Origin of the sequence: Pararhodobacter sp. SW119, from assembly GCF_017811755.1 — a bacterium.
GTDB lineage: Bacteria > Pseudomonadota > Alphaproteobacteria > Rhodobacterales > Rhodobacteraceae > Pararhodobacter.
The window spans coordinates 1-55,603 of sequence record NZ_JADDJF010000013.1 but is presented as its reverse complement, the minus strand read 5'-3'; the positions used below and the strand labels follow the sequence as shown (position 1 = coordinate 55,603).

The window sequence follows — 55,603 nt, the reverse complement described above, 5'->3', positions numbered from 1 at the left end:
CCTTCGGCTTCTCCTGCTTCGGCTTCTTCGCTTCCTTGTTCCCGCGCTTGTTGTTGCCTTTTCCCATCACGACCTCGAAGGTTGAATAACCGGTCCGGCGACATGCCGGACGGACCGATCCTCAGGAAAATCACGGTCGCCTGATCCGCGTCAGGGAATGACTTTGATGAGTTGCGCGCATTCACCGACTCAGGTGAACCGCGCCCTTGGAAGATAAGCTTCCGCGGGGCGTCCCGCAAGGCTCAGGCCCGTGGCAGACCGTCGACATAGGACAGAAGCCGCGGGCGCAGGTTCTCGACCCCCTGGCGGCGGGCGGTGGCGATGATGCCGGCCACCTCGGCCAGGTCGGCGCGGCGGATCAGGTCCTTCACCGGGCCGACCGAAGCGGGGCGCATGGACAGCGTGCGCAGGCCAAGCCCGGCAAGCGCCAGGGCATCGACCGGGCGGCCGGCATCCTCGCCGCAAAACGACAGCGGCGTGCCGGCTTCGGCACAGCGGTCGACGATGTTCTGCACGAGGGTGAGGAAACTGAGCGCCAGCGTGTCGTAGCGCCGGCGCACGAGTTCATTCTCGCGGTCGGCGGCAAAGAAGAACTGCTTGAGGTCGTTGCCGCCGATCGAGATGAAATCTACCGCGCGGAAGAAATTGTCGGGCGCGAAGGCAAGGCTGGGGGTTTCGAGCATGGCGCCGATTTCCAGCTTCGACGGCAAGGGGTGGCCCAGATGGCGCTCGCGCTCGATCTCGCGCATCAGGATGTCGCGGGCGGCAATGAATTCGCCCATTTCCGAAACAAGCGGAAACATGACGGCAAGGGGCCCGCCGCGGGCGGCGCGGATCAGCGCCTGCAGCTGCATGCGCATGACGCCGGTGCGGTCCAGCCCGATGCGCACGGCGCGCCAGCCCATCGCCGGGTTCGGCTCGATCGGGCGGCGCATGTAGGGCATGACCTTGTCCGACCCGATATCGAGCGTGCGGAAGGCAACGCGCTTGCCGCCGGCAGCCTCGCTCACGCGGGTGTAGAGCGCGACGAGTTCGGACCGGCGCGGCATGTTATTGCGCAACAGGAACTGCAGTTCGGTCCGGAACAGGCCCACCCCCTCGGCGCCGGAGCCCTGCAGCGAGGGCAGGTCGGCCATGATGCCGGCGTTCATGTGCAGCGCGACGCGCGTGCCGCAGCGGGCCTGCGCCGGCATCTCGCGCAGCTCGGCAAAGCGGGCCAGCGCCTGGGTTTCCATCGCGATCTTGTCGCGGAACGCCACCGCGACGCTTTCATCGGGGCGCAGGTGGACGATGCCGGCGGTGCCGTCGACGATGATCGAGTCGCCGTTCAGCGCCTCGGTGGTGATGCGTTCAGCCTGCACGACCAGCGGGATCGCCAGCGCGCGCGCCACGATCGCGGCATGACTGCCGATCGAGCCTTCCTCCAGCACGACGCCGCGCAACCGCCGGCCGTAGTCCAGGAGCTCGGCCGGGCCGATGCTGCGGGCGACGAGGATGGCGCGGTCCGGCATCTCGGCCCCGGTCTCGCGGCCCTGGCCGGTCAGGATGCGCAGCAGCCGGTTGGCGAGGTCGTCGAGATCGTGCAGCCGGTCGCGCAGGTAGGGATCGGGCACCAGTTGCAGGCGCGCGCGGGCCTCGGACTGTTCCTTCTCGACCGCGGCTTCGGCGGAAAGGCCGCTTTCGATGGAATGCTCCATCCGCTTCATCCAGCCGCGCGAATGGGCGAACATGCGATACGCCTCGAGCACCTCGCGGTATTCCTTGTCGGCGGTGGTCGCGGCGCGCATCAACTCGTCCACGGAAACGCGCAGCTGGCTCACCCCCTGGCGCAGGCGTTCCACCTCGGCCTCGGGGTCGTCGTTGACCAGGTTGGTGATCACCACGCGCGGCTCGTGCAGCCAGACCTGGCCCTCGGCGGTGCCCTCCTGCCCGGAATTTCCGCGGAAGGTGACGGGGTTCTTGTGCAGGGGCGTCAGCGCCGAATCCGCGCCGGCGAACGCGCCCAGCTCGGTCATCTCGGCCAGCACCATGGCGACGACTTCCAGCGCGTAGATCTCGTCGTCGGAATAGCTGCGCGCGTTCTTCGACTGCACGACCAGCACGCCCAGCTGTTCGCCCAGCCGCTGGATCGGCACGCCGAGGAACGAGGAGAACCGCTCCTCGCCGGTTTCGGGCATGTAGCGAAACCCGCGTTGCGCCGGCGCGTCGGCGGCGTTGAGCGGCTTGCCGCTGCGCGCGACCCGGCCGACCAGCCCCTCGCCCAGCTTCAGCCGGGTCTTGTGCACCGCGCCGCGCTTCAACCCGCGCGTGGCGCAAAGCTCCAGCGTCTCGGCGTCGCGAAACAGGTAGATCGAGCAGACATCGGTCTGCATCGAGGCCGCGATCAGCTTGACGATCCGGTCCAGCCGCTCCTGCCCCTCGCCGGGTTCGGCCAGGGTGTCGCGCAGGCGGCGCAGCAGGCGGCGGCTTTGCGTTTCAAGACGTTCGGGCATCGATGCTCCCCAGAAAGGCGGGGGACAGCAGGCTCAGCCCGCCTTCTCCAGCTCGAAGGCATCATGCAGCGTCTGCACGGCGAGTTCCATGTATTTCCGGTCGATCATGACCGAGATCTTTATCTCGGAGGTTGCAATGACCTTGATGTTGATGCCTTCGGCGGCGAGTGCCTCGAACATGCGCGCGGCGACGCCGGCCTGGCTGCGCATGCCGATGCCGACGATCGAGACCTTGGCGACCTCGGTGTCGATGATCAGTTCGTCATACTTGATCAGGTTGCGCTCCAGCGCCGCCTCCAGCGCCTTGCGGGCGCGCGGCACCTGGTCGACCGGGCAGGAAAAGGTCATGTCGGTGACCGCGCCCGGGTGTTCGTCGTCGTAGTCCTTTTCCGAGATGTTCTGCACGATCATGTCGACGTTCACCCCGGCCTCGGCCAGCGCGCCGAAGATCGAGGCGGCGATGCCGGGGCGGTCCTCGATGGTGAAGAGCGTGATCTTCGCCTCATCCCGCGAATGGGCGACGCCCGAGACGACTTTTGATTCCATGATTTCCTCCTCGTCGCAGACGAGCGTTCCCGACGTTTCATCCGTGTCGTCGAAGGACGACAGCACCCGCAGCCGCACCTTGTAGCGCATCGCCAGCTCGACCGAGCGGGTCTGCAGGACCTTGGCGCCCAGGCTGGCAAGCTCCAGCATCTCCTCGAAGCTGATCCGGGTCAGCTTGCGCGCCTTCGAGGTGATGCGCGGATCGGTCGTGTAGATGCCGTCGACGTCGGTGTAGATGTCGCAGCGTTCGGCCCCGAAGGCGGCGGCGAAGGCGACGGCGGTGGTGTCCGACCCGCCGCGACCTAGCGTGGTAATCCGGTTTTCCGGGCTGAGGCCCTGGAAGCCGGCGACCACCGCGACGCGCATGCCTTCGGCGAATTTGGCGTCGATGTTGTCGCGGGGGATGTCGACGAAGCGCGCGGCGCTGTGCGCGCTGGTGGTCAGGATCGGCACCTGCCAGCCCTGCCAGCTGCGCGCCGGCACGCCCAGTTCCTGCAGGCGCAGCGCCATCAGCCCGGCGGTGACGTTCTCGCCGCTGGCCACCACGGCGTCGTATTCGCGGGCATCGAAGAAGGGCGAGGTCGACTCGACCCAGCGGACCAGCTCGTTGGTCTTGCCGGCCATGGCGGAGACGATGACGATCACGTCGTAGCCGCGCTCCACTTCGCGCGCGACCTTGCCGGCCGCGTTCGCGATCCGGTCCAGATCGGCGACCGAGGTGCCGCCGAATTTCATCACCAGTAGCGGCATCTTGCCCCCGACCGTCCGGTCCTGCCCGATGCGCGCCCTCTTACTGGCGTGGCGGCGGTCACGCAAGAGCGCGAAACGCGGCGCGGCGGGTCGGCGGCGGTATCGGGGACGCCGTGGCTGTGGCGCGCGAAGACGTGGTTTCCGTGGGGTGCTCAAATTTGAGCACTTCGCCAGGCATCTGTTTTCTAATAGATTTTCGCGCGCGTTAACCGCAACGAAACTTTTGGTTTCAGCGCGTGATGGGGTCGCCCGTGGCCGCCTTCGAGGTCTGTTCGTGTGGATGCGCCGCGGGAACGGCGGGGCGCCTTTCCCGATCGGGGCGCGGGCCTTTCCGATCTTCGCTTCGCCGTGGAGCGGGCGCGCGGGCGGCTTCCTGGCGGCGCGATGTTGGTTAACCGAAGGCGCAAATGCCGGACAAAACAGACTTGATCGAGTCGCGCGGTCGCGGCAGGCTGTGGTTCCCTGCACCCCGACGCGGGTGCGCCGGCTGGAGGATTGGCCCGTGATCATCCCCTACAACGACGCAAGCAGCGCCGAGCACCACGGAAACACGCTTTTTTCAAAGGATACGATCAACGACGGTGACGTGCCCTGGGTCAAGGTCGGAAACCTCTACATGTCGATCTGCATCACCGGCGAGAACTCGTACGGCCCGCTGGCGAAGGACCTGTCGTCGGGCAAGAAGGTCTGGGTGTTCACCGGCCGGCATGGCGAGGCGACGGGCAATCCGCTGAAGGACGACGGGACCTTCCTGAAAAAGCGGGTCTACGACATCGAGCACAAGAAGGAGGATGCGAAGATCGTCGACGGGCTGAAGAAGTCCGGCTTCAATGTGGAAATGCTGGACCTTTACGAGAAGAATGACGCGCGCACGACCGGCCGGCTGCGCGAGCTGATCAAGGAGAAGCTGGACAAGGGCGAGGCCGTGGTTCTGGCCTGGTGCTTCTCGCTTTTCGCGATGGACGAATTCAGCGCGGGAATGTCGAAGGGCGCGGCGCAGACGACCGCGGAGACGAACTACAAGAAAAGCGTCAACGCCATCGTCGCCGCAAACTATTCCTGGGTTCCCAAGCCCTGGTAGGGCGCGAGAACCGCGCCGGGGGCGGGCGTGCAAATTTGCACGCTCTCGCAAGCCCCTGATTGAAAATAAGAAACCGCCGCCGTTAACCACAACGAAGCTTTCGGTTTCTGCGCGACAAGGGGCCTTTCCCGGCCGCGTTCGCGGTCAGTTCGTCCGGTTGCGCGGCAGGAACGGCAGGGGGGCGACCGGCACGCCCTCGTCGATCAGGGCGCGGGCCTCGTCGATCTTCGCCTCGCCGTGGATCGGACGCTCGGGTGCGTCGCCCAGATGCATCGCGCGCGCCTGCGCGGCAAAGTTCAGCCCGACATAGTCCGAACTGGCCTCGATATGCTTGCGCAGCGCCGCGATCTTTGCCGCCAGCGCCGCATCGGGTGGGGCGGGCAGTGCCGGGGGTTTCGCCGCCGCCCTTGGGGTGGGCGGGGTCGCCGCCGGCGACACGGCGGGTGCCATCAGCGCCTTTTCCACCGATCCGCTGCCGCAGACCGCGCAGGCCACATGCCCCTGCGCCTTGAGCCCGTCATAGGCCGCGGCCGAGGCGAACCAGCTTTCGAAATCATGGCCTTGGTCGCAGCGTAAGGCGTAGCGGATCATGGCGGCCCCAGGAAGTTGCTTCACAGTGTAAATAACCGGTGGCGCAGGGCGTTCAAGATAGCGCCAAAGCCTTGCCGCTTCGTTGTGCTGCCCCTTCCCCCGCCGCGCGCGCGGCTTTATATGCCCGCCATGACCCAATCGCCGCCGCTTCTGAATTCGGGCACCCGCCCCGACCTGGCCCCGCCCGCGCGCCTGCGCGCGCCGGCGCCGGCCGCCCGCCAGGGCCAGCCGACCATCGGGATGGTCAGCCTGGGCTGCCCCAAGGCGCTGGTCGACAGCGAGCGCATCCTGACCCGCCTGCGCGCCGAGGGCTACGCGATCAGCCCCGACTATGCCGGCGCCGACGCCGTGATCGTCAACACCTGCGGGTTTCTGGACAGCGCCAAGGCCGAGAGCCTGGAGGCGATCGGCGAGGCGCTGCAGGAAAACGGCCGCGTCATCGTCACCGGCTGCCTGGGGGCCGAGCCCGAGTACATCACCGGCGCGCATCCCAAGGTGCTGGCGGTGACCGGGCCGCACCAGTACGAGCGCGTGCTCGACGCCGTGCATGTCGCGGTGCCGCCCGCGCCCGACCCGTTCGTGGACCTGCTGCCGGCGACGGGCGTGAAGCTGACGCCGCGGCATTACAGCTACCTGAAGATCTCGGAAGGCTGCAATCACAAGTGCCGCTTCTGCATCATCCCCGACATGCGCGGCAAACTGGTCAGCCGCCCCGCGCATGCGGTGCTGCGCGAGGCCGAGAAGCTGGTCGCGGCCGGGGTGAAGGAGTTGCTGGTGATCAGCCAGGACACCTCGGCCTACGGGGTGGATATCCGGCACGCCGAGGATCGCGGCCACCGCGCGCATATCACCGACCTCGCGCGCGATCTGGGCAGCCTGGGTGCCTGGGTTCGGCTGCATTACGTCTATCCCTATCCGCATGTGCGCGACCTGATCCCGCTGATGGCCGAAAGGTTGGTGCTGCCCTACCTCGACATTCCGTTCCAGCACGCCCATCCGGAGGTGTTGAAGCGCATGGCCCGGCCCGCCGCCGGCGCGAAGACGCTGGACGAGATCGCCCGCTGGCGCGCCGTCTGCCCCGAGATCACCCTGCGCTCGACCTTCATCGTCGGCTATCCCGGCGAGACGGAGGAGGAGTTCCAGACGCTGCTCGACTGGCTGGACGAAGCGCAATTGGACCGCGTGGGGTGCTTCAAGTACGAGAACGTCGCCGGCGCCCGGTCGAACGCCCTGCCCGACCATGTGCCGGACGAAGTGAAGCAGGACCGCTGGGACCGGTTCATGGAACGCGCGCAGGCGATTTCCGCGGCGAAGCTGGCGGCGAAGGTCGGCCGGCGGATGCCGGTGATCGTGGACGCCGTCGACGCCGAGGGCGCGACCTGCCGCACGCAGGCCGACGCGCCCGAGATCGACGGCAACCTCTTCATCGACGAGGGCTTCGACGGATTGTCGCCCGGCGACATCGTCACCGTCGAGGTCGAGGAGGCGGGCGAATACGACCTCTGGGGTCGGCTGGCCTGAGGGCGCGTTCTCTGCACTGCAGAAACGACTTGCGGTCCATTGCGGATCATGGTGGTTTGCGCGCAACTTTGTTGCGAGGCAGCGAATCATGGACGAACGACCGTTCCGCTCGGTTCTCTATATCCCCGGCTCGAAGGAGCGCGCGCTGGAGAAGGCGCGGGGACTCGCCGCCGATGCGATCATCTTCGATCTGGAGGATGCGGTCGCCCCGGACGAGAAGGCGAACGCGCGCGACCTGCTCGCCCGCACCCTGGCCGAGGCGGACTATGGCCGGCGCGCGAAACTGGTGCGGATCAACGCGCTGTCGACCGACTGGGGCACGGACGACCTGGACGTGATCGCCGCGGCGCGGCCCGAGGCGATCCTGCTGCCCAAGGTCGACGGACCCGCGGATATCGAGGCGCTGGCGCGCCGCCTGGACGCGCGCACCGAAACCGCCGAGACCCGCATCTGGGCGATGATGGAAACCCCGAAGGGCGTGCTGAACGCCGCGGCCATCGCCGCCGCGCCGCGCCTGGCGGGGTTCGTCCTGGGCACCAACGATCTGGCCAAGGACCTGGGGTGCCGCCCCGGCCCGGGCCGGGCGGCGCTGCAGATGGCGCTGCAGACCTGCCTGATGGCCGCCCGCGCCGAAGGGATCGTGGCGGTCGACGGGGTCTACAACGCCTTCAAGGACGACGCGGGCTTGCGCGCCGAATGCGAACAGGGGCGCGACCTGGGTTTCGACGGCAAGACCCTGATCCATCCCGCGCAGATCGACATCGCCAACGCGGTCTTCGCCCCGGAGGCGGAGGAGATCGCGCTCGCCCGCCGGCAGATCGCGGCCTATCGGGAGGCGACGGCGCAGGGCCAGGGGGTGGCGGTGGTCGACGGCCGGATCGTCGAGAACCTGCATGTCGCCACGGCCGAGCGCCTGCTGGCGCGCGCGGCGGCAATCGAAACCCTCGGGGAGGGGAACTGACATGGGCTATCCGATCCTGATCCTGGGCGTCGCGCTCTGGTCGCTGGCGCATCTCTTCAAGCGCATCGCGCCGGAACGCCGCGCGGTGCTGGGCGAGTCCGGCAAGGGGCTGGTGGCGATCGCGCTGGTCGTGTCGATCCTGCTGATGATCTTCGGCTACCGCTGGGCCGACGGCGACTGGCTCTGGTCGCCGCCCGCCTTCCTGCGGCACGTCAACAACCTGCTGGTGTTCCTGGGCTTCTACCTCTTCGCCGCGTCGGGGCTGCAGACGGCGATCACGCGGCGCATCCGGCATCCGCAGCTTTCGGGCTTCAAGGCCTGGGCGGTGGCGCACCTGCTGGTGGTGCCGACGCTGGAAGGCATCATCCTTTTCGGCGGGTTGCTGGCCTGGGCGGTGGTGTCGGTGATCCTGATCAACCGCGCGCAGCGCGACTGGACGCGCCCCGGCCCGTCGACCCCGGCAAAGGAGGTCGGCGCGGTCGTGATCGCGGTTGTCGCCACCGGCGTCGTCGGCTGGATTCACGGCTGGCTCGGCGCCTGGCCGTTCGGGTGACGCGATGAAACTCTATCGCCTGCTGACCGGCCCCGACACGTCCGAATTCTGCCACAAGGTCTCGCTCGCCCTCTCGAAGGGGTGGGAGCTTCACGGCTCTCCGGCCTATGCCTTCGACGCCGGCAGCGGAAAGCTGCATTGCGCCCAGGCGGTGACCAAGGAGGTCGATACAGACTACAGCCCCGACATGAAGCTGGGCGAGCAATGAGCAAGACCAACCCCGGCCGCTTTTTCGAGGATTACCGCCTGGGCCAGGTGATCCCGCATGCCGTCCCGCGCACGATCTCGGGCGGGGAACGGGCGCTGTACCACGCGCTCTACCCGGCGCGCGGGGCACTGCATTCGTCGGACGAATTCGCCCGCGCCTGCGGCCTGCCGCAAAGCCCGGTCGACGACCTGATCGCCTTTCACGTCGTCTTCGGCAAAAGCGTGCCGGACATCAGCCTGAACGCCATCGCCAACCTGGGCTATGCGCAGGGCCGCTGGCTGGCGCCGGTCTGGCCGGGCGACACGCTGATTGCGCGGTCCGAAGTCATCGGGCTGAAGGAAAATTCGAACGGGCGCTCGGGCGTGGTCTGGGTGCGGACCACCGGGCAGAACCAGCACGGCGGCACGGTCCTCGACTACGTGCGCTGGGTGATGGTGCGCAAGCACGATGCCGCCGCGCCGGCCCCGGAGCCCGTCATCCCGGACCTCGCGCCCGCGGTCGATCCGGCCGACCTGGCCATCCCCCGGGGGCTGGATTTCACCGGCTACGATTTCACCCTGGCCGGAGAGCCGCACCGCTGGGGCGACTACGCGGTGGGCGAGGTGATCGACCATGTCGACGGCGTGACCGTCGAGGAGGCCGAGCACATGCTGGCCACCCGCCTCTGGCAGAACACCGCCAAGGTTCATTTCGACGCCACCACGCGCGAGGACGGCCGGCGGCTGATCTATGGCGGGCATGTCATCAGCCTGGCGCGCGCGCTGTCGTTCAACGGGCTGGCGAATGCGCAGATGATCGTGGCGCTCAACGGCGGCGCGCATGCCAATCCGTGCTTTGCCGGCGACACCGTCCGCGCCTGGTCCGAGGTGCTGGATCGCGCTGAGACCCCCGCCCCCGGCGTCGGCGCGCTGCGCCTTCGCCTGGTCGCCACCAAGGGCGCGCCCGGCGCGCGGCTGGGGGCCGACGGCAAGCACCTGCCCGAGGTGCTGCTGGACCTCGACTACTGGGCGCTGATCCCGGTCTGACGCACCCGGCCTGCGTTCAGATCGCGGCGGAATGCTGGGCCGGCGCGTAGGCGTCGAAGGCCGCGGCGATCACCCGTGTCAGCGGCCGGCCCTCCGGCGGGATGAACACCCCCTCGGCGTCCAGCACCAGGAAGGGATCGAAGCGCGCCACCACCGGGCCGATCAGCGCGTCGAACGCGGCCGCCGTGAGGCCGAAGTCGCGCATCAACTCGCCGCTGCGGACGCGGAAGTCGCACATCAGCGCCTCGATGATCCGCGCGCGCAACAGGTCCTCGCCCCGGAAAGCATGGCCGCGCGCGGTGGCGAACTGCCCCGCCTGTACCGCCTTCGCCCAGCCCGAGGTGGCGGCGTTCATCTGCGCATAGCCCTGCGGAAACCGCGAGATCGAGGAGGCGCCCAGCCCGACCAGCACCGGCGCGACGTCGTCGGTATACCCCTGGAAATTGCGCCGCAGCCGGCCTTCGCGCGCGGCCACGGCCAGTCCGTCGTCGGGCCGGGCGAAATGGTCGATACCGATCTCGTCATAGCCGTCCCAGAGGAATAGCCGGCGCGCGGTCTCAAACAGGTCCAGCCGTTCTTCCGCGATCGGCAGCGCCTCGGACGGGATCAGTTGCTGGCGCCGCGCCATCCACGGCACATGCGCATAGCCGTAAAGCGCCACCCGGTCGGGCGAGAGCGACAGCAGTTTCTGGACCGAATCGCCGATCCGCGCCCGGTTCTGGTGCGGCAGGCCATAGAGGATGTCGGCGTTCAGGCTGCCGATGCCGCGGGCGCGAATCGCCTCGACCGCGTCGCGGGTGACCTCGAAGCTCTGGTTGCGGCCGATCGTCGCCTGGATCTCGGCGTCGAAGTCCTGCACGCCGATCGAGGCGCGGTTCATCCCGACCTCGGCCAGCGCGTCGAGGCGCGGCGCGTCGATCTCGTTCGGGTCGATCTCGACCGAGAATTCGGCCCCCTCGGCCAGCGGCACGACGTCGAAGATCGCGGCGGCCAGATCGCGCATCACCGGCGCCGGCAGCAGCGTCGGCGTGCCGCCGCCCCAGTGCAGCCGCGCGGCCGTCACGCCCTCGGGCAGCGCGGCGCGCAGCAGGCGCAACTCGGCCTTCAGCGTCTCGACATAGGACAGGACCGGCGCGTCGGTGCTGGTGCCCTGCGTCCGGCAGGCGCAAAACCAGCAGAGCCTGCGACAGAACGGCACATGCAGGTAGAGCGAGATGCGGCTGCCGGGCGGGATCGCCCCCAGCCAGTCGCGAAATGTCTCCGCGCTCACGTCGTTCCGGAACTGCGGCGCCGTCGGGTAGCTGGTGTACCGGGGGACGCGCGCATCGAAAAGACCCAGCCGGGCGAGTTGCGTCGTGCTTTCCATTAGCATACCGTCTACGAGAATGCCTTCGGGGACATTGACGCAAGTCAAATCGATGCAGAACACGACCGCCTTAGAGCCGAAGATCACCTCGCCGGATTGCGACGATTGTCCGATCCGCCACCGCGCCGTTTGCGCGCGGTGCGAGTCCGACGAGTTGTCGCAGCTCGAAGGGATGAAGTACTACCGCAGCTTCGAGGCCGGCCAGACCGTGATCTGGTCGGGCGACCGGATGGATTTCGTGGCGTCGGTGGTGACCGGAATCGCGACGCTGACCCAGACGATGGAGGACGGGCGCCGCCAGATCGTCGGGCTGCTGCTGCCGTCGGATTTCGTCGGCCGGCCGGGACGCGAGACCGCGGCCTATGACGTGACCGCGACCACCGACCTGGTGATGTGCTGCTTTCGCAAGAAGCCGTTCGAGGCGATGATGCTGGCGACGCCGCATATCGGGCAGCGGCTGCTGGAGATGACGCTGGACGAGCTGGACGCGGCGCGGGAATGGATGCTGCTGCTGGGCCGCAAGACCGCGCGCGAGAAGATCGCGAGCCTGATCGCGATCATCGCCCGCCGCCACGCCTCGCTGGCGATGCCGCGCAAGGGCAGCGCGGTCGAGATCGAACTGCCGCTGACACGCGAGGCGATGTCGGAATACCTGGGCCTGACGCTGGAAACCGTCAGCCGCCAGATCTCGGCCTTGAAGCGCGACGGCGTGATCGAGGTTCAGGGCAAGCGCCGCGTGACCATCCCCGATTTCGACCGGCTGCTGGAGGAATCGGGCGACGACAGCGACGGCGGTTTTCCCGTCTGACCCCGGCGCTGGCGGGCGCCGATTCCGCCCCGGGGACCCCTTCCGGGGCGAGCGTCCAAATTTGGACAATCAAGCAAGTCGTTGATATCGCAGCACAAGCGCGAAAAAATTAACCGGATTTCAACCCGGTTTTCGGCCTGCCCCGGCATCGACTGGGGGGCCGTTCCGGCAGTTGCCCGAAGCGTTGGCAAGCGCCAGCCGCGCGGCGGCTCAGTGACCCAGGATCTGGCTGAGGAACAGCTGCGTGCGCTCGGATTTCGGGTTGTGGAAGAACTCGCGCGGCTCGTTCTGCTCGACGATCTGGCCCTGATCCATGAAGATCACCCGGTTGGCCACCGCCTGCGCAAAGCCCATCTCGTGGGTAACGCAGATCATCGTCATGCCTTCCTCGGCCAGCTGGATCATCGTGTCCAGCACCTCCTTGATCATCTCGGGGTCGAGGGCCGACGTCGGCTCGTCGAAAAGCATGATCCGGGGCTTCATGCAGAGCGAGCGCGCGATCGCCACGCGCTGCTGCTGACCGCCCGACAGCTGCCCGGGAAACTTGAGCGCCTGTTCGGGGATCTTCACCTTCTCGAGGAAATGCATGGCGATTTCCTCGGCCTCCTGCTTGGGGATCTTGCGCACCCAGATCGGCGCCAGCGTGCAGTTCTCCAGGATCGTCAGGTGGGGAAACAGGTTGAAGTGCTGGAAGACCATGCCGACTTCCGAGCGCACCTTGTCGATGTTCTTGAGGTCCGAGGTCAGTTCCGTCCCGTCGACGATGATCTGGCCCGACTGGTGTTCCTCCAGCCGGTTGATGCAGCGGATCAGCGTCGACTTGCCCGACCCCGAGGGCCCGCAGACCACGATCCGTTCGCCCTGATGGACGGTCATGTCGATGTCGCGCAACACGTGGAACGATCCGAACCACTTGTTCATGCGGGTGATCTGGATCGCGACCTCGTCACTCACCTTCATGTGGCGGGTGTCGATCTTGCGGTCGATGCCGATCTCGGCAGCGGTATCGGTCACTTTCGGCCTCCTCAGCGGTGGTCGGTGCGCAAGCGGCGCTCGAGATACATGGAATAGCGCGACATGCCGAAGCAGAAGACGAAGAAGACCGCGCCGATGAAGATGAAGAGTTCCCAGTAGATCCCCTGCCAGTCGGAACTGGCGCGGATCGCGTTGCTCAGGCCGATCGGGTCCAGGAGGCCGATGAAGACCACCAGCGTCGTGTCCTTGAACAGCCCGATGAAGGTGTTGACGATGCCGGGGATCGCGATTTTCAGCGCCTGCGGCATGATGATCAGGCGTTGCGCCTTCCAGTAATCCAGCCCCAGTGCGTCGGCGGCCTCGTACTGTCCGCGCGGCAGGGCGGCCAGCCCGCCGCGGATCACCTCGGCCATGTAGGCCGCGGCGAAGAGCGTGACCATGATGATCACACGCAGGATCAGGTCGAAGCTGGTCCCCGGCGGCAGGAAGTAGTTGAGCAGAAGCGAGGCCGTGAACAGCAGCGTGATCAGCGGCACGCCGCGGATGAACTCGATGAAGATCACGCAGACCGACTTGATCAGCACCATGTCCGACTGCCGGCCCAGCGCCAGCAGGATGCCCAGCGGCAGCGACAGCGAGATGCCGGAAACGCCGATCACCAGCGAGATCAGGAACCCGCCGAAGCGGTCCGAGCGGACGAACTCGATCCCGATGGGCAGGATCTGGGTCATCACCGCGGCGAACGGGCCGGCAGCGACGATCCACCAGATGACCGGAACCACGAAAGCCGCGATCGTTGCCGGCAGGGTGCCCAGCGGGCGCAGAAGCACCAGCGCCGCGCCGCCGGCCACGAACCCCATCGCGGCCGTCACCGGCAGCCAGATCGATCCGCCCCAGAGCAGGAAGTAGGCCAGGAAAGGATAGACGGCGGAGAACCAGATCAGCTTGCGCGGCACCCAAGGATAGAGAATGGGCCCCAGCGCCGGAATCATCAACACCAGCGCCAGCACCGGCCGCCAGTAGAGATGCGGCGGGTAGAAGCCGAAGAGAAGCTGGTGCAGGCGGTCGTTGATGACCCCCCAGCAGGCGCCGGCGGGCTGGCCGGCCTCGGCCCAGATGCGGCGACATTCCGACAGCGACCCCGCGTCCCAGACCGACCGCATCAGCCAGGGGCCGAGATCGGCCACGATCCAGAAGACCACGAGGAGCGACAGCACCGTCAGGATTGTGCTGAGCCAGCCGTTGAACAGGTTTTCGCGCATCCACTTCACGGCGCCGCGTTCGGTCACCGGCGCCACCTGTTCGGGGATCATCGACTCGCGCACATAGGCGACGGTGTGGGCGTGGAGATCGCTCATCTCAGCGCTCCTTCAGCTTCATGCGGCTGTTGTAGACGTTCATCGCCCCCGAGATCGTCAAGCTGATCAGCAGGTAGATGAGCATCATCAGCATCATCCCCTCCAGCTCGCGCCCGGTCTGGTTGATGGTGATGCCGCCCAGCGTCGAGCGCAGGTCCATGTAGCCCACCGCCAGACCCAGCGAGGTGTTCTTGGTGATGTTGAGGTACTGCGAGATCAGCGGCGGGATGACGACGCGCATCGCCTGCGGCAGGATCACCAGGCGCATGGTCTTGCCGGGCTGCATTCCCAGCGCGAAGGCGGCCTCGGTCTGGCCCCGGGAAATCGCGAGGATGCCCGAGCGCACGTTCTCGGCGATGAAGGCGCCGGTATAGATGCCCAGGCCCAGCCACATCGCGATGAGCGAGTTGCGCATGTGGATCCCGCCCTGGAAGTTGAAGCCCCTGAGCTCGGGATAGGTCAGATGGAAGCCGAGCGCCCAGAGCAGCAGGATCGCCGGTCCCAGCAGGATGAGCAGGCTCTTCCACCAGGTCTTGGGGCGTACGCCGGTCGCGTTCTGCACGCGGGTGGCATGCGCGATGACAAGCTTGTTGGCCCAGATGCTGAGCGCCACCACGATCACGAAGGCGATCGCGTCGAGGCTGGGCCGAACGCCGCCGAGGTCGAGGGCGCCAAGGCTGCGGGTGAATTCGGGCAGCGGCACGTAGACGCCGCGGTTGGTGATGGCGACGCTGTCGAAGAAGACCATGCTGGCGGCCGGATCGTCGCCGCGAAAGGCGTTGGGCGCCGGCATCGCCTCGGTCATGATCGCGCCGAAGACGAGGATCCAAAGAAGCGTCGGGATATTGCGAAACACCTCGACATAGACGGTCATCAGGCGCGCGACCATCCAGTTGTTCGACAACCGCAGGACGCCGGCGATCACCCCGACGACGGTCGCCAGCGCGCAGGCCATGACCGCCAGGATCATCGTGTTGAGAAAGCCCACCACGGCGGCGCGGCCGTGGGTCATGGTGCTGTCGTATTCTATCGGACGCTGGCTGATGTCGTAGCCCGCGACGTTCCAGAGGAAGGCGAAGGAGAAATCCTTGCCCAGCGCGGCAAGGTTGCGCACGGTGTTGTCGATCAGCCAGGCCGCGCCCAGCATCAGCATCATCAGCGCGAAGATCTGGATCGTGTAGGAGCGATACCGCGTGTCGTAGAGCAACATGCTCAGGCGGAACGACTCGGGCGGGGCTCCGCTTTCCGTGACGGCCATCGACGCTCTCCCTGCACCGGCGCGGTCGGTTGTCGTGTCCCTTCCGCCTTGTGGGCGATCAGGGGCCGCGCCTTATGCGAATGTTCGAAGGTAGGGCGCGCGCGGTGTCGCCACCGCGCGCGCCCCGAAGTCGGATATCAGCGGAAGGGCGGCGAGTACATCAGCCCGCCCTGCGTCCACTGCGCGTTCAGCCCGCGCGCGAGACCGATCGGCGTCGCCTCGCCGATATTGGCGGCGAAGATCTCGCCGTAGTTGCCGGCGACGGCGATGGCCCGCACCGCCCATTCGGCGTCCAGCCCGAACATCTCGCCCAGGTTGCCTTCGTTGCCGAGCAGGCGGTTGATCTCGGGGTTGTTGGTGCCGGCGGCCAGTTCGGCCAGGTTGGCCGACGTCACGCCCAGTTCCTCGGCCGCGATCAGCGCGTTCAGCACCCAGCGGACGATGTCGGCCCACTGGTCATCACCGTGGCGCACGGCGGGGCCCAGCGGCTCCTTCGAGATGACTTCGGGCAGGATGACGTGGTCGCCCGGCGCCTCGAAGCTGGCGCGCGTCGCGGCCAGGCCCGACACGTCGGTCGTGTAGACGTCGCAGGCGCCGGCCAGATACTGCTGCTGGGCCTCGGCGTTGGTCTCGATCGGCACCGGCTCGTAGTTCATGCCGTTGACGCGGAAATAGTCTGCCAGGTTCAGCTCGGTCGTGGTGCCGGTCTGGATGCAGACGGTCGCGCCATCAAGTTCGGTCGAGGACGAGACGCCGAGGTTGCGGTTCACCATGAAGCCCTGGCCATCGTAGTAGTTGATGCCGGTGAAGGTGAAGCGCAGGTCGACATCGCGCGAGAACGTCCAGGTGGTGTTGCGCGACAGCACGTCGACCTCGCCCGAGGCGAGCGCGGTGAAGCGGGTCTGCCCGGTCGTGGGCACGAAGTTCACCGCCATCGAATCGTCCAGCACCGCCGCGGCGATCGCGCGGCAGACCGCCACGTCGAACCCCTGCCAGACACCGTTCGCGTCGGGGGCCGAGAAGCCGTTGACGCCGGTGGAGACACCGCAGTTCAGTTCACCGCGCGACGTCACTTCTTCAAGCGTCTGCGCGGACGCAATACCGGCCGCCAGCGCACTTACCGCCAGCGTACCGAGAAATACGGATTTTTTCATCCCTAACCTCATCCTGTGGAACTGCCATGACAGACAGTCATACGGGCCCTGCTGAGCCCCTTGCATATCGGTCGAGTCACGACGCATCGCCGGTCATTCGGCAAACTTCCGCTTGTCGCCCGTGGTGTCAACTTGTTCTGATATTCCCGGCCCGTCAAGACAATCGTGCCGGCAGGCGCAGCGGGGTCGCCGCGAAAGGTCAGCGGCAGGCGGCGAAGAAGCGCGCGGCATTGAGGAAATCGCGCTGCCGCAGCGCGGCCTTCTGCGCCGCTTCCGCATCCTCGCCCCATTGTGATATCTGCCACTCCTCGTCGATCCGCGAAATCCGCCACAGCGTTTCGGGCTGGTCTTCGCCTTCCGTCACCGCAAGGCCGATCACCAGCGAGCCCGAGAGCGCGACGAGATCGTGCATGGCGGTCAATTCGAAGGCACCGAAGCCTGCGACATGGGCGGAAAGCCGATCGAGCGTGGCCTGCGGCTGGTCGCAGGGCATGACGCCGGTGGTGACCTGCCAGCTGACGCCGAAGCGGCGCGCCGCCCAGTCCAGCAGCGGGTCCCAGGCCGCGGCCTGCCGGGCGACCAGCGCTTCCGGCGCCGCGGCGCGATAGCACAGAAGGTCGGTGGCGCCGTAGTCGGAGATAAGGCCCGCGACCGCGCGCGCCTGGCCGCGGACCTTGTCGATGGCGACATTCGCGGCGCGCGTCGCGGGCATCGTGTCGGGGCGGATCGTGCCCTCCTGCGCGGCCCATTCGGCGGCGACCAGGTCGGCGAAGGCTTGCGTCGGCAGCACCAGCGGCGCCTTCGCCGGCGTGCGCAGATCGCGCCCGTCAAGCCGGACGGCAAAACCGCCCTCGACCGGCAGGATCGACACCTCGGTCCAGAACCGTCGGGCACCCCAGGCGCTCATGCCGCCTCCCAGAACGCCTCGACGGCGGGGAGCAGGGCCTCGAAATCCTCGAGCACGCGGTCGGCGCCGGCCTGAACCAGCGACGCGGGCGGATGATACCCCCAGGTCACGCCCAGCGTGCGGGTGCCCGCGGCGCGGCCCATGTCGATGTCGTAGGTCGTGTCGCCGATCATCACCGCGTCCGCTGGCCGCACGCCGGCCTCGGCCAGCGCGGCGCGCAGCATCGCCGGATGCGGCTTCGACGGGTGGTCGTCGGCGACCTGCAGGGTGCGAAAGTACCCGCCCAGCCCATGCGCGGCGATCACATGGTCGAGCCCCCGGCGCGACTTGCCCGTCGCCACCCCGAGGATGACATCGTCGCGCCCGAGAAGCCGCTCCAGCACCGCGCGCGCACCGGGATAGAGGGGCGAGGCATCCTGCGCCCGCAGCGCCGTGAAGCTGTCCTTGTAGGTCGCCACGAGCGCCGTCAGCAGCGCCGCGTCGGGTCCGGGCATCAGCCGCGCGATCGCCTGCGGCAGCGACAGCCCGACAATCGACAGCACCTGTGCCGGCGGCGGACAATCCAGCCCGTGCGTCGCGAACGCGCGCGCCATCGCCGCCAGGATATGCGCCTGGCTGTCGAGCAGGGTCCCGTCGACGTCGAAGACGATCAGCCGAGCGCTCATGCCTCCTCCTCGAACGGATCGGCGGGCACGTCGGATTCGGACCAGCCGAAGGTCGCCCAGCTTCTGCGCATGTGCTCGGGCAACGGGGCGCTGATCGTGACCGTCCTGCCCGTGATCGGATGCTCGAACCGGATCGACCGCGCGTGCAGGTGCAGCTTGCGGCTGATCTCGCCGCCCATCTGCGCGCCCCAGCCATCGCCCGGATTGTCCTGCCCCGAGCCGCCGTACTTGCCGTCCCCGACGATCGGATGCCCGATTTCCGCCATATGCGCGCGCAACTGGTGCGTGCGCCCGGTCACCGGCACCAGCGCCACCCAGGCGGCGCGGCTGCCCAGCCGTTCCAGCACCGCGTAATCGGTGGTGGCGCGCTTGGCGCCCTCGGTCGCGTTGACCTGGTCGGGATGGATGCAGCGCATCTTCTCGGCGCGCGGCCCGCCGGCCTTGACCAGCCCGTAGCGGATGGTGCCCTTCGCCGGGCTGGGCACGCCGGCGACGATGGCCCAGTAGATCTTGCGCGTGGCGCGGTGCCGGAACGCCTCGCCCAGGCGGCGCGCGATGCGCGGGGTGCGCGCCAGCAGCAGCACGCCCGAGGTGTCCTTGTCCAGCCGGTGCACCAGCACGGGGCGTTCCTTGTAGCCGAAGGTCAGCGCCTCGGTCAGGGCGTCGACATGCCGGTCGCCCTGCCCCGATCCGCCCTGGCTGGGCAGGCCCGGCGGCTTGTCGAGCGCGATGATATGCTCGTCCTTCCACAGGACCGCCGCGCGGATCATCTCGGCATCGTCGCGGGGGATGGCGGGGGCGGTGGCAGGCGGCGGGGGTGCGGGCGCATCGGGCAGCGGCGGGACGCGCACGGTCTGCCCGGCCTGCAGCCGCGTCGCGGCCTTGACCCGCCCGCCATCGACGCGCAATTCGCCCTTACGGCAGAGCCTTTCGACCATCGACTGGTTGATCTGCGGGAACTGGCGCTTGAGCCAGCGGTCGAGGCGCTGGTCGCCCGCATCCTCGGCCACGGTCAGGTGCTGAACACCGCTCATGCCGCAAGGCTCCGCCCCAGGGCCAGCCCGGCGAGGCAGGCGGCGATGGACAGCACGACCGAGCCCAGCACATAGCCCAGTGCCGGCAGCGCGTCGCCCCTCTCCCACAGCTTCAGCGCGTCCAGCGCATAGGTCGAGAAGGTCGTGTAGGCGCCAAGGAAGCCGACGATGACGAAGGGCGCGAAGCGCGCAAATTCGCGGTCCAGCAGCCAAGCGGCGGCCAGCCCCATCAGGAAGCTGCCCAGCACGTTCGCGGCCAGCGTGCCGACCGGAAAGGCCGGGCCGAAGGTGCGAAAGGCCAGCGCCTGCGTGCCGAAGCGCGCGAGTGCGCCCAATGCGCCACCGATAGCCACCTGTGCGAGGGTTCCGAACATGCGCCTTCCATTTCGCGCAAGGCTCGCCTTGTCAACCGCCGTCAGCCCTGCCGGCGGATGCGCAGCTTTGCAAAGTAATCCAGACGCTTCTTCAACTCCCGCTCGAAGCCGCGCTCGGGCGGGACATAGAGGACCGGGCGCTTCACCCCTTCGGGAAAATAGTCCTGGCCCGAAAACCCGTCCTCGGCATCGTGGTCATAGGCGTAGCCCGCGCCATAGCCCTGTTCCTGCATCAGCTTCGTGGGGGCGTTCAGGATATGCGCCGGGGGCGGTTTCGATCCGGTCTTCTTCGCCAGCGCCTGCGCGGCCTTGAAACCCGCGTAGACGGCGTTCGACTTGGGCGCGAGCGACAGGTAGACCACCGCCTGCGCCAGCGCCAATTCGCCTTCGGGGCTGCCGAGGCGCTCGTAGACCTCCCAGGCCTGCAGGCAGAGCGCCTGCGCCTGCGGTTCGGCCAGGCCGATATCCTCGATCGCCATGCGGGTGATACGCCGGGCCAGATAGCGCGGGTCCTCGCCCCCCTCCAGCATCCGTGCCAGCCAATAGAGGGCGGCATCGGGGTCCGAGCCGCGCACGGATTTGTGCAGCGCCGAAATCAGGTTGTAATGGGCATCCCCCGACTTGTCGTACTGCGCCGCGCGCCGCATCAGCCGCGCCGACAGGGTCGCCCTGTCCAACGGACCGTCGAGTTTCCAGGCCATCACCTGCTCGACCAGGTTCAGCAGCGCGCGCCCGTCGCCATCGGCCATTTCCAGCAGCGCGTCGCGCGCGTCGGCCTTCAGCGGCAGGGCGCGACCCAGCGCCTGCTCGGCCCGCTGCGCCAGCAGTTCCAGATCGGCAAGGCTGAGCCGTTGCAGCACGATCACCTGCGCCCGGGACAGAAGCGCCGCGTTCAACTCGAACGAAGGGTTTTCGGTCGTGGCCCCCACCAGCAGGATTGTGCCATCCTCCATATGCGGCAGGAAGCCGTCCTGCTGCGCCTTGTTGAAGCGGTGGATCTCGTCGACGAACAGCAGCGTCCCCTGCCCGTTCGCGCGCCGGTGCTTGGCGGCCTCGAAGACCTTGCGCAGATCGGGCACGCCGGTGAAGATCGCGCTGATCTGGACGAAATGCAGATCCGTCGCATCGGCCAGAAGGCGGGCGATGGTGGTCTTGCCGGTGCCGGGCGGCCCCCAGAGGACCAGCGACGACAGCGCGCCGGCGGCGAGCATCGCGCCCAAGGGTCCATCGGGCGACAACACCTTGTCCTGACCGATCACGTCAGCCAGCGTGCGCGGGCGCAGCCGGTCGGCCAGCGGCCGGGGCGCGCTCTCCGCGTCCGGGGTCGCGGCGTCGGTATCGAAGAGATCTGCCATGCGGGGTCACCTCGCGCGTGATCATAGACGGTTGCGAGGCCCGCGGAAACGGCCTTCGCACCGGGCGACGATCGCCGTCGACCGCCCCGGCGCGACGCCGCGCAAAGGTTTCGTTGCGGTTAACGGCGCCGATTTCTCGTTCAGCATCATAGCTTGCGATCCTGAGCGCATGCGCACACCCCCGGTGCGGGCGCCAGTCCAGGCCGGTGCGGACGGTCGGTAAAAACCTAGATGCGGAACCGCAGCCAGGTGCGCCGGCCCTCGCGCAGGATCTCGATTTCCCAGTTGCGCGTCGGATCGCGCAGGACGCGGTCCAGATCGTCGGTGGTGGCGATGGGCTGGCGATTGATCGCCAGCAGCACGTCGCCCGCCCGGATCCCCGCCCGCAGCGCGATGTCGCGCACGGTAACGACGATCACGCCCCGGTCGACCGCCGGCGGCAGGCCATGCTCGGCGACCACGGCGGGGTTGATGTTTTCGGCCACCAGACCGCGCAGCGCGACACCGTGGCGCACCTCCAGCCGGTTGCGCGGCGGCTCGTCGGGCGGGGCGATCAGGTCGATGGTCACCTGCGCGTCGCTGCCGTTGCGCAGCACGCTCAGGCGCGCCCGCGCGCCGATGCCGCGCGCCGCCATGCGAAAGTTCATCTCGGGCGGCGAGTTCACCGGCTCGCCGTCGAGCGACAGGATCACGTCGCCCGGCACCAGCCCGGCCAGCGCCAGCGGGCTGGCCGGGTGCAGTTCGGTGATGACCACGCCCTGAGGCAGGCTCATCTCGAACGCCTCGGCGAGGCTCGCATCGACCGACTGCCCGGTCATGCCCGCCCAGGGGCGCTGGAACCTCGACTGCCCCTCCTGCGCCTGTGCTACGACCTGCGCGACAAGGTTCGAGGGAATCGCGAAGCCGATCCCGTGCGAGCCACCGGTCCGCGTCAGGATCGCCGTGTTGATGCCGGCCAGCCGTCCGCGCAGATCGACCAGCGCGCCGCCCGAATTGCCGGGATTGATCGCCGCGTCGGTCTGGATGAAATAGCCCCGTCCGGACCCCACCGCGATCCCCGACCGCGCCAGCGCCGAGACGATACCGCTGGACACCGTCTGCCCGACGCCGAAGGGGTTGCCGATGGCCAGCACCAGATCGCCCACCTCCAGCCGGTCGGAATCGGCCAGTTGCAGGACCGGCAGCCCCTCGGCGCCGCGGATGCGCAGGATCGCCAGATCGCTCTCGGCGTCCTCCAGGATCAGGTCGGCCAGGAATTCGCGCCGATCGCCCAGGACCACGCGGATATCGTCGGCGCCGCCGACGACGTGCTGGTTCGACACCACGATCCCGTCCGCGGAGACGATCACGCCCGATCCCAGCGCATTCTGCACGCGCGGCACCCGCCGGCCGAAATCGCCGAATAGCTGGCCGAAAAGCGGGTCGTCGAAGAAGGGATTGGCGCGCGCCTCGACCACGCGCTGCGCGTAGATGCTGACCACCGCGGGCGCGGCCGCGCGCACGACCGGCGCGAAGCTCAGCGCGATCTGGCCGCGATCCGCCGGCACGTTCTGCGCCGCGCCGGCCCCCGGCAGAAGCCCCGCCGCCAGAATGATCGCCAGCACTCCGCGCATCGCCCCCTCCTGCACTCCGAACCGGACAGGACTATGGGTCTGCCAGCCCCGAGGTTCAATCACCGACCGAAACGACAAAGGCCCGCGGCGGGCGCCGCGGGCCTGAAAATCGCGATGGCGTCGGGGATCAGTCCTCGGCGGCCTCGGCCGCTTCCAGGCGGGCGCGGTCGCCGGCGCCCTTGGCCTCCAGGTCGCGGTCGACGAATTCGATGATCGCCATCGGCGCCATGTCGCCATAGCGGAATCCGGCCTTCAGGACGCGGACATACCCGCCCTGACGGTCCTTGTAGCGCGGTCCCAGCACGTCGAAGAGCTTGGCGACGTCCTTGTCCTGCTTGAGTTGCGCCGCGGCTTGCCGGCGGGCGTGCAGATCGCCGCGCTTGGCCAGCGTGATCAGCTTTTCGATCACCGGACGCAGTTCCTTGGCCTTGGGCAGCGTGGTCTTGATCTGCTCGTGCTCGATCAGCGAGCCGGACAGGTTGGCGAAAAGCGCCTTGCGGTGCTCGTGGGTACGGTTCAGGCGGCGGTAGCCGCGGGCGTGACGCATGATGTCTCTCCTTCAGTCACTTTATTCTTTGTCCGGCCACCCCTGCGAATGAAGGCGGCTCTCCTTGCGGGCCGGGGCCCGATGGGGCGCGACGGGCGCGCCCCCTGGTTAAGCGCGCCTGCTCAGAACTGGTCCTCGTAGCGCTTGGCCAGATCCTCGATGTTCTCCGGCGGCCAGTCCTCGACATCCATGCCCAGGTGCAGACCCATGCCCGACAGCACTTCCTTGATCTCGTTGAGGGACTTGCGGCCGAAGTTCGGCGTGCGCAGCATCTCGGCCTCGGTCTTCTGGATCAGGTCGCCGATATAGACGATGTTGTCGTTCTTCAGGCAGTTGGCGGACCGGACCGAAAGCTCCAGTTCGTCCACCTTCTTCAGCAGCAGCGGGTTGAACTCCAGACCGTCGTCCATGTCGCCGCGGCCGGCCGCTTCGGGCTCGTCGAAGTTGACGAAGATCTGCAACTGGTCCTGCAGGATGCGCGCGGCATAGGCGACCGCATCCTCGGGCGTCACCGAGCCATCGGTTTCGAGCTTCATGGTCAGCTTGTCATAGTCCAGCACCTGACCCTCGCGGGTCGGCGTGACCTCGTAGGCGACCTTCTTGACCGGCGAATAGATCGCGTCGATCGGGATCAGACCGATCGGCGCATCCTCGGGCCGGTTCTTGTCGGCCGAGACATAGCCCTTGCCGGTATTGACCGTCAGTTCCATGTAAAGCTCGGAGCCGTCGTCGAGGTGGCAGATCACCTGGTCCTTGTTCAGCACCTCGATGCCGTTGGTGACCGCGATGTCGCCGGCCTTGACCACCGCCGGGCCGCGCGCCGAAACGGTCACGCGCTTAGGACCGTCGACCTCCATCCTCAGCGCGACGCCCTTGAGGTTGAGGACGATGTCGGTCACGTCCTCGCGCACGCCGGGCACCGAGGAGAATTCATGAAGGACGTTGTCGATCTGCACGCTGGTGATCGCCGCGCCCTGAAGCGACGACATCAGCACCCGGCGCAGCGCGTTGCCCAGCGTCAGGCCGAAGCCCCGCTCCAGCGGTTCGGCGACGACGGTCGCGCGGCGCGCCGGAATGCTGCCGGGCCTGACCTCCAGCTGTGCCGGTTTGATCAGTTCCTGCCAATTCTTGTGGATCATGTAGTTCGCCTCCATTCCAGTATCCGGCCCATGTCCAAGGCCCGATACGCCCGAGGATCAAAACGAAAAGCCGGACCGCGCCGGGGTGGCGCGGCCCGCTTGCAGCGGTCGGATGTCAGACGCGGCGCCGTTTCGGCGCGCGGCAGCCGTTGTGCGGCAGCGGCGTGACATCGCGGATGGAGGTGATCACCAGTCCGGCGGCGGCCAGTGCCCGCAGCGCCGATTCCCGGCCCGATCCCGGCCCCTGCACCTCGACCTCGAGGGTGCGCAGGCCGTGTTCCTGGGCCTTCTTGGCGGCATCTTCGGCGGCAAGCTGCGCCGCATAGGGCGTCGACTTGCGCGACCCCTTGAAGCCCATGGTGCCGGCCGAGGACCACGATATCGCGTTGCCCTGAACGTCCGAGATCAGGATCTTGGTATTGTTGAACGACGAATTCACATGCGCCACGCCGGCGGCGATGTTCTTGCGTTCCTTGCGCTTCACGCGCGTCTTGTCACGAGCCATTGTTCCGCCCCCTTATTTCTTCTTGCCGGCGATCGCTTTCGCCGGGCCCTTGCGCGTGCGGGCGTTGGTATGGGTGCGCTGGCCGCGCACGGGCAGGTTGCGGCGGTGACGCAGACCGCGATACGAGCCGATGTCCATCATGCGCTTGATGTTCATCTGCACCTCGCGGCGCAGGTCGCCTTCGACGGTCAGGTTGGCGTCGATGAACTCGCGGATCGCCAGAACCTCGTCATCGGACAGCTCGTTGATCCGGCGCGAGGGCGCGATGTTCAGCGATTCGACGATCTTGTTGGCAATGGTCGGACCGATGCCATGGATATAGGTCAGCGCGATCGGTACGCGCTTTCCGGTAGGGATGTTGACGCCAGCAATACGTGCCACGCAGGTCTTCCTTTCGTTGCGGTTCCGTAGTTCCAGAACCTTTTTTCACAACACGCGCCCAAGTGGCCGTGTGATATGAAACGCGCCCGGGTCGCAACGCGACTCGGAGCGCGAATTCGAGGGCTCCCGCTAGGCGTTTTTCAGACCGAGGTCAAGAGCGCATCGCCGGAACCGTTGAACGGTTGGCGGCGGGCTGCCTTGCGGTCCGTCGCGCCGGCCGCCAGGCCCGGATCAGCGCAGCGACGGCCCCTTGCGCGGGCTACCGCTCCGCCCGCCCGAGCCGCGCGAACCGGAGCCGCGCGCGCCCTTGCCACGCAGGCGCGACTTCTCCAGCAGCCCCTCGTACTGGTGCGCCAGCAGGTGCGACTGGACCTGGTTCATCGTGTCCATCCCGACCACGACGACGATCAGGACCGAGGTGCCGCCGAAATAGAAGGGGATCTGCAACTGCGCGCGCAGGATCTCGGGCATGAGGGCGACGCCGGCAAGATAGAGCGACCCGACGGTGACGATTCGCGTGACGACGTAGTAGAGGTATTCCTCGGTCCGCTTGCCCGGCCGGATACCGGGAATGAAGCCGTTCTGGTTCTTCAGGTTCTCGGCCACATCCTCGACCTTGAACGACACGTTGAGCGTGTAGAAGAAGGTGAAGAAGATGATCATGCCGGTGAAGAACAGCAGATAGAGCGGCTGTCCCGGCCCGAAATAGGCCAGCATGGTGGCCATGAACGGGCTGGTCGACTGCCCCGAGAAGGTCGAGACGGTCGTCGGCAGAAGCAAGAGCGACGAGGCGAAGATCGCCGGGATCACGTTCGCGGGATTGACCTTCACCGGCAGGTGCGAGGCGCCGCCGTCGAAGACCTTCATGCCCACCTGCCGGCGGGGATACTGGATATGGATCTTTCGCAAGGCGCGTTCCATGAACACGATGAACGCCACCAGCGCGATCATCATGAGCAGGATGCCGATCACCACCGCCGGGCTGATCGCCCCGGTCCGTCCCTGGCTGAGGAACTGCGCAAGCTGCGCCGGGATCTCGGCGATGATGCCCACGAAGATGATCAGCGAGATGCCGTTGCCGATGCCGCGCGCGGTGATCTGCTCGCCCAGCCACATCAGGAACATGGTGCCGCCGACCAGCGTGATGACGGTCGATATGCGGAAGAACCAGCCCGGATCGGTGGCCAGATCGCCGGCCTCCAGGCTGACCGCCAGCCCGTAGGACTGCATCGTGGCCAGCAGGACGGTGCCGAAGCGCGTGTACTGGTTCAGCTTGCGCCGCCCCATCTCGCCTTCCTTCTTCAGCGCCTGCCAGGGGCCGTACATGGCCGCCACCAGCTGCACGATGATCGCCGCCGAGATGTAGGGCATGATGCCCAGGGCGAAGATGCCCATCCGCGCGATCGCGCCGCCGGTGAACATGTTGAGCATCCCGCCCAGTCCGGCGGTCGCCTCGTCCATGAACTCGCGCAGCGCGCCGCCGTCGATGCCGGGCACCGGAATGTAGGTGCCGATCCGGTAGACGATCAAAAGGCCGAGCGCGAAGAGAATGCGCTGGCGCAGTTCCTTCGCCTTCACCAGGGCGGCCCAGCTGGTGTTGGCCGCCATTTGCTCTGCCGCAGATGTCATGTGCCCGTCTCTTTCATGCGCGCGCCGCCGAACCGGTCCCCGGTCGGCGGCGCAGGAAAACCTCGGTGAAGATGTAGTCGCGCGCGCGGGCGCTCACAACACCTTATTCGGCCGCTTCGGCGACAGCCTGCGCGGTTTTCAGGGTTCCGCCGGCCTTTTCCACGGCCTCGACCGCGGCTTTCGACGCGCCGGTCACCGACAGCGTCACCGCCTGCGCGATCTCGCCCTTGGCCAGAACGCGCACGCCGTCGAGCTTGCGCCGTACCAGCCCCGAGGTCACCAGCAGGTCCTCGGTGATCTCGGCCTTCGCGTCCAGCTTGCCGGCTTCGATGAACCGGGCGATGGCGCCCAGGTTCACGACCGCAAAGGCCTTGCGGTTCGGCTTGGTGAAGCCGCGCTTCGGCAGGCGGCGGTAAAGCGGCATCTGACCGCCCTCATAGGCATTCAGCGCCACGCCCGAACGGGACTTCTGGCCCTTGATGCCGCGCCCGGCGGTCTTGCCCTTGCCCGAGCCGGGGCCGCGCGCGACCCGCTTCTTCTTGGTCATCGCGCCGGGATTGTCGCGCAGATCGTTGAGTTTCATGTCGCTTCTCCTTGGCCGGAAACGCCCCCGAAGCGATAATGGGCGAACACGGCATGTTGTTGTCATCGATTGGTCGGCCCGAAGGCTGGCGGGTGCCTAGACCAAACGCGCCCGCCGCGCAAGCCCCGCCGGAAAGGGCGCGCACGGACCCCTGCGCTTGCCACGCTCACCGCTGGCGAACCGGGGCTGACGAATCTGTCACCGCCCCCGGCCGATCCATGCTAGATTCAGGGTCCTTGGAATAGGGCCGGAGGGTGCCGATGCGGACGCCGCTGTGCGAAAGGCTCGGGATCGACCATCCGATCATCCAGGCCCCGATCGGCGGCCCGGCGGGTCCGGCGCTGGCCTCTGCGGTTTCGGGCGCCGGCGGGCTCGGGACGGTCACGCTGACCGGCTGGGGCGCCGACGGCACGCGGCGCCGTATCAGCGAGGTTCGCGCACGCACCGACCGCCCCTTCGCCTGCAACCTCCTCCTCTCCTATGATATCGCGGCGGAGTTCGAGGCGATGCTGGCCGAGCGCGTGCCGGTCGTCTCGCTCTTCTGGGGCGATCCCGCCCCGCTGGTCGGGCGCATCCACGATTCCGGGGCGCTGCTGATGATGACCGTCGGCAGCGTCGCCGAGGCCGAAAGCGCGGCCGAAGCCGGGGCCGACATCATCGTCGCGCAGGGGTGGGAGGCCGGCGGCCACGTACGCGGTACGGTCTCCACGCTGGCCCTGGTGCCGGCGGTGGTCGATGCGGTGGCCCCCGTGCCGGTGGCTGCGGCGGGCGGCATCGGCGACGGTCGCGGCCTTGCCGCCGTTCTCGCACTCGGCGCTCAGGCCGCCTTCATGGGCACGCGATTCCTCGGCGCGACCGAGGCCGAGATCCACCCGCTCTACCGCACCCGCGTGTTGGCGGCCGAGGCGCGGGACACGGTCATTTCGACGCTCTACGACGGTACCTGGCCGGACGCACCGGGCCGGGTCCTGCGCACCCCGACCGTCGCCGCCTGGGAAGACGCGGGCCGCCCGCCCAGCGGCAACCGGCCCGGCGAGGGCGACATCGTCGCGAACCGGCCCAAAGGCCCCATTCGCCGTTACGACGCAATCGTGGCGCACGCCGAGTTCACCGGCGACATCGAGGCCCTGCCGCTTTGGGCCGGCCTGGGCGTCGGCCTCGTGCGCCGCGAACAGCCGGCAGCCGACATCGTCCGCGACATCGTGACCGAGGCGCGGGCGGTCCTTGCCGCCGCCAGCCGGGGCGACCAGTTGCGCGCCCCGGAATCCCGGCAACCGTGATCGCCGCACCGCCAGCCGCGACGTCTGACCTGACCCGTCCCGCGCCTTCGGGCGGGTTGAAATTTGGTTAACAGATATGACCTTTTATAACAATAACAGAAGGTTATGATATTGCGCAAATTTGCGCAGCCCTCTCGACCTGCCCGCGCAACGACCCGGTTTCGCGCACCCCGCCGTCACGACCCCGCAGTCACGACCCCGCTGCGCACCAGCGACTGACCAACCCCGTGACCCCCTCCCAGGCCCCGGGCTGCAGCGCGTAGCCCAGCACACGGTCGGGGTTCGTGGGCGGCGGCATCTCGACGCCCTCGAGCCGGCTGAAGCCGAAGCGCGCATAATAGGGGGCATCGCCGACCAGCATCACCCGCGCCCAGCCCAGGTCCGCCGCCCGCGCCATGCTCTCGCCCATCAGGTTGCCCGCCAGCCCCTCGCCCTGGCGCGTCGGATGCACCGCGACCGGCCCCAGCAGCAGCGCCGGGGCGCCGCCCACCCGCACCGGCCAGTGCCGGATCGCCGCGACCAGCGCGCCGGTCTCGTCGCGCAGCCAGAGGCAGAGTTCCGGCACGGGCGGCACTCCGTCGCGCAGGCGGTAGGACGACAGCGCCTCGCGCCCCGGTGCGAAGCAGAGGTCATAGAGGGCCTCGACCTCCCACCAGTCCCCGGCCCGCTCCTGCCCAAGTTCCACGCCCGCCCCCGGTTTTCCGCTGGAAGCGCGCGTAGCACGGGCCTATGTCGGTTTCAAATCGAAGGAGAGCGCATGTTCTACAAACCGTCCGACGGCCACGGCCTACCCCACAACCCGTTCAACGCCATCGTCACGCCGCGCCCCATCGGCTGGATCTCGACGCGCGGCGCGGACGGGGCGGAGAACCTTGCGCCCTATTCCTTCTTCAACGCGGTCGCCTACGTGCCACCGCAGGTCATCTTCGCGTCAACCGGCGCCAAGTCCGACCGGGCCGGCACCAAGGACAGCGTCGCCAACATCCGCGAAACCGGCGTCTTCTGCGTCAATATCGTGGCCGAGGCGATGATCGACGCGATGAACCAAAGCTCCGGCGGCTGGCCGAGGGAGACCGACGAGTTCGACCTTGCCGCCCTGCAACGGGCCGCGTGCGAGACGATCCCCTGTTCGCGCGTCGCCGGCGCGCCCGCGGCGCTGGAATGCCAGATGAGCCAGATCGTGCAACTGGCCGGGGCCGCCAACTACCTCGTCATCGGCGAGGTCACCGGAATCCACCTGCGCGACGACTGCCTGGTGGACGGGATATTCGAAATCACCCGCTACAACCCGGTCGCCCGGCTCGGCTATCGCGACTACACGGTCGTGCGCGACACCTTCACGCTGAAGCGCCCCGACGACGGCTGACCGCCGGGGCGCACCCGGATCAGCCGTTCGTGCTGTAGGCGTAGCTGTCGCCGGCCGTTTCGATCCGGCCGATGGTGCCCGCCGGGAAGTGATAGCCGGCGACCAGCCCCCCCTGCTCGGCAAGCCGCGCCAGCAGCGCGTGGCGCGATTCGCGCGCGGCGTCGGGGTCCATGTCGAACATCAGCTGCCAGTCGGGATTGGCCACGAACAGCGCCGGGATATGCGCCGCGTCACCGATGAAGGTGAAGCTCTCGGCGCCCTCGCCGACCGACAGGACCGTGTGCCCGGGCGTATGCCCGAAGGCCGGCGCGGTGTCGATCGCACCCGCCACGCGCGTCCCGGGCGCGAAGGCGTTCAACCGCCCCTCGGGGTAGCCGTCGAGTACCCGGCGGACCACGCGGAACGCGCCCCGCGCGCCTTCGGGGGCGGCGTTCATCCGCTCGTCGCTCATCCAGTGGTCAAGCTCGGGCTGCGGTATCCAGATCTCCGCGTCGGGATAGACCAGCGTGCCGTCGCTGCGCCGCAGGCCGTTCACATGGTCCGGGTGCAGGTGGCTCATCACCACCGCGTCGATGTCCCCCGGCGCGATCCCGGCGGCTTCCATGTTCTCCGCCAGCAGTCCCGTGCCGTCGGGGCCATTGTCGGCAAAGCCCGCGTCGAACAGGATGTGACGCCCGTCCGCGATCACGACCACGGGCGAGAAGCTGTTGGTGACGTGATCGGTGGGCAGGCCCGCCGACGCAAGCGCCGCCTGAACGTCCTCCAGCGGCGCATTGCGCACGAAGCCTGCATCCAGCGGTCGCTGTACCGAACCGTCGCTCAGCGCGATCACTTCGAAATCGCCGATCCGCGTGCGCATGTATCCCTCCCCGGCTTCCGTCTGTGCCTGCGCCGACAACGGGCGGAAGGCAAAGGCCGCACCCAGACCGACAGTGCCCGCCATCATCGCGCGTCTCGAAATCGTCATCGTCTTGCTCCCCTTCTTCGTGATTGCGGCAATCGTGCCCCATGGGGAAAAGATCGGTCGCCACCGACCAAGGGCAAGGGAAATCAGTCGCGCATGCGCAGCACCGCGCCGGGGTTGAGGATGCCGTCGGGGTCCAGCGCGTCCTTGATCGTTCGCATCAACGCCAGCGCGACCGGATCGCCGTAGCGCTCCAGGTCCGGGACCTTGAACCGGCCGATCCCGTGTTCGGCGCTGACCGACCCGCCAAGTTCGTGCACCAGGTCATGCACACGGGTCTTGATCTCGTCGCGCTGGTTCTCGTGCTCGGCGCGGCTGCGGCCGGGCGCCGGAAAGACGTTCCAGTGCAGGTTGCCGTCGCCCAGGTGGCCGAAGCAGTTGATCCGGAACGCGCCGATCGCGGCCAAGGCGGCGTCGGCGCGGTCGATGAACTCCGGCACCGCCGCCAGCGGCACCGAGATATCGTGGTTCGAGACCGACCCGATCTTCCGGTTCGCCTCGGGGATCGATTCGCGCAGGGCCCAGAACTGCGCCCGCTGCGCCTCGGACGCGGCGATCACGCCGTCGCTGGCAAGCCCGGCTTCCGCCGCCTCGGCAAAAAGCGACTCCAGTGCTGCCTGGGGATCGTTCGCTTCGGGCAGGCCGAGGTCGATCAACACCATCCATTCCGGCGGCTCGGCAAACGGCTGGCGGACCTGGGGCATCGTGTCGGCCAGGAACCGCAGCCCCATTCCGCCGATCAACTCAAACGCCGATATCCCTTCGCCCAGATGCGCCTGCGCGCGGTCCAGCAGATCGAGCGCCGCCTGTGGGTCGCGCACGACAAACAGCGCCGCGCCCTGCCGCGCCGGGCGCGGGACCAGCCGCAGGCTGGCCGCCGTGATCACGCCCAGCGTGCCCTCCGATCCGATCATCAGGTGGCGCAGGTCGTAGCCCATGTTGTTCTTGCGCAGCCGCTTCAGCCCGTGCCAGACCCGCCCGTCGGCCGTCACCACCTCGAGCCCCAGGCACAGGTCGCGCGCGTTGCCCCAGCGCAGCACGCCGGTGCCGCCGGCGTTGGTGGCCAACAGCCCGCCGATCCGCGCCGATCCTTCGGAGGCAAGCGAAAGTGGAAAGAGGCGTCCCGCGTCAGCAGCGGCGCGCTGGACATCGGCAAGGATGCAGCCGGCCTCGGCGATCAGCGCGTTGCCCGCCGGCTCGACCGCGCGAATGCGCGCCATCCGTTCGAGCGACAGGATCAGCGGCGCCGGCAGTTCGGCCGCCACCTGACCGCCGACAAGCCCCGTCCCGCCGCCATAGGGCACGACCGGCACGCTCGCCGCGCCCGCCGCGCGCAGGATCACCGCCACCTCGTCGACCGACGCCGGACAGGCCAGCACGCCGGCCCGGCCGCTCCACCGCCCGCGCGGCTCCTCGAGGTGGCGCGCCTCGGGTTGGCGCAGCGCGCCCTCGGGCAGGGCCGCGGCGAGTTCGTTCAGAAAGGCCCCTTCCGCCGGGTTCAGCATCTTGTCCTTCCCTCAGCCTGCATCGGTGCGCCCGCGCCGATCCGCGCGCAGGTTGGCATAGAGCACATGATTGCGCCAGCGGCCGTTGATCTGAAGATAGGATTGCGCGACGCCCTCGTACTTGAAACCCGACTTCTCCAGCACGCCGCGCGACGCGGTATTTTCCGGCAGGCAGGCGGCCTCGATCCGGCTCAGGTCCAGGGACGTGAAGGCATGATGGACGACACCGCGGATCGCCTCGCGCATGTAGCCCTGCCGCGCATGGGGCTGGCCAATCCAGTAGCCGATGGTCCCCGATTGGCTGGGGCCGCGCCGGATGTGGTCCAGCGTGATCGCGCCGAGCAACGCGCCGTCCTTCTGCCGGATCAGGAAGAAGGGCACCGCCGATCCCTGTTCGTGGACGCGCTGGCTCCATTGCACCCGCGCGGTAAAGGCGCGCCGGGTCAGATGGTCCTCGGACCAGGCGGGTTCCCACGGGATCAGGAAGTCGGCGCTCTGCGCGCGCAGGTTTGACCAGGGTTGATAGTCGGCATGCTCGGGCAGTCGCAACAGCAGCCGTTCGGTGGCGATACTCGGCCGCCGCCGGGCGAACGGCCAGACGGACATCACCGCACGAGCCTTTCGCGCAACACCTCCAGGTCGGGCGCGCGCTTGACCGGACCGTAGAGCGCCATCGCCAGTCGCGCGTCGGTCGCGGTACGTTCGCCATAGGCGCGGATCGCGGCCAGGTCCACCGCGTCGATCTTCTCGACCGTTTCCTCCAGGCTGGGAATCCGGTCCCAGATCGCCAGCATCCGCGCCAGCCGTTCCGCACGTCCCGACGGGCTTTCGAGGCCCATCAGAAGCCCCGCCTTCATCTGCGCGCGGGCGCGCGCCACTTCCGGCTCGGTCACGTCCTCCGCGGCGCGGCGGATCTCGTCGATGGTCAGTTCGGCCAGATCGCGTACCTGGCCGGCGCCGGTGCCGGCATAGATCGTGATCGTGCCGGTATCCTCGTGCGCGCCGGCCTGCGCGAAGGTGGTGTAGCACAGCCCCTTTTCCTCGCGCAGCTTCTGGAAAAGCCGCGACGACATGCCGCCGCCCAGGATCGCGGCGAACACCTGCGCGCTGTAGACGTCGCGATGGCGAAATGCCGGCGCCTCGATCGCGAGGGCGAAATGCGCCTGTTCCAGCCGCTTCACCTCGCGGCGCTCGCCACAGTGGAAGCGGGCAGGTTCGGCCGGCGACATGGACTGGGCCGGCAGATCGCCGAACTGCTCGATGGCAAGCTTGACCAGTTCTTCGTGGTCGATCGCGCCGGCCGCCGCCAGCACCATCTGCGCCGGCCCGTAGTGCCCGGCAACGAAGCCGCGCAACGCCTCCGCACCATGGCTGGCGACGCGCTCGCTCGCGCCCAGGATCGGGCGGCCGATGGCCTGGTCGGGATAGCTGGCCTCCTGCAGCCAGTCGAAGATCACATCATCGGGCGTGTCCAGCGCCTGCCCGATCTCCTGCAGGATGACGCCGCGCTCGACCTCGATCTCGCGCGCGTCGAACGCCGGCTTCAGCACGATGTCCGCGATCACGTCCAGCGCAAGCGGCACGTCGGCCTGCAGGACACGTGCGTAATAGGCCGTCGCCTCGCGCGAGGTATAGGCGTTGATGTAGCCGCCGACATCCTCGATCTCCTCGGCGATCTGCAGCGCGCTGCGCCGGGTCGTGCCCTTGAACGCCATATGTTCGAGGAAATGCGCGATGCCGTTTTCGTCGGGGCGCTCATGCCGGGCGCCGGCCATGACCCAGACCCCGACCGCGGCCGAGGCAAGCCCGGGCATGTGTTCGGAAACGATGCGAAAACCGTTGGGCAGCGTGGTCAGGCGATGCATCAGGCCGACGCCTCCATGCCGATCCGGTCGAAAATCAGCGCCTGCAGCGCGGCGCGGTCGTCGGGCAATCGCGTCATCCGCTCGGGCCGCTCGAAAAGGTCGGCCATGCGCGGCGGCAGGGCTGGGCGCAGATCGGCCGCGGCCTCGACGGCATCGGGAAACTTCGCCGGATGCGCTGTTGCCAGCGTCACCATCGGCGCGGCACCCAGATGTGCCTCCGCCACCTTCACCCCGACCGCCGAATGCGGGCACAGCAGCTCGCCAGTCTCGCGCAGGGTGCGGGCGATGGTCGCGCTGGTCTCGTCCTCGCTGACCCGCCCCGAGGCGTAGAGTTCGCGCAACCCCTCCAGCGCGCCCTGGCTGACGGCAAACCGCCCCGATGCCTTCAACTCGTCCATCAACTGGCCCACCGCACGGCCGTCCCCGCCATAGGCCCGATGCAACGCGCGCTCGAAATTCGATGAGACCTGGATGTCCATCGACGGGCTGATCGAAGGCAACACAGCCTCGGTCTGGTAGACACCCGTGCCAAGGCAGCGGTGCAGGATGTCGTTCTGGTTGGTCGCGATCACCAGGTGCGCGATCGGCAGGCCCATCGCAGCGGCGATCGATCCCGCGAAGATGTCGCCGAAATTGCCCGTGGGCACGGTGAAGGCGACGGGGCGGTGCGGCGCGCCCAGCGCCACCGCGGCGGTGAAGTAATAGACCACCTGCGCCAGCACCCGCGCCCAGTTGATGCTGTTGACGCCCGCGAGCCGCACCCGGTCGCGAAAGGCGAAGTCGTTGAACATGTCCTTGACCAGCGCCTGGCAGGTGTCGAAATCGCCGTCGATGGCGATGGCATGCACGTTGGGCTCGGCCGGTGTCGTCATCTGCCGGCGCTGGACCTCGGACACGCGGCCATACGGGAACAGGATGAAGACATCGACATTGTCCAGCCCCCGGAACGCCTCGATCGCGGCCGAGCCGGTATCGCCCGAGGTCGCCCCGACGATCGTCACCCGCTGCCCCGAGCGTTTCAGCGCCGCCTGGAACAGCTGCCCGATCAGCTGCATGGCGAAGTCCTTGAAGGCCAGCGTCGGCCCGTGGAACAGCTCCAGTAGGAAATGCCCCGGCGCCAGTTGCTTCAGCGGCGCGCGAGCGGGATGGCCGAAACCGGCATAGGCGGCGGCGATCAGGGCGCGGAATTCGTCATCGGTGAAGGTCTCGCCGATGAACGGGCGCATGATGCGAAAGGCCGCGTCCTCGTAGGATATCCCCGCCAGCGCGGCAATCTCGGCCGGTGTCAGCACCGGGATCTCGGCGGGCACGTAGAGGCCGCCGTCGCGGGCAAGCCCGGTCAGCATCGTCGCTTCGAAATCCAGCGCCGGCGCCGCGCCCCGGGTCGAGATGTACTGCATGTGCGCTCCTTCAGGCCCTGCCCTGCCTGATACGCCAGAGAAGAAAGAGTGTCATCCCCGCCCAGGTCGCGGCCAGCAGAAACCAGGTGATCGCGTATTCCAGGTGGTCGTTGCGCAGCCCGGCGCTGTTGACCGGATCCGTCACCAGCCTTGGCACCGGCGCATCCGACCGCGCCACGACCATCACAGGCTCGGTCCCCAGATGCCGGGAAAGCGGCACGACCGACCGCGCAAACCACAGGTTCCGGTCCAGGTCGGGCTCTGGCGTATAGCTGTCGGTGTCCTGCGGCCAGTCGAGATTGCCGCTAAGCGTGAAGGTTTCCGACGCAAACCCGGCGCTCTCGCGCGCGGCCGCAGGCAGGTAGCCGCGGTCGACCAGCAGGCGCCGGCCCTCGGCAGTCTCGAATTCGGCGATGACCCGGCTGCCCGGTCCGAACCCCTCGCGCGAGGAAAGCACGTGCGCGACCGCGCCCGTGTAGCGCCCGGTGACGGTGACCGGGCGGAAGCGATCGGCCTCCGGGTCGGGCTGCGCCGGCAGGGGGCGCGGCGCGTCGCCGATCCGCGCTTCGATCGCGGCGATCTGCGCCAGTTTCTGATCCAGCCGCGAAAGCTGCCAGAAGCCCAGCGACATCAGCACCGCGACGCCGGCGATGCCGAGGATCAGGGCGGGGATCAACCGGGCGGACATGGCGGGCTCCGAAACGGACGGCGCGCGCCCCGCGAAGGGCACGCGCCGACACTCAAGGGATGTTCAGGCGCGGGCGCTACTGGCCCCAGACGTAGATCGAGGCGAAGAGGAACAGCCAGACCACGTCGACGAAGTGCCAGTACCAGGCGGCGGCTTCCAGCCCGACATGGCGTTCCGGCGAGAAATGTCCGGCGCGGGCGCGCAGGTAGCATACGAACAGGAAGATCGTGCCGATGATGACATGCGCGCCGTGAAATCCGGTCGCCATGAAGAAGTTGGCGCCATAGATGTTGCCGGCAAAGCCGAAGCCCGCGTGCGTATATTCGTAAGCCTGCAGCCCGGTGAAGATCACGCCCAGCACGACGGCAACGATCAGGCCGGTCTGCAGGTCCTTGCGGTTGTTCTCATGCACGATGGCGTGGTGCGCCCAAGTCGCGGCGCAGCCCGACAGCAGCAGCACAAGCGTGTTGATCAGCGGCAGGTGCCACGGATCGAAGGTCTCGACCCCCACGGGCGGCCAGACGCCGTCGATGGCCGGGCTCAACCCCTCGGGGTGCATGGGATAGAGCGCGTGCTTGAAGAACGACCAGAACCAGGCGGCGAAGAACATCACTTCGGAGATGATGAACAGGATGAACCCGTACCTGAGGCCGATCACCACCACCGGCGTGTGATCGCCGGTGTGGCTTTCGACCACGATGTCGGCCCACCAGGCGTACATGACATAAAGCACACCGACGAAGCCCATCAGGAAGATCCACGGCCCCATGGCGTTCATCCACAGGATCGCCCCGACAAGCATCACGAAGCCCGAGACGGCCCCGATGAAGGGCCAGATCGACGGCGGCAGGATGTGGTAATCGTGGTTCTTTGCGTGCGCCATTTTGGTTCCCTCGGCTTGCCCCTCGCCCCCTGACCGGGGGTCGTGTCTCAGTTGGTCTGTGGCTCCGCGCCCTCGTCGAGCGCGGCGATATCCTCGGGGCTCAGCGGCGCCCGGTGGAAGGTGTAGGACAGCGTGATCGTGTGCGTGCCCTGCGCGTCACGGTCGTTCAGGATGTCGGGATCGACGTAGAAGGTCACCGGCATCTCGACCCGCTCGCCCGGCTGCAACACCTGGTGCTGGAAGCAGAAGCAGTCGATCTTGGTGAAGTAGAGCCCCGCCTCATAGGGCGTCACGTTGTAGCTGGCCGAGCCGGCGACGGGTTCGTCGGTCGGGTTGTAGGCCTCGTAGAAGGCAATGCCGGTCTCGCCCAGGCGGATTTCCATGGTGCGTTCGACCGGCCGGAATTCCCAGGGCATGTCGCGCGCCTTCGAGGCGTCGAAGCGCACCCGGATGGTCTGGTCCAGCACCCGGTCGGAGCCCGCACCCACCTGCGTCGTCCCGCCATACCCGGTCACCCGGCAGAAGAGGTCGTAAAGCGGCACCGCCGCCCAGCCCATGCCCGCCATCAGGACGACCACCGCGGTCGCCTGCGCGGCGGTCCGCTGCGGGCCGTCCAGCCGCTTCCAGAACCCGATCATTCGCGCGCCCCCGTTTCGCCGCCGATCGCCGGGTCGAGGGCCGGGCGATAGGTGTGGTCGAACGCCTGCACCGTCCCGCCGCCCGACACCTTGGCGATCGTCAGGCCGAACACCAGCGCGATGAACGCCACCAGCGTCAGCGCCACCCCCAGGTTGCGGCCGAAGCGGCGGCGGTGAAGTTCGTGATCGCGAGCCAGCGCCATCAGAGCCCCCAGTATGCGAATTGCGACCGCAGCAACGCCGCCCAGGGCGTCGCCTCGATCAGGAAGGCCAGGAAATGGCCAAAGAGGTAGAGCAGCGAGAACTTGAAGAAACTCTTCTCGGCGCGGTAGCGATCCGCCTCGGCCTCCACCTCGGTCCGCTGCGATAGGCGCAGCGCGCCGGCCACGAAGATCGCATTGAGCACCAGCGCCACCGCCAGATAGACAGGCCCGCCGATCGAGGTCAGCCCCGCGCCCAGCGCCACCGGCACCAGCGCCAGCGTGTAGACCAGCACATGCACCCGCGTCGCGCGGCGGCCGTGGGTGACGGTCAGCATCGGCACCTTCGCGCGGGTGTAGTCGTCGTTCATGAAGAGCGCCAGCGCCCAGAAATGCGGCGGCGTCCACATGAAGATCAGCGCGAACATCAGGACCGCCTCGATCCCCACATGGCCCGTCGCCACCACCCAGCCGATCATCGGCGGAAAGGCCCCCGCCGCGCCCCCGATGACGATGTTCTGCGGCGTCGCGCGTTTCAGCCACATCGTGTAGACGACGGCATAGAAGAAGATCGTGAAGGCCAGCAGCCCCGCCGCCAGCCAGTTCGCCGCCAGCCCCAGCATGAAGACCGCGATCAGCGACAGCCCCAGCCCGAACCCCAGCGCCTCGCCCGGCTCGACGGTGCCGGCGGGTACCGGGCGGCGCGCGGTGCGGCGCATCTGCCGGTCGATATCGGCATCCCACCACATGTTCAGCGCGCCCGCCGCCCCCGCGCCCAGCGCGATGAAGACGATCGCCGCGAAAGCCTCGATCGGATGCAGCGTATTCGGCGCGACCAGCAGGCCGACCAGCGCGGTGAAGACGACCAGCGACATCACCCGCGGCTTGAGCAGGGCCACGAAATCGCCGAAGCCCGCTTCCGCAGGCTCGGTCTTGTGGGTGATATCGACGCGTATGTCGCTCATTGGGTCCTCGTGCGGGTCGCGGCGGAAGGGTCACGCCGCCGCGCGGTCGGTCGCGTCACTCGGTCGCCGCAAGCTGCCGCAGCCGCTCGTATCCCGGCGCGGCGGCCAGGTTCTCGGCCCCCTGCGCCTCGAGCCAGGCGATATAGGCCTCTTCGCTCACCGCGTGCACGGTGATCGGCATGTAGGCATGCGCCTGGCCGCACAGTTCGGAACACTGGCCGAAATAGATGCCTTCCTGATCGACGTTGAACCACAGTTCCGCAAGACGGCCGGGAATGCCGTCCTGCTTCACGCCGAAGGCGGGGATCGTCCAGGAATGGATCACGTCGGCGGCGGTCACCTGCATCACGACATCGCGCCCGACCGGCACGACCACGGCGGTATCGGTCGCCAGCAGGTAGTGGCGGTCCTCGTAGCCGTGCTCGGCCAGTTCCTCGCGCTCCAGCATGAAGCTCAGGAACTCGACCTCGTGATCGACATATTCGTAGCCCCAGTGCCACTGGTAGCCGGTCACCTTGATCGTCACCTCGGGCTCGGGCATGATCTGCTCGCGGAACAGCGCCGGCACGGTGAAGGAGCCGATGAAGATCAGGATCAGGATGGGCACCGCGGTCCAGGCCACTTCCAGCGGCGAATTGTGCGTGAACCGCGACGGCGTCGGATTGGCCCGCGCATTGTGGAAGACGATCACCCACAGCAGCAGGGCCATGACGAAAATCGTGATCGGCACGATGATCCACAGCAGCATGTTGTCCAGCCACACCGCATCGTGCTTGATCGACGTTGCCGAGGATTGCAGCGCCATTCCGCGCTCGATCGGCTCACCCCTGACCGGCAGGCTCTGCGCATAGGCGGCACCGGCCAGCGCCAGCGTCAGCACACCGGTCGAAAGCCCCGCACCCACCCGCATGAAATCGCGATTGAATCTCATTTCCGGTTCCCGTTCCTCGCCGCGGCCCGATCGCGGTCGTTTTCGTGCCACAGCGGTTGAAGGCCCGAATTTGGGGCATTGCAGGTCGCCGCGGTTTCCCTGCATCCTAAAACCACATTAGCATCGGCGGGACAAGTCCGCCGATGCGTCATCCCGCCGCGACCCGTCCCCGGTCGCGGCTACCGGCAAATCGCAAAGGTTCCCCATGTCCACCGCGCCCGCCCGCCCCGCCGAAGACGCCCCCTTTCGCCCTTTCGAGACCGCGCTCGACAAGGCGCGCGCCCTTGGCCTTCTTAAACAGGCGGTCGCCGGCGCCGACGACGGCGAGCTGTTCCTTGAACGCCGGCATTCGGAATCGCTGGTGCTGGACGACGGGCGCATCCGCTCGGCCGGGTTCGACGCATCCGAGGGGTTCGGCCTGCGCGCGGTCCGCGGCGCGGTGGTCGGCTACGCCCATTCGACCCATGTCGACGAACCGGCGCTGCAACGCGCGTCCGAAACCGCGCGCCTGGCGGTCGGTGCTGGCGGCGCGGTGATGGCCGCACCGCCCGCCGGCACCAACCGGCGGCTCTATACCGATGCCGATCCGGTCCTCGACGCGCCCTTTGCCACCAAGATCGACACGCTGCGCGCCATCGACGACTTCCTGCGCGCCGAGGACCCGCGCGTCGTGCAGGTCACGGCCTCGCTCGCCGCCTCGTTGCAGCAGGTCGTCATCCTGCGCCCCGATGGCCAGGTCCTGTCCGACACCCGCCCGATGGTGCGGATCAACATCTCGGTCATCGTCGAACAGGACGGGCGCCGCGAAAGCGGCAGCGCCGGGGGCGGCGGTCGCATCGGCCTCTCGGGCCTGCTGCAGGCCGATCACTGGCGCCCGCACGCGCTGGAGGCCTTGCGCATCGCCACCGTCAACCTGCGCGCCGAGCCCGCGCCCGCCGGCGTGATGGACGTGGTCCTCGGGCCCGGCTGGCCGGGCATCCTGCTGCACGAGGCCGTGGGCCATGGGCTGGAGGCCGACTTCAACCGCAAGCAGACCTCGGCCTTTGCCGGGCTGATGGGCAAGCGAGTCGCCGCCCCCGGCGTCACCGTCGTCGACGACGGCACCCTGCCGGATCGCCGCGGCTCCCTCACCATCGATGACGAGGGGACGCCCTCCTCGCGCGCCGTGCTGATCGAGGACGGAATGCTGGTGGGCTACATGCACGACCGGCAGAACGCGCGGCTGATGGGGATGGCGGCCACCGGCAACGGCCGGCGTGAAAGCTACGCCCATGCGCCGATGCCGCGGATGACCAACACGATCATGCTGGCCGGCGACGCCGAACCCGGCGCGCTGGTCGCCGACATGGCCGACGGCATCTATGCCGTGGGATTCGGCGGCGGGCAGGTCGACATCACCAACGGCAAGTTCGTATTCTCCTGCACCGAGGCGTATCGCGTGAAGAACGGCCAGGTCGGCGCGCCGATCAATGGCGCGACGCTGATCGGCGACGGGCCGACCGCGCTGCAGAAGATTCGCGCCATCGGCAACGACATGGCGCTCGACCCCGGCATGGGCACCTGCGGCAAGGCCGGTCAATGGGTGCCGGTGGGCGTGGGCCAGCCCAGCCTGCTGATCGGCGGGTTGACGGTTGGCGGGGTTGCCTGATCCGCGCCCCGTTTCCGCCGCAGGACTGAATTTTTTCCTCATCGACCCGGAGAATATTCACCAGCTGTTAATCTCTGTCCCGCACATTTTGACTCGAATGAGGCGAGGTTGGGACGGGCCGGGGATTTGCTTTCTTCTCCCACACCCTTCACCCCACCCACCACGGAAGAAGACCGGCTCGACTGGCTTCGCCTCATTCGCTCCCGCCGCGTCGGGCCTTCCACCTTTCAGCGACTGATCGCCGAACACGGCACCGCCGCCGCCGCGCTCGACGCGCTGCCGGGCATCGCCGGTGCTGCCGGCATCGACAGCTACACCCCCTGCCCCCGCGACACCGTCCTGCGCGAACGCGACGCCGCCGCGCGCGCCGGCGCCGTGATGCTCTGCCTCGGCGCGCCGGACTATCCCCCGGCACTGGCCGGCATCCCCGACGCGCCGCCGGTCCTCTGGGCGGTCGGCCGGCGCGAACTGGGCCAGCGGCCCGCCGTCGCGCTGGTCGGGGCGCGCAACGCCTCCAGCCTCGGGCAGCGCATGGCGCGCAAACTGGCCGAGGGCTTGGGCGAACACGGCTTCGTCCTCGTCTCGGGCCTGGCGCGCGGCGTGGACGCCGTCGCGCACACCGCCACCCTCACGACCGGAACGATCGCGGTTCTCGCCGGCGGCGTCGACATCCTCTACCCGACCGAGAACGCCCCGCTCGGCACCGACATCGGCCACCAGGGGCTGCGGATTTCCGAACAGCCGATGGGCCTGCAACCGCAGGCGCGCCATTTCCCGCGCCGCAACCGCCTCATCTCGGGCCTGTCCCGCGCCGTCGTCGTGGTCGAGGCCGCCGAGGGCTCCGGCAGCCTGATCACCGCCCGCGACGCGCTCGATCAGGGGCGCGAGGTTCTGGCCGTGCCCGGCCATCCCCTGGACGCGCGCGCCGCCGGCTGCAACGCGCTCATCCGCGACGGGGCGCGCCTGATCCGCGACGTCGCCGACATCCTCGAGGCGCTGGAAACCCCGCTGCAGCTTCAACTGGAATCCCCCGCCGTATCGCCGCCAGCCCACCGCGCGCCCCCGCCCGCCGCCGCGCCCCGGCCCGCGCGCGCCCCCGATGCGCTGGGACTGCATCGCCAGATCCTCGACCGCCTCGGCCCCTCGCCGCTGGCCGAGGATCAACTCATCCGCGACCTCGCGCTACCCGCCGCGACCCTCGCCCCGGCGATCCTCTTTCTGGAACTCGACGGCCGGATCGAACGCCAGCCGGGCGGCCTGCTCGCGAGGATCTGAGGCCCCGCACCGCCCGCGCCGGTGCCCCATTGCCGCGTGAATTTGCAAGCACAGATTGACAAGCGGCCACGACCGCTCGCATCTAGGCGCCGCGCCATCCCGGTGGCGCGAGTGTCGAAAACCAGTGATTGACGTTTCCAAACAGGGGCTTGCATGGCTGTTGTCGTCGTCGAGTCGCCCGCAAAGGCGAAGACCATCAACAAGTATCTGGGCGCCGGCTACACGGTCCTCGCCTCCTTCGGCCATGTCCGCGACCTGCCGCCGAAGGACGGCTCGGTCGATCCCGAACACGATTTCGAGATGAAGTGGGAAGTCGCCGCGGACAGCCGCAAGCATGTCCGCGCCATCGCCGAGGCGCTGAAATCCGACAACGACCTGATCCTCGCCACCGACCCGGATCGCGAGGGCGAGGCGATCAGCTGGCACCTGACCGAGGCCTTGGTGAAATCCCGCGCCCTGAAAAAGGACACGCCAGTCAAGCGCGTCGTCTTCAACGCCATCACCAAGGACGCCGTGACCCAGGCGATGAAGGCCCCGCGCGAGGTCGACATGGAACTGGTGCGCGCCTATCTCGCCCGCCGCGCGCTCGACTACCTCGTCGGCTTCAACCTCAGCCCCGTCCTCTGGCGCAAGCTGCCCGGCGCCAAGTCCGCCGGCCGCGTCCAGTCCGTCTGCCTGCGCCTGATCGTCGAGCGCGAGATGGAGATCGAGGCCTTCCGCGCCGAGGAATACTGGACCGTCAGCGCCGAACTGACCACCCCGCGCGGGCAGGTCTTTACCGCTCGCCTCGTCAGCCTCGCCGGCGACAAGCTGGAAAAATTCTCGCTCAAGGATTCCACCGCTGCCGAGATGGCCGTGCAGGCCGTCACCAGCCGCGACCTGTCCGTGCAGTCGGTCGAGGCGAAACCCGCCAGCCGCAGCCCCGCCGCCCCCTTCATGACCTCGACCCTGCAGCAGGAGGCCAGCCGCAAGTTCGGCATGGGCGCGAAACAGTGCATGTCCACCGCGCAACGGCTCTACGAGGCCGGGCACATCACCTACATGCGCACCGACGGCATCGACATGGCGCCCGAGGCGGTGATGGCCGCCCGCGACGAGATCAAGCGCCGCTACGGCGCCGACTACGTCCCCAAAAGCCCCCGCATGTACAAGAACAAGGCCAAGAACGCGCAGGAAGCGCACGAATGCATCCGCCCCACCGACATGTCGGCCGACCCCGCCAAGCTGCGTCTGGCCGAGGGCGATCAGCGCAAGCTCTATGACCTGATCTGGAAGCGCACGCTGGCCTGCCAGATGGAGGCCGCACGGCTGGAGCGCACGACGGTGGAGATCGGCTCGAAGGACGGGCAGGTCGGCCTGCGCGCGACCGGGCAGGTGGTCCTTTTCGACGGGTTCCTGAAGATCTACGAGGAAGGTCGCGACGATGTCGTCGATGACGACGACAAGCGCCTGCCGCAGATGACTCAGGGCGACGCGCTGGAAAAGCGCGCCGTCACGCCCGAGCAGCACTTCACCCAGCCGCCGCCGCGCTATACCGAGGCGACGCTGGTCAAGCGGATGGAGGAACTGGGCATCGGCCGCCCTTCCACCTACGCCTCCATCGTCACGACGATCCAGGACCGCGGCTATGTCCGCAAGGACAAGAACCGCCTGATCCCCGAGGACAAGGGCCGGCTGGTCACGATCTTTCTGGTCAACTACTTCCGCAAATACCTCGAATACGACTTTACCGCCGACCTTGAGGAACAACTCGACGATGTCTCGGCCGGCGAGCGCGACTACAAGGAGGTGCTGGACCGCTTCTGGCGCGACTTCTCGGCGCATCTTGCGGAAACCGCCGATCTGCGCATCACCGAAGTGCTGGAAAAGATCGACGAGATCCTCGCCCCGCACCTTTACCCCCCGCGCGAGGATGGAACCGACCCGCGCGTCTGCCCGAATTGCGGCGCCGGCCGGCTGAACCTGAAGACCGCGCGCTCCGGCGGGGCGTTCATCGGTTGCTCCAACTACCCCGACTGCCGCTATACCCGCCCCCTGGGCGCCGACGAGGCCGATGCGGAACTCTCCGGCGACGGCAAGCTTCTGGGCCATGACGCGGGCGATCCGATCTATCTGCGCACCGGCCGCTTCGGCCCCTATGTCCAGCGCGGCGAGGTGACCGAGGACGTGCCGAAACCCCCACGCGCCAGCCTGCCCAAGGGCTGGGAGATCGACTCGATCGACCTGGAACGCGCCCTGACCCTTCTGGCCCTGCCCCGCAAGGTGGGCGACCACCCCGAGGATGGCGAGCCGGTCGAGGCCGGCATCGGCCGCTACGGCCCCTACGTCAAGCACAACCGCACCTACGCCAACCTGCCCGAGGTCGAGGAGGTCTTCACCGTCGGCATGAACCGCGCGCTGGACCTGATCGCCGCAAAGGCCACCCGCGGCGGCCGCGTCGCCGCCGCCCCCCTGCGCGAGTTGGGCGAGCATCCCTCGGGCGGCAAGGTCGCGGTCATGGCCGGCCGCTACGGCCCCTACGTCAAATGGGAAAAGGTCAACGCGACCCTGCCGAAGGGCATGGAGCCCGAGGACGTGACGCTGGAACAGGCGCTGGAACTGGTCGCGGCCAAGGCCGGCGCCAAGGGCAAGAAGAAACCCCCCGCCCGCGCCAAGACCGCCACCAAGTCGAAAAGCGCGAGCGCGGCCAAGGCCAAGACCGCAACCAAGTCGACGACCAAGTCCGCAACGACAAAGAAGCCCGCTGCCAAACGCAAGGCATCGGGTTAGGGCCTGCCTGACCGCCCCGGCGCCGAATCCGGGTTAAGATCCGGTAAAATTGTTACGCCTAACATATGGATTTCAATGCCTTGCTCGATTGCTCAAGCTTGAGCAGGCCGCCGCTTCGGCCCCCGCGCCCCGTGCCCGCGCCATCCCGCCCCGCTTCCTTGACTTCGCTGCATCGCCGCGCCAGAACGGGGGCGGACAATCTTCGGGGGAGCGCATGCAAAAGATCTACGGCTCGGCAGCCGAGGCCCTGGACGGGGTTCTCTTCGACGGAATGACCATCGCCGCCGGCGGCTTCGGCCTCTGCGGCATCCCGGAACTTCTGATCGCCGCGATCCGCGACGCCGGCGTCAAGGACCTGACCATCGCCTCCAACAACGCGGGCGTCGACGATTTCGGGCTCGGCCTGCTGCTGCAGTCCAAGCAGGTCAAGAAGATGATGTCCTCCTACGTCGGCGAGAACGCCGAGTTCATGCGCCAGTACCTCTCGGGCGAGCTGGAGCTGGAATTCAACCCGCAGGGCACGCTGGCCGAACGCATGCGCGCCGGCGGCGCCGGCATCGCCGGCTTCTACACCAAGACCGGCGTCGGCACCGTCATCGCCGAGGGCAAGGAACACAAGGATTTCGACGGCGAGACCTACATCCTCGAACGCGGCATCTTCGCCGACCTGTCGATCGTCAAGGCCTGGAAGGCCGACGACACCGGCAACCTCGTCTTCCGCAAGACCGCCCGCAACTTCAACCCGCCCGCCGCCACCTGCGGCAAGATCTGCATCGCCGAGGTCGAGGAGATCGTCCCCCGCGGCGCCCTCGACCCCGACGGCATCCACCTGCCCGGCATCTACGTCCACCGCCTGATCCAGGGCGAGCACGAAAAGCGGATCGAACAGCGCACCATCCGGGCCGCGTGATGCAGATCGACGACCGCCTGGGCACGTTCGAGGACGTCACGGCAAGCGCCGGCGGCTTCGCCCCGGTGCTCGGCGCGGTGCGCAGTCTTGTCGAGGATCTGCACCCCGACGCGATCGAAACCGCCAGCCGCAAGGAACAGACGGTCACCTGGGGCTATCCCGGCGGCAAGATGAAGGCCGGCTACGCCTACGCGCGCGCCTTCAAGGCGCATGTGAACCTCGGCTTCTTCCAGGGCGCGCACCTGCCCGATCCCGAGGGGCTGCTGGATGGTACCGGCAAGACCCTGCGCCACGTCAAGCTGCGCCTGCCCGAAGAGGCGCTGGCCCCCGCCATCCGCGACCTGCTGATCGCCGCGCGCGATGAACGCCGCGCAGCCCTGAACCTGAACTGAGGGAGAGAAAGATGCCCTGGGACCGCAACCAGATGGCCGCCCGCGCGGCGCAGGAACTGAAGGACGGGATGTACGTCAACCTCGGCATCGGCATACCGACGCTGGTCGCCAACTACATCCCCGAGGGCGTCGACGTGACGCTCCAGTCCGAAAACGGCATGCTCGGCATCGGCCCCTTCCCGACCGAGGACGAGGTCGACCCGGATCTCATCAACGCCGGCAAGCAGACGGTCACCGAACTCGCCCGCACCGCCTATTTCGACAGCGCGCAGAGCTTCGCCATGATCCGCGGCGGCAAGATTGCGATGGCCATCCTCGGCGCCATGGAAGTGGCCGAAAACGGGGATCTGGCGAACTGGATGATCCCGAAAAAGCTGGTGAAGGGCATGGGCGGCGCGATGGACCTGGTCGCCGGCGTCAAGCGTGTCGTCGTCGTCATGGACCACACCAACAAGGCCGGCGAGTCCAAGGTGCTGAAGTCCTGCACCCTGCCGCTGACCGGCACCGGCGTCGTCAACCGGATCATCACCAATCTCGGCGTGTTGGACGTGGTCGAGGGCGGGCTGAAGATCGTCGAACTGGCCGACGGCGTGACCGAGGATGAGCTGCGCGCCGCGACCGAGGCCACGGTCGTCGGCTGACGCCCGGTGGCGCTTGACATGCGCCCCCCCGCCCCGCAAGAAGCCGACCTGTCGGCGCCGTCCCTCGGGCGGCGCCTTTTTCTGACGCGATCCACAGCAGGATGACGATGAGCAGCGGAACCGACAAGAAAGACGGCTGGATGGAAACGGTCAAGACCGTCTTCTGGGCGCTGGTCATCGCGGGCGTCTTCCGCACGCTCTTCTTCCAGCCGTTCTGGATCCCCTCGGGCTCGATGAAAGAGACGCTGCTGATCGGCGACTTCCTCTTCGTCAACAAGATGGCCTACGGCTACTCGCGCTATTCCTGCCCCTTCGCGATGTGCCCCTTCACCGGCCGCATCTTCGCCACCGAGCCCGAGCGCGGCGACATCGTCGTCTTCCGCCACCCGGTGACCGGTTCGGATTTCATCAAGCGCGTGATCGGCCTGCCCGGCGACCGGGTGCAGATGCGCGACGGCACGCTCTACCTCAACGACACAGCCCTGCCCCAGGAACCCGCCGGCGATTTTTCCGAGGTCTACGCGCGCCAGGGCTCCGCGGGCCAGTTTCCGAGGTGCGAGAACGCGCCCGTCGGCCAGGGCGGCGAATGCCTGAAGTCCCGCACCATCGAGACGCTGCCGGGCGGGCGCAGCTATCCCGTCCTCAACATCGAGGATCGCGGCTTCGCCGACAACACCCCCGCCTTCACCGTCCCCGAGGGGCAGTTCTTCTTCATCGGCGACAACCGCGACAATTCCGTCGACAGCCGCGTTCCGCAGAACGCCGGCGGCGTCGGCATGGTGCCCTTCGACCACCTGATCGGACGGGCCAGCCGGGTCATGTTCTCCTCGGCCGGTCAGTCGATGCTGGCTTTCTGGACCTGGCGGTCGGACCGGTTCTTCCACCGGCTGGACTGATGGCGCGACCGGCCTCTGTCAGGCTTTCGGCGGAATTCGCCGCCTTTGCCGCGCGCCTCGGGCATGACTTCACCCGGCCGGAACTCCTGCAACGGGCGCTGACCCACTCCTCGATCGGCTCGAAGACCCGGCCCGACAACCAGCGCCTGGAATTCCTCGGCGACCGGGTGCTGGGCCTGATCATGTCCGAGGCGCTGCTGAAGGCCGATCGCGGCGCCAGCGAAGGGCAGCTTGCCCCCCGCTTCAACGCGCTCGTGCGCAAGGAAACCTGCGCCGAGGTTGCCCGCCAACTCGACCTCGGCGCGGTGCTGCGCCTGGGCAGGTCAGAGATGCTGACCGGCGGGCGCCGAAAGGAGGCGCTGCTCGCCGACGCGATGGAGGCGGTGATCGCCGCCGTCTACCTCGACGCCGGCCTCGAGGCGGCGCGGAACGTCGTCCTGACGCAATGGGGCGAGCGCTTGCAGCGCGTCGAGGCCGATTCGCGCGACGCCAAGACCATGTTGCAGGAATGGGCCCAGGCGCGCGGAGATCCGCCGCCGGATTACACCGAAACCGCCCGCGAAGGCCCGCCGCACGCCCCGCAGTTCACCATCGAGGTGCGCCTCGCGGGGGGCGAAACCGCGCGCGCCAGCGCCGGCTCCAAGCGGCAGGCCGAACAGGCCGCCGCCCGCCGCCTGCTCGACATTCTGGAAGGTGAGACATGACCGACACCCCGACCCGCGCCGGTTTCGTCGCCCTGATCGGCGAACCCAACGCGGGGAAATCCACGCTGCTCAACCGCATGGTCGGGGCCAAGGTCTCGATCGTGACGCACAAGGTTCAGACCACCCGCACGCGCATTCGCGGCGTGGCCATCGAGGGCCCCGCGCAGATCGTCTTCGTCGACACGCCCGGCCTTTTTCGCCCCCGCCGCCGGCTGGATCGGGCAATGGTCGCTGCCGCCTGGGGCGGGGCCGCCGATGCCGATGTGGTCGTCCTGCTGATCGAGGCGCAGCGTGGCCTGACCGAAGGCGTGCGCGCGATCCTCGAGACGCTGCGCGAGCGGTCGAACCCGCGTCAGGCCGTGGCCCTGGCGATCAACAAGATCGACAAGGTCAAGGCCGAGGTGCTTCTGGAACTTTCCAGAACGCTCAACGGGGCTTATCCCTTCGCCCAGACCTTCATGATCTCGGCCGAGAAGGGCCACGGTGTGGAGGATCTGAAGCGCTGGCTCGCCGAAACCCTGCCCGAGGGGCCCCGGCTCTACCCCGAGGACCAGATCGCCGATCTGCCGCTGCGGATGATCGCCGCCGAGATGACGCGCGAGAAATGCACGCTCCGCCTGCACCAGGAACTCCCCTACGAGCTGACCGTCGAGACCGACAGCTGGGAGGAACGCAAGGACGGCTCGGTGCGCATCGACCAGCTGATCTATGTCGCCCGCGACGGCCACAAGGGTATCGTGCTGGGCCACAAGGGCGAGACGATCAAGGCGATCAGCACCGCCGCCCGGACCGAGATCGCGGCCTTTCTCGAGCGCCCCGTGCATCTCTTCCTGCAGGTCAAGGTCCGCCCCAACTGGCTGGAAGAGGCAGAGCGCTACGGCGAGATGGGCCTCGACTTCCGCGACGGCGATGCCTGATCCCCGCCCCCATTTTCTGTCCGCAAATATCCCTGGGGGTGAATTCGGCACCGCCGAAGAGGGGGGCTGCGCCCCCCTGCGCCGTCGACCCTTCGCGGCGCCATGACCCCGCGCCTGACCGCCAATTTCTGGGTGCGCGCCTATCTCAACCGTTTGCGCCTCGCCAATATCCCCGCCTATGTGCTGGCCAAGGGCGACCCCTCGGCGGGCGCGGTTCTGGTCAAGCTTGCCACGCGCGACGGTCGGGCGCAGCTCTTCCAGCGCGTCTTCGACCCGATGACCGACCGCCGCCGCTGGATCGAACTCGCCGCCGGCGCCGAGGACGAGATCGATGCGCGCATCGGCCGCGACCGGGCGCGCGACCGCGACCTCTGGGTGATCGAGGTCGAGGACCGCCACGGCCGCCACCTGCTCGACGAACCCGGCCTCGACGAATGACGCCCACCGCCTGAAACCGCGACCCGCCATCTTCCTCCCTGTGCGACCTGCGCTGTCGACGGAAGGGTTAAGATTCGATTGCGATCACGGCTTTTCTAAAGCGATTGCAAATACTTGTCCAGATGTTCGCATGCGAACACCTGTCTTGACCGCCGCCAGATCGCACGTTTCGGCCCTGATCGGCCGTCGCCGCGCCACCCGCGTTCCGGCAGACTCAGGGCCGCACCAGCCGGTAGCCCTGCCCCTTCCGCTCGACCTGGTGGAAGGCCGGGTGCAGGAAATGCCCGCCGGTAAACAACGCCCCATCGCTGGCCAGTTCATCGAGCAGTCGCTTGCGGGTCGCCCGCGCCGTGTCCATGTCCAGATCGAAGGCAATGCCCACCTCCGGGTCCGCCACCTGCAACGCCGGCGCGTGGATGATGTCGCCCACGTGCAGCAACTGCTCGGCCCCCGAGGACAGCCGCCACCCGCTATGACCCGGTGTGTGTCCCGGCAGCGCGAACGTGCTCAGCCCCGGCGCGACCTCGATCCCGTCCCCCGCTTCCTCAAGCCGGCCCGCATAGGCCGCCAGCACCGCCCGCGCAAGCTTGCCCCAATCCGCCAGCGGTTCCCCCACCGTCTTGCTCTCATCGCTCCAGAAGGCCCGCTCCGCCGCCGGCACATGCAGCACCGCGTTCTCGAAGACAGCCTTGCCCTCCGCCGTGATCATCCCGGCGACATGGTCGGGGTGCAGATGCGTCGCAAGAAGCGTGTCGACCTCCGCCGGGGAAACGCCCGCCTCCTTCAACGCCTCCGGCAGGAAGCCACAGGTCGGCCCGAACAGGTCGCGCGGCCCCGCATCGACCAGAATGACCCGCCCCCCGCTGCGGATAAGCACCGCGTTGAAGTTCGTCTCGATCTCGCTTCTACCGGCATCCCGAAGCAACTCTTCGATATGCGCCTCGTCCGTGCCGGGGAAATACTCCGCCGGGAAGCTGATCCCGCCATCGGTCAGGATCGTCACTTCGGCATTTCCGATTTTGCGCGTCGCCGTTCGGCTCATGTCTCGCTCCCTCTGATTTCTCGGCGAATGCTAGCATCCCGTGACGGATCGGCAAGATACCCCCATTCGGCGACCGCCGGGGCTTGCTGCATTGCAGCAAGGCTGGTATTTTGTGAAACATGGAAAAATATGTCTCCCAATTCGCCGCCCTTGCCCATCCTCAGCGGCTGTCGGTATTCCGCCTCCTGATGCGTCGTTACCCTGATCGCGTCCCGGCCGGAGAGATCGGCACCACACTCGACATTCGACCATCGACCCTCAGTGGATATCTGTCGGACCTCGCCGAAGCCGGCCTGATCGAGCAGGAGCGTCGGGGAACCTCGTTGCGATATGCGCCCGTCATGGCCGAGGCGGAGGGGCTGACCGACTATCTCTGGCGCGACTGCTGCCGCGCGCGCGTCACCCCTGCGATGCCCGGCAAACCAGGCCGCGTCCGGAATGTCCTCTTCCTGTGCGTGGCAAATTCGGCCCGCTCGCTGATGGCCGAGGCGATCTTGCGGCAAAGCGCCGGGAGCCGGTTCGAAGCCTTCTCCGCCGGCATCGATCCGCGGTCGAAACCCGACCCACAGGCCATGGCGATGCTGCGCGAGCTGCGGCACGAAACCGACTCCCTCTATTCCAAGCCGGTCACGCAGTTTCGGGGCGATGACGCACCGCAGATGGATTTCGTGATCACTGTTTGCAATCGTGCCGCAAGTGCGGATCTTGCCGCCTGGCCGGGAGCCCCGATCGCGGCGCATTGGCCGGTACCCGACCCTGTTGAACTCGCCACGCCCGAAGCCTATGCCGAAGCTTTCCTCATTCTGCGCGCCCGGATCAAGGCCTTAGCGGACCTTCCCAGCGATCTGGCGCGCCCGGACTTGCAGCGCGCCGTCGATCGCATCGCCACGCTCGAAGCCTAGACCGGATGAGATCTTGACGTGACACGCTACGCAATCAACGGGTTGGGTCGTATCGGCACGCTCGCACTGCGTCCTCTTCTGGAACGTGGCGCCGAAGTCGCCTTCGTGAACGACCTTGAAGGCGATCCGGCCATGCACGCCCATTTGCTCGAGTTCGATTCGGTACATGGCCGCTGGCCCGCACGCTTTTCGCACGATGCGGACAGCATCACGATCGACGGCCAGCGGATCGCTGTGACGAAATCGCGCAGTCTGTCGGATCTGCCATTGGCCGGCGTCGATGTCCTGATCGACTGCACCGGCGCGCACAAGACCGCCGCCGCGCTTGCGCCGGCATTTGAGGCGGGGGTCAGGCGCGTCGTCGTATCGGCCCCAGTGAAGGAGGATTCGGCGGCGAACATCGTCTGGGGCGTCAATCAGGAAAACTTCGATCCCGCGCGCCACCGGATCGTCAGCGCCGCAAGCTGCACTACCAATTGCCTCGCGACCGTGGTCAAGGTCCTGCACGAGGGGATCGGTATCCGCCACGGATCGATCACCACGATTCACGACGTCACCAACAGTCAGACAATCGTCGACCGCCCTGCCAAGGATCTCCGGCGCGCGCGATCTGCGCTCCTCAACCTCATTCCCACCACTACCGGATCGGCCACCGCGATCTCGCTGATCTATCCTGAGCTTGAGGGCCGTCTGAACGGGCATGCGGTGCGCGTGCCGCTTCTGAACGCCTCGCTCACCGATTGCGTGTTCGAAGTCGAACGTCAGACATCGGTTGAAGAGGTCAATGCGCTTTTCAGGACCGCCGCCGAAGGGCCTCTCAAGGGGATCCTCGGGTACGAGGAGCGCCCGCTCGTTTCGACAGACTACCGATCGGACACCAGGTCAGCGATCATCGACGCCCAGTCGACCATGGTTGTAAACGGTACGCATGTGAAGGTCTATGCCTGGTACGACAACGAGATGGGCTATGCCCACCGCTTGATCGACGTGGCACTGATGGCGGGCGAAGCGTGACGCAACGGCCGCTTGCCGCCTATGTCGCGGTGACGGCAGCCTACTGGGCGTTCATGCTGTCGGATGGCGCGCTGAGGATGCTGGTTCTGCTGCACTTTCACATCCTTGGCTTCTCGCCGGTTCAACTGGCCTACCTGTTCCTGCTCTACGAACTGGCCGGGATCTTGACCAACTATTCCGCCGGATGGATCGGCGCCCGCTACGGATTGACGCGTACGCTTTATGCCGGGCTGGGGTTGCAGGTGGCGGCGCTACTTGCACTGGCGCAGCTGGACCCAGGTTGGGCGATTGGCGCCTCGGTCGCCTACGTGATGGCAGTCCAAGGCGCCTCGGGGCTGGCCAAGGATCTCGCAAAGATGTCCTCGAAAAGCGCGGTGAAATTGCTGGCGCCGACCGAAGGCGACGGGCTTTTCCGGTGGGTCGCCGCGTTGACCGGATCGAAAAACGCGATCAAGGGGCTGGGTTTCCTGCTGGGCGCGGTCCTGTTGGCGACCCTGGGCTTCGTGCCGGCGGTGCTGGCGATGGCGGCACTTCTGTCAGTTATCCTGCTCGCTGTGCTGATAGGCATGCCAGTCGGGCTGCCCGCCGGACGCAAGGGTGTTGCATTCAACGAGGTCTGGTCGCGCGACCCCAACATCAACCGACTTGCCTTTGCCCGGATCTTTCTCTTCGGCGCGCGCGATGTCTGGTTCGTGGTCGGCGTCCCGGTCTACTTCTATTCGGTGCTCTCGGATGGTTCTGCCGAGGGGAACCGCACCGCCTTTTTCCTGATCGGAACCTTCATGGCCGGCTGGATCATCTTCTACGGTGCGGTACAAGCTGCAGCGCCGCGCGTACTGCGGGCCCACAGGCGGACTGCCGCTGAACTCGTCGCCGAGGCCCGCGCCTGGGTTCTGGCGCTGCTCGTGGTGCCCGCGGCACTCGCCCTGCTGGTCTTTCTGGCCGGTACGCCGGCACCTTGGCTTACCACCGTGCTGGTCCTTGGCCTTCTGCTTTTCGGCGCGTTGTTCGCCATCAATTCGGCGCTGCATTCCTGGCTGATCCTCGCCTTCTCGAGCGAGTCCCGGGTCACCATGGACGTGGGGTTCTACTACATGGCCAATGCCGCCGGTCGGCTTTTGGGCACGCTACTGTCCGGGCTCAGCTACCAGATCGGCGGCTTGGCGCTCTGCTTGCTGACTGCGGCGGCGATGCTCGGACCAAGCGCCCTCGGCGCCGCGCGCCTGCGCGGTTGAGCGCCCGGATTTCCGGTCGTTCTGCCCCACGATCGGCTCATTCCGAAAAGACGGAACCCCATGCCATAGGACTTGCAAATCACCGCACCTAAGGGTAGGTCCGCACTCGGTACGGAGTGTAGCTCAGCCTGGTAGAGCACTGTCTTCGGGAGGCAGGGGCCGGAGGTTCGAATCCTCTCACTCCGACCAATAAAACAAGGACCCTTTGGGGCCGTTCGTCGTTTCTTTGGACGTCGATTTCTGGGGCCCGTGCCAGAAATACTGCGCCCGCGGATAGTGGTGCAACCGGAATCGCACCCCGATCACGGAGTTTCCGAGGCCGCGTTTGCGCTGACACCAAAAAAGAAACGCCCGCCGTTCCAAGGGAACGACGGGCAAGATCGTCAGCGCGATCAGCATATCAGCCAGCGCGGCGGCGGCCACCTCGATTGGCGGCGTGCAGCGCATCGCTCTGATAATCTGGATGTTGGTGCACGTAATCACGCTCCAGGGTATCTATGCTCACCCCGAAGTACCCGGTGGCTTGCCAATTGTCGACGCCGGCCTGCATGGCCCATGTGATGGACGTGTGCCGGAGGGTATGTCTCGTGACCTGCCGCAAATTGGCCTCGGTCCTTGCAGTCTCCCAGGCTTTTTTGACGCACGCGACTCCGCCTCCCCGAAACTCAACCACCCACTCGCTCTTGCTGGTTTTTCCCAAAGACGCAGATGGGCGAGCAGTTTCGAAGGAATGCGTACTGTCGGCGCCTTCTTTTT

General features: G+C 67.7%; 56 protein-coding genes, 1 tRNA gene and 1 pseudogene (1 of these 58 cut by a window edge). 24 read left to right on the top strand and 34 right to left on the bottom strand.

The annotated features are described in order from the left end of the window. Window positions 1-89 carry the 3' portion of a hypothetical protein gene (locus IM708_RS09960; protein ID WP_209426370.1) on the top strand. Its footprint begins 70 nt before the window's first position, so the window shows 89 of its 159 coding nt (coding positions 71-159); its start codon lies beyond the left edge, outside the window; the stop codon is at window positions 87-89. 153 nt (window positions 90-242) lie between these two features. On the opposite strand, the gene ptsP is transcribed toward IM708_RS09960, so the two are convergent. Both ptsP and IM708_RS09950 read right to left on the bottom strand, forming a co-directional pair. Then, window positions 243-2,492 carry a phosphoenolpyruvate--protein phosphotransferase gene (gene ptsP / locus IM708_RS09955; RefSeq protein WP_209426369.1) on the bottom strand — a complete coding sequence of 750 codons (2,250 nt, stop codon included), beginning with the start codon at window positions 2,490-2,492 and terminating at the stop codon, window positions 243-245. A gap of 33 nt (window positions 2,493-2,525) precedes the next feature. Continuing rightward, window positions 2,526-3,788: an aspartate kinase gene (locus IM708_RS09950; protein ID WP_209426368.1), complete on the bottom strand. Its 1,263-nt coding sequence runs from the start codon at window positions 3,786-3,788 to the stop codon at window positions 2,526-2,528. A gap of 502 nt (window positions 3,789-4,290) precedes the next feature. Between IM708_RS09950 and IM708_RS09945 the strand changes: the two genes are divergently transcribed. Next, a complete protein-coding gene (locus IM708_RS09945) occupies window positions 4,291-4,869 on the top strand; it encodes a hypothetical protein (protein WP_209426367.1) in 579 nt (192 codons plus the stop codon). A 144-nt stretch (window positions 4,870-5,013) separates the two neighbouring features. On the opposite strand, the gene IM708_RS09940 is transcribed toward IM708_RS09945, so the two are convergent. Next, window positions 5,014-5,460, bottom strand: coding sequence for a DUF1178 family protein (locus IM708_RS09940; protein WP_209426366.1), 447 nt, complete (start codon window positions 5,458-5,460; stop codon window positions 5,014-5,016). 129 nt (window positions 5,461-5,589) lie between these two features. Here IM708_RS09940 and rimO point away from each other — a divergent pair, with 129 nt between their 5' ends. From rimO to IM708_RS09915, 5 genes are all read left to right on the top strand, one after another. Continuing rightward, entirely contained in the window at window positions 5,590-6,981 is a 1,392-nt protein-coding gene (rimO, locus tag IM708_RS09935; RefSeq protein WP_209426365.1) for a 30S ribosomal protein S12 methylthiotransferase RimO, read from the top strand. Between the two features lie 88 nt (window positions 6,982-7,069). Continuing rightward, complete coding sequence (locus IM708_RS09930) at window positions 7,070-7,942, top strand: CoA ester lyase (RefSeq protein ID WP_209426364.1); 873 nt, start codon at window positions 7,070-7,072, stop codon at window positions 7,940-7,942. A gap of 1 nt (window position 7,943) precedes the next feature. Further along, window positions 7,944-8,495 carry an NnrU family protein gene (locus IM708_RS09925; RefSeq protein ID WP_209426363.1) on the top strand — a complete coding sequence of 184 codons (552 nt, stop codon included), beginning with the start codon at window positions 7,944-7,946 and terminating at the stop codon, window positions 8,493-8,495. 4 nt (window positions 8,496-8,499) lie between these two features. Beyond that, entirely contained in the window at window positions 8,500-8,703 is a 204-nt protein-coding gene (locus IM708_RS09920) for a DUF1737 domain-containing protein (RefSeq protein WP_209426362.1), read from the top strand. Then, the gene (locus IM708_RS09915; RefSeq protein WP_209426361.1) at window positions 8,700-9,728 is read left to right on the top strand and encodes a MaoC family dehydratase; all 1,029 of its coding nucleotides are present in this window, start codon (window positions 8,700-8,702) and stop codon (window positions 9,726-9,728) included. The genes IM708_RS09920 and IM708_RS09915 overlap by 4 nt, the downstream gene beginning before the upstream one ends. A gap of 16 nt (window positions 9,729-9,744) precedes the next feature. On the opposite strand, the gene hemN is transcribed toward IM708_RS09915, so the two are convergent. Continuing rightward, window positions 9,745-11,094, bottom strand: coding sequence for an oxygen-independent coproporphyrinogen III oxidase (gene hemN / locus IM708_RS09910; RefSeq protein WP_209426360.1), 1,350 nt, complete (start codon window positions 11,092-11,094; stop codon window positions 9,745-9,747). Between the two features lie 52 nt (window positions 11,095-11,146). On the opposite strand from hemN, the gene IM708_RS09905 reads away from it, so the two are divergent. After that, window positions 11,147-11,902 (top strand): transcriptional regulator FnrL, encoded by a 756-nt coding sequence (locus tag IM708_RS09905; RefSeq protein ID WP_209426359.1) that lies wholly within the window; start codon window positions 11,147-11,149, stop codon window positions 11,900-11,902. Between the two features lie 210 nt (window positions 11,903-12,112). Here the strand turns inward: IM708_RS09905 and IM708_RS09900 are convergent, their stop codons facing one another. The 16 genes from IM708_RS09900 to rplO form a co-directional block, all read right to left on the bottom strand. Continuing rightward, a complete protein-coding gene (locus IM708_RS09900; protein ID WP_209426413.1) occupies window positions 12,113-12,862 on the bottom strand; it encodes an amino acid ABC transporter ATP-binding protein in 750 nt (249 codons plus the stop codon). Window positions 12,863-12,927: 65 nt separating this feature from the next. Next, on the bottom strand, window positions 12,928-14,235 hold the full coding sequence (locus IM708_RS09895; RefSeq protein WP_209426358.1) for an amino acid ABC transporter permease: 1,308 nt from the start codon (window positions 14,233-14,235) through the stop codon (window positions 12,928-12,930). Window position 14,236: 1 nt separating this feature from the next. Then, window positions 14,237-15,493: an ABC transporter permease subunit gene (locus IM708_RS09890; protein WP_245243103.1), complete on the bottom strand. Its 1,257-nt coding sequence runs from the start codon at window positions 15,491-15,493 to the stop codon at window positions 14,237-14,239. 137 nt (window positions 15,494-15,630) lie between these two features. Next, window positions 15,631-16,647 carry an amino acid ABC transporter substrate-binding protein gene (locus IM708_RS09885; protein ID WP_209426357.1) on the bottom strand — a complete coding sequence of 339 codons (1,017 nt, stop codon included), beginning with the start codon at window positions 16,645-16,647 and terminating at the stop codon, window positions 15,631-15,633. A 199-nt stretch (window positions 16,648-16,846) separates the two neighbouring features. Then, window positions 16,847-17,554 (bottom strand): ATP12 family protein, encoded by a 708-nt coding sequence (locus tag IM708_RS09880; protein ID WP_209426356.1) that lies wholly within the window; start codon window positions 17,552-17,554, stop codon window positions 16,847-16,849. Next, window positions 17,551-18,219, bottom strand: coding sequence for an HAD-IA family hydrolase (locus IM708_RS09875; protein ID WP_209426355.1), 669 nt, complete (start codon window positions 18,217-18,219; stop codon window positions 17,551-17,553). The genes IM708_RS09880 and IM708_RS09875 overlap by 4 nt, the downstream gene beginning before the upstream one ends. Next, window positions 18,216-19,253, bottom strand: coding sequence for an RluA family pseudouridine synthase (locus tag IM708_RS09870; protein WP_209426354.1), 1,038 nt, complete (start codon window positions 19,251-19,253; stop codon window positions 18,216-18,218). Before IM708_RS09870 ends, IM708_RS09875 begins: the two co-directional genes overlap by 4 nt. After that, entirely contained in the window at window positions 19,250-19,627 is a 378-nt protein-coding gene (crcB, locus tag IM708_RS09865) for a fluoride efflux transporter CrcB (protein ID WP_209426353.1), read from the bottom strand. The genes IM708_RS09870 and crcB overlap by 4 nt, the downstream gene beginning before the upstream one ends. A 41-nt stretch (window positions 19,628-19,668) precedes the next feature. Continuing rightward, entirely contained in the window at window positions 19,669-20,982 is a 1,314-nt protein-coding gene (locus IM708_RS09860; protein WP_209426352.1) for a replication-associated recombination protein A, read from the bottom strand. A 227-nt stretch (window positions 20,983-21,209) separates the two neighbouring features. Further along, complete coding sequence (locus tag IM708_RS09855) at window positions 21,210-22,595, bottom strand: trypsin-like peptidase domain-containing protein (protein ID WP_209426351.1); 1,386 nt, start codon at window positions 22,593-22,595, stop codon at window positions 21,210-21,212. A 127-nt stretch (window positions 22,596-22,722) separates the two neighbouring features. After that, complete coding sequence (gene rplQ, locus IM708_RS09850) at window positions 22,723-23,142, bottom strand: 50S ribosomal protein L17 (protein ID WP_209426350.1); 420 nt, start codon at window positions 23,140-23,142, stop codon at window positions 22,723-22,725. Window positions 23,143-23,264: 122 nt separating this feature from the next. After that, window positions 23,265-24,281 (bottom strand): DNA-directed RNA polymerase subunit alpha, encoded by a 1,017-nt coding sequence (locus IM708_RS09845; protein WP_209426411.1) that lies wholly within the window; start codon window positions 24,279-24,281, stop codon window positions 23,265-23,267. Window positions 24,282-24,396: 115 nt separating this feature from the next. Then, a complete protein-coding gene (rpsK, locus tag IM708_RS09840; protein WP_209426349.1) occupies window positions 24,397-24,786 on the bottom strand; it encodes a 30S ribosomal protein S11 in 390 nt (129 codons plus the stop codon). A gap of 12 nt (window positions 24,787-24,798) precedes the next feature. Next, window positions 24,799-25,167 (bottom strand): 30S ribosomal protein S13, encoded by a 369-nt coding sequence (gene rpsM, locus IM708_RS09835; protein WP_209426348.1) that lies wholly within the window; start codon window positions 25,165-25,167, stop codon window positions 24,799-24,801. Window positions 25,168-25,398: 231 nt separating this feature from the next. Then, window positions 25,399-26,796 carry a preprotein translocase subunit SecY gene (gene secY, locus IM708_RS09830; RefSeq protein ID WP_209426347.1) on the bottom strand — a complete coding sequence of 466 codons (1,398 nt, stop codon included), beginning with the start codon at window positions 26,794-26,796 and terminating at the stop codon, window positions 25,399-25,401. A gap of 103 nt (window positions 26,797-26,899) precedes the next feature. Next, the gene (gene rplO / locus IM708_RS09825) at window positions 26,900-27,379 is read right to left on the bottom strand and encodes a 50S ribosomal protein L15 (RefSeq protein ID WP_209426346.1); all 480 of its coding nucleotides are present in this window, start codon (window positions 27,377-27,379) and stop codon (window positions 26,900-26,902) included. 260 nt (window positions 27,380-27,639) lie between these two features. Here rplO and IM708_RS09820 point away from each other — a divergent pair, with 260 nt between their 5' ends. Beyond that, window positions 27,640-28,659 carry a nitronate monooxygenase family protein gene (locus IM708_RS09820; protein WP_209426345.1) on the top strand — a complete coding sequence of 340 codons (1,020 nt, stop codon included), beginning with the start codon at window positions 27,640-27,642 and terminating at the stop codon, window positions 28,657-28,659. A 190-nt stretch (window positions 28,660-28,849) separates the two neighbouring features. On the opposite strand, the gene IM708_RS09815 is transcribed toward IM708_RS09820, so the two are convergent. Beyond that, a complete protein-coding gene (locus IM708_RS09815; protein WP_209426344.1) occupies window positions 28,850-29,344 on the bottom strand; it encodes an N-acetyltransferase in 495 nt (164 codons plus the stop codon). Between the two features lie 72 nt (window positions 29,345-29,416). Between IM708_RS09815 and IM708_RS09810 the strand changes: the two genes are divergently transcribed. Beyond that, on the top strand, window positions 29,417-30,025 hold the full coding sequence (locus IM708_RS09810; RefSeq protein WP_209426343.1) for a flavin reductase family protein: 609 nt from the start codon (window positions 29,417-29,419) through the stop codon (window positions 30,023-30,025). 19 nt (window positions 30,026-30,044) lie between these two features. Here IM708_RS09810 and IM708_RS09805 read toward each other — a convergent pair whose 3' ends face one another. From IM708_RS09805 to coxB, 11 genes are all read right to left on the bottom strand, one after another. Continuing rightward, the gene (locus IM708_RS09805; protein WP_209426342.1) at window positions 30,045-30,992 is read right to left on the bottom strand and encodes an MBL fold metallo-hydrolase; all 948 of its coding nucleotides are present in this window, start codon (window positions 30,990-30,992) and stop codon (window positions 30,045-30,047) included. Window positions 30,993-31,075: 83 nt separating this feature from the next. Continuing rightward, window positions 31,076-32,494 (bottom strand): FAD-binding oxidoreductase, encoded by a 1,419-nt coding sequence (locus IM708_RS09800; protein WP_209426341.1) that lies wholly within the window; start codon window positions 32,492-32,494, stop codon window positions 31,076-31,078. A 12-nt stretch (window positions 32,495-32,506) separates the two neighbouring features. Beyond that, window positions 32,507-33,100: a GNAT family protein gene (locus IM708_RS09795; protein ID WP_209426340.1), complete on the bottom strand. Its 594-nt coding sequence runs from the start codon at window positions 33,098-33,100 to the stop codon at window positions 32,507-32,509. Continuing rightward, window positions 33,100-34,359 (bottom strand): pitrilysin family protein, encoded by a 1,260-nt coding sequence (locus IM708_RS09790; protein WP_209426339.1) that lies wholly within the window; start codon window positions 34,357-34,359, stop codon window positions 33,100-33,102. Before IM708_RS09790 ends, IM708_RS09795 begins: the two co-directional genes overlap by 1 nt. Further along, entirely contained in the window at window positions 34,359-35,759 is a 1,401-nt protein-coding gene (thrC, locus tag IM708_RS09785) for a threonine synthase (protein ID WP_209426338.1), read from the bottom strand. Before thrC ends, IM708_RS09790 begins: the two co-directional genes overlap by 1 nt. A gap of 10 nt (window positions 35,760-35,769) precedes the next feature. Further along, window positions 35,770-36,447, bottom strand: coding sequence for an SURF1 family protein (locus IM708_RS09780; RefSeq protein ID WP_209426337.1), 678 nt, complete (start codon window positions 36,445-36,447; stop codon window positions 35,770-35,772). Window positions 36,448-36,523: 76 nt separating this feature from the next. After that, the gene (locus IM708_RS09775) at window positions 36,524-37,330 is read right to left on the bottom strand and encodes a cytochrome c oxidase subunit 3 (protein WP_209426336.1); all 807 of its coding nucleotides are present in this window, start codon (window positions 37,328-37,330) and stop codon (window positions 36,524-36,526) included. A 47-nt stretch (window positions 37,331-37,377) separates the two neighbouring features. Further along, window positions 37,378-37,968, bottom strand: coding sequence for a cytochrome c oxidase assembly protein (locus tag IM708_RS09770; protein WP_209426335.1), 591 nt, complete (start codon window positions 37,966-37,968; stop codon window positions 37,378-37,380). After that, a complete protein-coding gene (locus tag IM708_RS09765; RefSeq protein ID WP_209426334.1) occupies window positions 37,965-38,171 on the bottom strand; it encodes a hypothetical protein in 207 nt (68 codons plus the stop codon). Before IM708_RS09765 ends, IM708_RS09770 begins: the two co-directional genes overlap by 4 nt. Beyond that, window positions 38,171-39,133, bottom strand: a complete 963-nt coding sequence (gene cyoE, locus IM708_RS09760) for a heme o synthase (protein WP_209426333.1) — start codon at window positions 39,131-39,133, stop codon at window positions 38,171-38,173. Before cyoE ends, IM708_RS09765 begins: the two co-directional genes overlap by 1 nt. A gap of 55 nt (window positions 39,134-39,188) precedes the next feature. Next, window positions 39,189-40,043 (bottom strand): cytochrome c oxidase subunit II, encoded by an 855-nt coding sequence (coxB, locus tag IM708_RS09755; protein WP_209426410.1) that lies wholly within the window; start codon window positions 40,041-40,043, stop codon window positions 39,189-39,191. A 226-nt stretch (window positions 40,044-40,269) separates the two neighbouring features. Between coxB and IM708_RS09750 the strand changes: the two genes are divergently transcribed. The 10 genes from IM708_RS09750 (at window position 40,270) to IM708_RS09705 (ending at window position 50,654) form a co-directional block, all read left to right on the top strand. Then, window positions 40,270-41,712, top strand: a complete 1,443-nt coding sequence (locus tag IM708_RS09750) for a metallopeptidase TldD-related protein (RefSeq protein ID WP_209426332.1) — start codon at window positions 40,270-40,272, stop codon at window positions 41,710-41,712. 126 nt (window positions 41,713-41,838) lie between these two features. Next, window positions 41,839-42,987: a DNA-processing protein DprA gene (gene dprA / locus IM708_RS09745; protein ID WP_209426331.1), complete on the top strand. Its 1,149-nt coding sequence runs from the start codon at window positions 41,839-41,841 to the stop codon at window positions 42,985-42,987. A 153-nt stretch (window positions 42,988-43,140) separates the two neighbouring features. After that, window positions 43,141-45,756: a type I DNA topoisomerase gene (gene topA / locus IM708_RS09740; protein WP_209426330.1), complete on the top strand. Its 2,616-nt coding sequence runs from the start codon at window positions 43,141-43,143 to the stop codon at window positions 45,754-45,756. A 214-nt stretch (window positions 45,757-45,970) separates the two neighbouring features. Continuing rightward, window positions 45,971-46,666 carry a CoA transferase subunit A gene (locus tag IM708_RS09735; protein WP_209426329.1) on the top strand — a complete coding sequence of 232 codons (696 nt, stop codon included), beginning with the start codon at window positions 45,971-45,973 and terminating at the stop codon, window positions 46,664-46,666. Next, a complete protein-coding gene (locus IM708_RS09730) occupies window positions 46,666-47,058 on the top strand; it encodes a DUF1801 domain-containing protein (RefSeq protein WP_209426328.1) in 393 nt (130 codons plus the stop codon). The genes IM708_RS09735 and IM708_RS09730 overlap by 1 nt, the downstream gene beginning before the upstream one ends. A gap of 11 nt (window positions 47,059-47,069) precedes the next feature. Continuing rightward, window positions 47,070-47,699 carry a 3-oxoacid CoA-transferase subunit B gene (locus IM708_RS09725; RefSeq protein WP_209426327.1) on the top strand — a complete coding sequence of 210 codons (630 nt, stop codon included), beginning with the start codon at window positions 47,070-47,072 and terminating at the stop codon, window positions 47,697-47,699. Window positions 47,700-47,806: 107 nt separating this feature from the next. After that, entirely contained in the window at window positions 47,807-48,595 is a 789-nt protein-coding gene (gene lepB, locus IM708_RS09720) for a signal peptidase I (RefSeq protein WP_209426326.1), read from the top strand. Next, window positions 48,595-49,299 carry a ribonuclease III gene (gene rnc / locus IM708_RS09715; protein ID WP_209426325.1) on the top strand — a complete coding sequence of 235 codons (705 nt, stop codon included), beginning with the start codon at window positions 48,595-48,597 and terminating at the stop codon, window positions 49,297-49,299. Before lepB ends, rnc begins: the two co-directional genes overlap by 1 nt. Beyond that, entirely contained in the window at window positions 49,296-50,216 is a 921-nt protein-coding gene (gene era, locus IM708_RS09710; protein ID WP_209426324.1) for a GTPase Era, read from the top strand. The genes rnc and era overlap by 4 nt, the downstream gene beginning before the upstream one ends. Window positions 50,217-50,318: 102 nt before the next feature. Beyond that, on the top strand, window positions 50,319-50,654 hold the full coding sequence (locus tag IM708_RS09705; RefSeq protein WP_209426323.1) for a DUF1491 family protein: 336 nt from the start codon (window positions 50,319-50,321) through the stop codon (window positions 50,652-50,654). 214 nt (window positions 50,655-50,868) lie between these two features. Here the strand turns inward: IM708_RS09705 and IM708_RS09700 are convergent, their stop codons facing one another. After that, the gene (locus IM708_RS09700; protein ID WP_209426322.1) at window positions 50,869-51,696 is read right to left on the bottom strand and encodes an MBL fold metallo-hydrolase; all 828 of its coding nucleotides are present in this window, start codon (window positions 51,694-51,696) and stop codon (window positions 50,869-50,871) included. 119 nt (window positions 51,697-51,815) lie between these two features. Here IM708_RS09700 and IM708_RS09695 point away from each other — a divergent pair, with 119 nt between their 5' ends. From IM708_RS09695 to IM708_RS09680, 4 genes are all read left to right on the top strand, one after another. Further along, a complete protein-coding gene (locus IM708_RS09695; RefSeq protein ID WP_209426321.1) occupies window positions 51,816-52,598 on the top strand; it encodes a helix-turn-helix domain-containing protein in 783 nt (260 codons plus the stop codon). Window positions 52,599-52,616: 18 nt separating this feature from the next. After that, complete coding sequence (locus IM708_RS09690) at window positions 52,617-53,612, top strand: ArsJ-associated glyceraldehyde-3-phosphate dehydrogenase (protein WP_209426320.1); 996 nt, start codon at window positions 52,617-52,619, stop codon at window positions 53,610-53,612. Next, on the top strand, window positions 53,609-54,847 hold the full coding sequence (arsJ, locus tag IM708_RS09685) for an organoarsenical effux MFS transporter ArsJ (protein ID WP_209426319.1): 1,239 nt from the start codon (window positions 53,609-53,611) through the stop codon (window positions 54,845-54,847). The genes IM708_RS09690 and arsJ overlap by 4 nt, the downstream gene beginning before the upstream one ends. A 112-nt stretch (window positions 54,848-54,959) precedes the next feature. Beyond that, window positions 54,960-55,036 (top strand) — tRNA-Pro (locus IM708_RS09680). A gap of 211 nt (window positions 55,037-55,247) precedes the next feature. Here the strand turns inward: IM708_RS09680 and IM708_RS09675 are convergent. Continuing rightward, a pseudogene (locus IM708_RS09675) lies at window positions 55,248-55,603 on the bottom strand (hypothetical protein); the annotation flags it as partial.

Excerpts from the sequence above, each read along its gene's own strand:
- IM708_RS09895 (WP_209426358.1), bottom strand. The coding sequence starts at position 14,235 with ATGAGCGATCTCCACGCCCACACCGTCGCCTATGTGCGCGAGTCGATG.
- rplQ (WP_209426350.1), bottom strand. The coding sequence starts at position 23,142 with ATGCGTCACGCCCGCGGCTACCGCCGCCTGAACCGTACCCACGAGCAC.
- IM708_RS09770 (WP_209426335.1), bottom strand. The coding sequence starts at position 37,968 with ATGATCGGGTTCTGGAAGCGGCTGGACGGCCCGCAGCGGACCGCCGCG.
- ptsP (WP_209426369.1), bottom strand. The coding sequence starts at position 2,492 with ATGCCCGAACGTCTTGAAACGCAAAGCCGCCGCCTGCTGCGCCGCCTG.
- IM708_RS09810 (WP_209426343.1), top strand. The coding sequence starts at position 29,417 with ATGTTCTACAAACCGTCCGACGGCCACGGCCTACCCCACAACCCGTTC.
- thrC (WP_209426338.1), bottom strand. The coding sequence starts at position 35,759 with ATGCAGTACATCTCGACCCGGGGCGCGGCGCCGGCGCTGGATTTCGAA.
- IM708_RS09920 (WP_209426362.1), top strand. The coding sequence starts at position 8,500 with ATGAAACTCTATCGCCTGCTGACCGGCCCCGACACGTCCGAATTCTGC.
- IM708_RS09870 (WP_209426354.1), bottom strand. The coding sequence starts at position 19,253 with ATGAGCGGTGTTCAGCACCTGACCGTGGCCGAGGATGCGGGCGACCAG.
- IM708_RS09775 (WP_209426336.1), bottom strand. The coding sequence starts at position 37,330 with ATGGCGCACGCAAAGAACCACGATTACCACATCCTGCCGCCGTCGATC.
- IM708_RS09780 (WP_209426337.1), bottom strand. The coding sequence starts at position 36,447 with ATGTCCGCCCGGTTGATCCCCGCCCTGATCCTCGGCATCGCCGGCGTC.
- lepB (WP_209426326.1), top strand. The coding sequence starts at position 47,807 with ATGAGCAGCGGAACCGACAAGAAAGACGGCTGGATGGAAACGGTCAAG.
- IM708_RS09765 (WP_209426334.1), bottom strand. The coding sequence starts at position 38,171 with ATGGCGCTGGCTCGCGATCACGAACTTCACCGCCGCCGCTTCGGCCGC.
- IM708_RS09880 (WP_209426356.1), bottom strand. The coding sequence starts at position 17,554 with ATGAGCGCCTGGGGTGCCCGACGGTTCTGGACCGAGGTGTCGATCCTG.
- IM708_RS09730 (WP_209426328.1), top strand. The coding sequence starts at position 46,666 with ATGCAGATCGACGACCGCCTGGGCACGTTCGAGGACGTCACGGCAAGC.
- rplO (WP_209426346.1), bottom strand. The coding sequence starts at position 27,379 with ATGAAACTCAACGATCTGCGCGACAATCCCGGCGCGATGACCAAGAAG.
- IM708_RS09890 (WP_245243103.1), bottom strand. The coding sequence starts at position 15,493 with ATGGCCGTCACGGAAAGCGGAGCCCCGCCCGAGTCGTTCCGCCTGAGC.
- IM708_RS09705 (WP_209426323.1), top strand. The coding sequence starts at position 50,319 with ATGACCCCGCGCCTGACCGCCAATTTCTGGGTGCGCGCCTATCTCAAC.
- IM708_RS09925 (WP_209426363.1), top strand. The coding sequence starts at position 7,944 with ATGGGCTATCCGATCCTGATCCTGGGCGTCGCGCTCTGGTCGCTGGCG.
- IM708_RS09930 (WP_209426364.1), top strand. The coding sequence starts at position 7,070 with ATGGACGAACGACCGTTCCGCTCGGTTCTCTATATCCCCGGCTCGAAG.
- IM708_RS09885 (WP_209426357.1), bottom strand. The coding sequence starts at position 16,647 with ATGAAAAAATCCGTATTTCTCGGTACGCTGGCGGTAAGTGCGCTGGCG.
- IM708_RS09790 (WP_209426339.1), bottom strand. The coding sequence starts at position 34,359 with ATGCATCGCCTGACCACGCTGCCCAACGGTTTTCGCATCGTTTCCGAA.
- IM708_RS09820 (WP_209426345.1), top strand. The coding sequence starts at position 27,640 with ATGCGGACGCCGCTGTGCGAAAGGCTCGGGATCGACCATCCGATCATC.
- rnc (WP_209426325.1), top strand. The coding sequence starts at position 48,595 with ATGGCGCGACCGGCCTCTGTCAGGCTTTCGGCGGAATTCGCCGCCTTT.
- secY (WP_209426347.1), bottom strand. The coding sequence starts at position 26,796 with ATGACATCTGCGGCAGAGCAAATGGCGGCCAACACCAGCTGGGCCGCC.
- IM708_RS09795 (WP_209426340.1), bottom strand. The coding sequence starts at position 33,100 with ATGTCCGTCTGGCCGTTCGCCCGGCGGCGGCCGAGTATCGCCACCGAA.
- IM708_RS09915 (WP_209426361.1), top strand. The coding sequence starts at position 8,700 with ATGAGCAAGACCAACCCCGGCCGCTTTTTCGAGGATTACCGCCTGGGC.
- rpsK (WP_209426349.1), bottom strand. The coding sequence starts at position 24,786 with ATGGCTCGTGACAAGACGCGCGTGAAGCGCAAGGAACGCAAGAACATC.
- IM708_RS09875 (WP_209426355.1), bottom strand. The coding sequence starts at position 18,219 with ATGAGCGCTCGGCTGATCGTCTTCGACGTCGACGGGACCCTGCTCGAC.
- IM708_RS09700 (WP_209426322.1), bottom strand. The coding sequence starts at position 51,696 with ATGAGCCGAACGGCGACGCGCAAAATCGGAAATGCCGAAGTGACGATC.
- hemN (WP_209426360.1), bottom strand. The coding sequence starts at position 11,094 with ATGGAAAGCACGACGCAACTCGCCCGGCTGGGTCTTTTCGATGCGCGC.
- IM708_RS09805 (WP_209426342.1), bottom strand. The coding sequence starts at position 30,992 with ATGACGATTTCGAGACGCGCGATGATGGCGGGCACTGTCGGTCTGGGT.
- IM708_RS09855 (WP_209426351.1), bottom strand. The coding sequence starts at position 22,595 with ATGCGCGGAGTGCTGGCGATCATTCTGGCGGCGGGGCTTCTGCCGGGG.
- rimO (WP_209426365.1), top strand. The coding sequence starts at position 5,590 with ATGACCCAATCGCCGCCGCTTCTGAATTCGGGCACCCGCCCCGACCTG.
- IM708_RS09905 (WP_209426359.1), top strand. The coding sequence starts at position 11,147 with ATGCAGAACACGACCGCCTTAGAGCCGAAGATCACCTCGCCGGATTGC.
- IM708_RS09900 (WP_209426413.1), bottom strand. The coding sequence starts at position 12,862 with ATGAAGGTGAGTGACGAGGTCGCGATCCAGATCACCCGCATGAACAAG.
- IM708_RS09725 (WP_209426327.1), top strand. The coding sequence starts at position 47,070 with ATGCCCTGGGACCGCAACCAGATGGCCGCCCGCGCGGCGCAGGAACTG.
- IM708_RS09800 (WP_209426341.1), bottom strand. The coding sequence starts at position 32,494 with ATGCTGAACCCGGCGGAAGGGGCCTTTCTGAACGAACTCGCCGCGGCC.
- topA (WP_209426330.1), top strand. The coding sequence starts at position 43,141 with ATGGCTGTTGTCGTCGTCGAGTCGCCCGCAAAGGCGAAGACCATCAAC.
- IM708_RS09845 (WP_209426411.1), bottom strand. The coding sequence starts at position 24,281 with ATGATCCACAAGAATTGGCAGGAACTGATCAAACCGGCACAGCTGGAG.
- cyoE (WP_209426333.1), bottom strand. The coding sequence starts at position 39,133 with ATGAGCGACATACGCGTCGATATCACCCACAAGACCGAGCCTGCGGAA.
- IM708_RS09750 (WP_209426332.1), top strand. The coding sequence starts at position 40,270 with ATGTCCACCGCGCCCGCCCGCCCCGCCGAAGACGCCCCCTTTCGCCCT.
- IM708_RS09735 (WP_209426329.1), top strand. The coding sequence starts at position 45,971 with ATGCAAAAGATCTACGGCTCGGCAGCCGAGGCCCTGGACGGGGTTCTC.
- IM708_RS09940 (WP_209426366.1), bottom strand. The coding sequence starts at position 5,460 with ATGATCCGCTACGCCTTACGCTGCGACCAAGGCCATGATTTCGAAAGC.
- IM708_RS09695 (WP_209426321.1), top strand. The coding sequence starts at position 51,816 with ATGGAAAAATATGTCTCCCAATTCGCCGCCCTTGCCCATCCTCAGCGG.
- crcB (WP_209426353.1), bottom strand. The coding sequence starts at position 19,627 with ATGTTCGGAACCCTCGCACAGGTGGCTATCGGTGGCGCATTGGGCGCA.
- coxB (WP_209426410.1), bottom strand. The coding sequence starts at position 40,043 with ATGCGGGTGGGTGCGGGGCTTTCGACCGGTGTGCTGACGCTGGCGCTG.
- IM708_RS09860 (WP_209426352.1), bottom strand. The coding sequence starts at position 20,982 with ATGGCAGATCTCTTCGATACCGACGCCGCGACCCCGGACGCGGAGAGC.
- era (WP_209426324.1), top strand. The coding sequence starts at position 49,296 with ATGACCGACACCCCGACCCGCGCCGGTTTCGTCGCCCTGATCGGCGAA.
- IM708_RS09950 (WP_209426368.1), bottom strand. The coding sequence starts at position 3,788 with ATGCCGCTACTGGTGATGAAATTCGGCGGCACCTCGGTCGCCGATCTG.